We start from the raw sequence: 57,671 nt of genomic DNA on the forward strand, positions 1-57,671 counted from the left end.
CAGCCTTTCAATTATTTCCTGTAGGTGATGGTTACTCTACATTTCCATCTCTGTTTGCAAATTCTCCAAGCGGTTTTGCAGTTCAACTATGCGGCGATTTTGTTTTAATAAATTTTGTGCGTAACGGTAATTTTCTTTATGGAGTTTACGGTTTTCCTTTTCCAACCGGCTGACAAACATAGATTTATCCTTTTCAATCTTTTCTATAAGGTTCATTAGCACTCGTCGGCTAAGCCTCAATTGTTCAACTTTTTCTTCCAGTTCCTGAATCCTTTTTTGCAGATACTGAAGATCCGCACTGCTGTTCAAAACCACACCACCCCTTGCAAAGGCTCTTACCGTAGTATATGCTTGGTGGTGGTGTTGTAGACATTTTACTGATTAAACCGGAATAATGAAGCAATTCGCTGGATTGCCTCCCGCAAATCTGCCTCCTTTTGCACCAGGGCAATGCGCACATAACCTTCCCCCTGAGCACCAAAAGCAACCCCGGGCACCACTAATACCCCGGTGGCTTCTAAAAATTCCAAACAGAAATCCCGGGAGGAGCGGTATCCTTTGGGAAGGGGTGCCCAGATAAACATGGAAGCCTGCGGTTTCGTCACCTGCCAGCCCAGTTTAGCCAGCCCCTCAACAATTATATCACGTCTTCTTTGATAAACAGCCGCAGTTTCACGGACGCATGTTTGGTCGCCGGTTAAGGCAGCAATACCGGCTTCCTGCACCGCTGCAAAAACACCGTAATCAATATTTGACTTAATGCGCTCAAGGGCCCGCAAAACATCCGCATTGCCCACCGCAAAACCAATCCGGCAACCGGCCATATTATAGGTTTTGGATAAAGAGTAAAATTCTATACCTACCTCTTTGGCGCCCGGCACTTCCAAAAAGCTCATCGGCTTATAACCGTCATAAGCCAGCTCGGCATAGGCCACATCATGACATACCACTATGTCGTAGGCTTTGGCAAAAGCCACAACTTCTCGAAAGAAATCGGCATCGGCACAGGCAGCCACCGGATTATTGGGGTAATTAAGCGTCATCATGCGGGCCCGTCCGGCCACTGAGGGTGGAATCTCGGTTAAATCCGGCAGAAACCGGTTCTTGGCCAATAAAGGCATGGGATATAATTCACCCTCCGCCAGTAAAATAGAGGCTGCATAGATGGGGTACCCAGGATCCGGCACTAAAGCAACATCGCCCGGATTAATTAAGGCCAGGGCCAGATGGGCCAGACCGTCTTGCGAACCCATTAAAGTCAGTACCTCGGTGGCCGGGTCCAGCTCTACGTTAAACCGCTGCTTGTACCAACCGGCCAGGGCCTGATGCAGTTCTCTTTTGCCGCTTATCGGATAGGCATAATTGCGGGGATTTTCCACTCCCTTACGCAACGCCTCAACAATATGGCGGGCAGGAGGTAAATCGGGACTGCCTACGCTTAAATCAATAACTTTAATTCCGGTAGCTTCTTTCTTAGCCTTAGCTCTGGCCAGTTCCGCAAAAATACCGGGCGCCAAAGCGTCCATCCGGCGTGCCAGCTTCATTGTTGCTCAACTCCATCCTGTCTTACTGTTGAAAGCACGGGACTAATTTTTCCCGGCTGCTGCTTTTAATAATTGTACCGTCCGGTAGGGTGCCACAGCAGCCCCAAGCACGTTGCAAGTGTCATGCACGGCACCGTGATAGTCCGAACCTCCGGTGGCAATCAAACCTAATTTTTGGGTCAGACGGTAATAATGCTCTACCATTAAAGGATTGTGTTTGCAGTGCCATACTTCCAATCCCTTAAGGCCGGCTTCCATTAGATCGGGTAAATAAGGGTCCAGTTTGACCAGCCCGGGATGAGCCAACACCGGCACCCCGCCTGCCCGGATGATTAATTGAATGGCCTCGGCAGGTGACAGTTTTTCCCTTGGGATAAAGGCCGGTTTACCGGCTCCCAGGTAATTGTTAAAAGCCTCCTGCAGAGAAGCAACATATCCTTTTTCCAGCATCGCCCGGGCTATATGTGGCCGACCCACTGAGCCCCCCTCAGACAATTCTTTCACTCGGTCAAAATCAATATTTATACCTAATTGTTTTAACTTTTTCACCATTTTCCTGGCCCTGGTTAATCGTTCACCCCTAAATTCCGCCAGCTTGCTAATAAATTCATCGTTTTGGGGATCAATTAAATAGCCCAGGACATGGATTTCTTGCCCTTCAAAATAGGTATTGACTTCTACCCCGGATAAAACTTCTAAATTAAAATCAGCAGCCGCCTGTTGTGCTGCCCGAACACCGGCCAGGGAATCGTGATCAGCCAGGGCAATGGCCCGGAGACCTAACCTGACAGCCTTTTCTACCACTTCGCCGGGAGTATCCGAACCGTCTGAAGCAGTGGTGTGAATATGTAAATCAACACACAAAATAATCACCACTTTTTTATTCCCAGTATTCCCATGTCGGAAGCTAACCCATTCTATAATTGTTTCTAGTTAGGATGCAAATTTCCTCTAAGGAAAAACAATTAACCGCAAACTTCTTTAAACAGACGCAGCCAGTTATTGCCAAGTATTTTTTCAATATCACCTGTATGATAGCCTCTTGCTGACAAACCCCTGACTAGATTGGGAACCGCCACGCCGGCATCGTGCAACCCTGCCGCGGTAGTAACAATGCCGTCAAAATCAGAGCCCAGTCCAATGCTGGAGATGCCGCCGACTTTATACAGATGATCAATATGATCTAAAAGTTTGTGCAAGGACGGCTGCCGGCTATCAATAAATTGCGGCACATAAGTAACCCCGATAACACCTCCCCGATCGGCAATAGCTTTAATTTGCCGGTCTGTAAGATTACGAGGATGATCACAAAGCTGACGACAGTTGGAATGAGTTGCCGCCACAGGAATCTTAACTTCCGCCAAAACATCCCAAAAGCCTGGCTCAGCCAGGTGAGATACATCAATAATCATTCCCAGTTGAGCCATCCGCTGCACTACCTGCCGGCCCAATTGAGTTAGCCCGGTGGCTGCTGCCCCCATACCAACGCCGTCTGCCAGCTCGTTACGGCCGTTCCAGGTTAAAGTTAACCCCCTGACGCCCAGGCGATAATAAAGATCAAGTTGTTTAACCCGGCCGTTAAGGGCTTCCCCGCCTTCTATGGTAAGCACCGCTGCTATCTTATTTTTCTGCATGGCATTTTCTATATCTGCATAACAAGTAACATGTTCGATTAAGTCATGATTAAATTTAATTTCTTTTTGAAACAGATTAATCAATTCATTTGTATAATCAACCGGATCAGTAAGATTGTCCGGCCCCACAAAGATTGCAAAAAATTGGACATCCACACCTCCCTTGCGTAAGCGAGGCAGGTCCAGATGGCCCTGTGCGGACAACCTTCCCAAGCTCCTGTTTTGCTGGGCCAGCACAGTCAAAGTATCGCAATGTGCATCCACCACCGGCAAAGGGCAGCCCACCTTTCACTGTATACAAAATAAGCAAGAAACCTGTTTGCCGCCGGCAAACAGGTTGTACCAATTGACTGGTGAAGATTTATCTGGGTTCTACAATTAGCTTAATGGCAGTTCTTTCATCTCCGTCAATAATTACATCAGTAAAGGCAGGGATACAAATTAAGTCAACTCCACTGGGGGCCACAAAACCTCTGGCAATTGCAATAGCTTTTACCGCCTGGTTTAATGCACCGGCTCCAATGGCCTGCATTTCCGCGCAACCGCGCTCCCTCAGGACACCGGCCAGCGCCCCGGCTACAGAATTTGGATTGGACTTTGCTGAAACTTTTAACACTTCCATGCTGATACCCTCCTTAGTTTGTTTGGCGATTGCTCTCATCCCTGTATTGATTTTATTCTGCAGACTCCTAAAAATTCCTCCTATTGTAAGAAATTTATAAATTTTATGGGGAGGGTATGCCTAAAATTTACTCTAATTCAAATATGCGTTCTATTTTTAGGGCTGTGCCTGTGTTTGGATCAACATCAATAACCACAGCATTAAACTGATATGCGCTGTCTGCCACCTCAAAGCGCCGGGGCATTTGTGTAATAAACTTGTCAATAACCAGGTTGGTACTTACACCGATAACTGAATCTCTGGGGCCGGTCATGCCAATATCAGTAATGTATGCGCTGCCTTTAGGCAAAATTCGCTCGTCCGCAGTCTGGACATGGGTATGGGTACCGCAGACGGCCGTCACACGTCCGTCCAGGTACCAGCCCATAGCCACTTTTTCTGAGGTAGCTTCCGCATGGAAATCTACAAAGATTAATTTGACTTTATCTTCAAGTTGTTTAAGAATATTGTCCACCGTACGGAAAGGACAGTCCAGTTCCTGCATATATATTCTGCCTGAAATATTAATAACGGCAATGGCATGACCTGTTTGGCTTTCAAAAATATTAAAACCTGCTCCCGGCGTACCAGGAGGATAATTGGCCGGTCGCAGGAGCCTTTTTTCTTTGTCAATATAAGTAATAATTTCTTTTTTATTCCAAACATGATTTCCCATGGTGAAAACATCTACTCCGGCGGCATATAACTGCCTGGCGATGTCCTTTGTAATGCCATGTCCGCCGGCGGCATTTTCCCCGTTGGCAATGACAAAATCTATGTTTTGTTCCTGTCGTATAAAACTTAAATTATCCAACACAGCCTTTCTGCCCGGCCGTCCTACGATGTCTCCAATCATTAACACACGCAATTTATCCGGAAGCCTCCCTACTTATTAAAAACCAGTACACGTCCTTCTTCTCTGAAGGCATATAGTCTTTTCGTTTCTGATTTTCTCTTAATACTTTCCAACATATGTTCAATCAGTTCTTCTTGAACAAGCAAGTCTTCATCGTTTGGTCGGTCACTTTCTTCGGTTACCAGACTCTCCTGAACATAACCGCGGAACAGGTCCACCATGAGGGTGATTTCCCCCTGTACCAGTGTGTCCACATCTCTCTCAATTTCAATCATGGTAAGGGCATCTGATATTTCATAAGCCAGCTGAACAACCCGCGGCGACTTACCTTCCAGCACATGAAAAACCTCAATGCTGCTGATTATCTTTTCCTTTAACTGAACAATTTCATTTTCCTGCAATACCCCGGCATACATAAATGTAAATTTTAACAGGTTATGCTCCGGGTCAAAATTAATTCTGGCCACTTCGGGATACCTGATCAGGATGGAAATTAACAAGCTAACACTGTTAGTTAAATCTTCCTTTCCTTTATAACGAAAATCCAAAAAAATTCACCACCTGTTTGTTCAATCCAAATAGTAATAATTCTTTGATCAAGATAACATTCCTGCCGGTTATTATTTTTTGTCGAAAAAACTTTGTGCCAGTTTTGGCAGTAAGTGGCTTTACAATAAAAACGACCCAGCAGGGCCGTTTTTATTGCAGATCACTATTTAGCATATTCTACATGTCTGGTTTCCCTTATAATAACTACTTTAATTTGCCCGGGATAATCCAGTTCATTTTCAATCTTCTTGGCAATATCCCTTACCAGACGAACGGCTGCCAGATCGTCTATCTTTTCCGGCTTAACCATGATGCGAATTTCTCGCCCCGCTTGAATGGCAAAGGACTTATCCACACCGTCAAATTCCCCGGCTATTTCTTCCAGCTTTTGCAGTCGTTTTATATATGATTCCAGGGTTTCCCTTCTGGCTCCGGGACGGGCGGCAGATATAGCATCGGCAGCTTGTACCAGTACAGCTTCAATAGTTTTAGGTTCTTCATCGCCGTGGTGGGCTGCAATGGCGTGAATGACTTCCGGACTTTCCTTATACTTTTGACATAAATTTACACCAATAGCCACGTGAGGCCCTTCTACCTCATGATCCACTGCTTTGCCAATGTCGTGCAGCAAACCTGCACGCTTGGCCAGTTTCACATCTATTCCCAGCTCGGCCGCCATCAGACCGGCCAGGTGGCAAACCTCAACGGAGTGCTTTAAAACATTTTGTCCATAACTGGTACGGAACTTTAATCTTCCCAGAAGTTTTACCAACTCGGGATGCAGTCCGTGTACACCTGTTTCAAAGGTTGCTTGTTCTCCGGCTTCCCGAATTTGTACTTCCACTTCTTTCTGGGCCTTTTCGACCATTTCTTCAATTCTGGCCGGGTGTATACGCCCGTCGGAAATCAACCTTTCCAGCGCTAAGCGGGCCACTTCCCTGCGAATGGGATCAAACCCGGACAAAATAACAGCCTCAGGTGTATCATCAATGATTAAGTCGATACCGGTTAAGGTTTCAAAGGCTCTGATATTGCGACCTTCTCTGCCGATAATGCGACCTTTCATTTCGTCGTTAGGCAAAGGAATGACAGCCACCGTAGCTTCTGCTACATGATCAGCCGCACACCTTTGAATGGCTGAAGATATAATATCGCGAGCTCGTTTTTCAGCCTCCTCTTTGGCTCTGTTTTCGTATTCTTTAATCATAAGAGCCATATCGTGTTGAAGATCTTTTTCAATATCATTCAGCAAAATTTGACGTGCTTCTTCTGAAGAAAGCCCGGAAATCCTCTCCAGTTCAGCCATTTGGCGTTGCAAAATATGATTGAGTTCAGCTTTACTGTTCTCAATTTCAACCTCTTTCCGACTAAGGGATTCTTCTTTCTTTTCAATAGAATCCATTTTACGGTCCAAGGTTTCTTCTTTCTGAAGAAGCCTTCTTTCCAATCGCTGCAACTCATTTCTGCGGTCGCGAATCTCTTTTTCCATTTCGTTGCGCAGCTTGAGAACTTCTTCTTTAGCCATAACTATGGCTTCACGCTTTTTGCCTTCAGCATCCTTTTCAGCTTCTTCTAAAATCTTTTTTGCCTGTACTTCAGCCGAGGCAATTTTCCCTTCGGCAATATTTTTCCGAATAAAGTACCCCGCTGCCAGGCTGCCTAAAGCAGTAACCAACATTACTAAAATCATTTGCATCGGCTCCATAGTTTTCACCTCCCTGCCTATTAATTATCAAAGTTTTAATACAAACTTAAGCAATAAAAAAACCGAGTAACACTCGGTAGAAAAAGAACAGATATCTGGAAATGTCCATATCACGGGCAAAAAACCATCTTAGGATATTGGAACACAACAACAACGCCAAAAACCCTAACAGAACAAGGATTGTGCCTTAAGGATATTGGATTTTATATATATATAAACTGTTGCCAGATATCAAATTCTATTTTCTCCCAACGATAATTGTACATCTTTTTATTATCACTGTCAAGTTTGTCTGCTACCCCCTGGCAACCCGGGGTAATAAACCTAACCCATATCTTCCTCAGTCAAGTCATCCGTCGGCCCGTTGACGGTAGGCAACTCAGCACCACCCATGGCTAATTTTTCCCGTACTTTACGTTCAATTTCCTGCGCCAGTTCCGGTCTTTCCTTTAACAGTTCTTTAACATTTTCCCTGCCCTGACCCAATCGCTCGTCACCGTAAGAATACCAGGCACCGCTCTTGCTGATAATTTTTAAGTCAGTGGCTACATCCAGCAGGCTGCCTTCTTTGGAAATGCCGGTACCGTACATAATGTCAAATTCTGCCTGTTTAAAGGGCGGAGCTACCTTGTTTTTCACTATTTTCACTCTGGTGCGGCTGCCAATAATATCTGTGCCTTGTTTGATGTTTTCATGTTTGCGAACTTCCATACGAACCGAAGCATAAAACTTTAAAGCCCTGCCCCCGGTGGTTACTTCCGGCGAACCGTAAACAATGCCTACCTTCTCCCGAATCTGGTTAATAAAAATAACGGTGGTTTTCGATTTGCTTACAATTCCTGTCAGCTTTCTTAAGGCCTGGGACATTAACCTGGCCTGCAATCCTACATGGGCATCTCCCATTTCTCCTTCAATTTCAGCTCGGGGCACCAGGGCTGCCACCGAGTCCACCACCACCACATCAATGGCGCCGCTGCGAACCAGTGCTTCGCAAATTTCCAGGGCTTGTTCGCCGGTATCCGGTTGGGAAACCAACAAGTTCTCAATGTCAACACCCAGGCGCCGGGCATAAACCGGATCCAGAGCATGTTCAGCGTCAATAAAAGCCGCCATGCCGTTATTCCTCTGGGCCTCAGCAATTACATGCAGTGCTACGGTGGTTTTACCGGAAGATTCCGGGCCATAGATTTCCACCACGCGGCCCCGGGGCAAGCCCCCCACTCCCAGGGCGATGTCCAGAGATAAGGCCCCGGTGGAAATGGCTTCTACATTGAGCTTAGTGGCGTCCCCCAGCTTCATGATAGATCCTTTGCCAAAGTGTTTTTCAATATGAGCCAAGGCCAGTTCAAGGGCTTTTTGTTTATCGGACATAAAAAAACTCCTTCCCAAACCATTCTAAACATATGTTCGCTTTTTTCCATTATAAGGTGTTAACTGCAAACCAGTCAATAAAAAAGCAAGAGTTCAGGTTCGAAATATGTACGAACACTGAACCCTGAAAATAAACAGTGCGCTACCTTCTGGCCTTGGCAGGCTCTACAAACAGTCGTTTGCCTTTAAATTGCTGCTTGTGCAGGCAGCTGATGACACAGTTGGCCCATTCCTCAGGTACCTCTACAAAACTAAAGTTTTCATAAATATTAATGCTGCCGATTTGCTCCCCTGGCACGCCGGACTCCTCGGAAATCAGTTTGATAATTTCCGACGGGGAAGTTTTTTCTTTACGACCCAGGGTAAGAAATAATCTTACCATGCCCGGTTTAGCACCGGTATTGCCAAAACTGGCGGTTTCAAGGCTTACTTCTTCCGCAGCCGGTTCCAGGTCAAGGGACAGTTTAAGAGCCGCTGCTGCAATATCCATAGGATCATACTCATCGATCAAGCTGTCAACAATAGAACGATAATAACCCAGCTTACCCTCTTCCATCAGGCGCAACAGGCGTTCTTTGATACCTTCTTTTTGGCGTTCCGCCACATCAGCCACACTGGGCAAGCGCTCCCGTTTGATTCTGGTCTTGGTGATATTTTCAATCAGGCGTAACTGCCGGTACTCCCGGGGATTAATAATGGTAATAGCCACCCCTGATCTGCCCGCTCTGCCGGTACGGCCAATCCGGTGCACATAAAATTCCGGATCCTGCGGAATGTCATAGTTAATCACATGAGATACTCCCTCAATGTCCAAGCCCCTGGCAGCAACGTCAGTGGCCACCAACAATTCCACTTCGCCTGACCGGAACTGCCTCATAACATTGTTTCTTTGTTGCTGGCTGAGATCACCATGCAGGGCCGCAGCTGTATAACCCCTGGCCTGCAAACCCGCCACCAGCTCATCCACGCCCCGCTTTGTACGGCAGAAAACAATCCCCTGGGCAATATCCGTGGTGTCCAACAGACGGCACAGAGCTTCTAATTTATGTTTTTCCGGCACTTCATAGTAGACCTGGTCAATTTGCGGGGCCGTCAGGGTGCTTTTGCTCACCGTAACGTATTGGGGATTTTTCATATATTGCTGGGCCAAGCGAACAATTTCAGCGGGCATGGTAGCTGAGAACAACAGCGTCTGACGCTCAGCCGGAATGTGTTTTAATATCTCTTCTATATCTTCAATGAATCCCATATCCAGCATTTCATCCGCTTCGTCCAGTACCACCAGGCGCACCTGGTCAGTCTTTAAGGTATGGCGCCGGAGGTGATCCAGCAGGCGGCCCGGTGTCCCTACCACAACTTGCACACCCTGCCGCAGCGAGCGGATCTGTCGTTCAATGGATTGCCCGCCATAGATCGGCAGCACTTTGACACGGCAAAAACGACCGATTTTGCTGATTTCCTCCGCCACTTGAATGGCTAATTCCCTGGTAGGGGTAATGATCAGGGATTGTAAAACTTTTTTGCGAAAATCTATTTGTTCCAATAAAGGTATACTGAAGGCAGCCGTTTTGCCGGTACCCGTTTGTGCCTGACCAATCACATCATGGCCCGCTAAAACATGAGGAATTGCCAGCTGCTGTATGGGTGTGGGCTCTTCAAACCCCATTTCAACAAGCCCGTCCACAATCTTCTTATTAATAACCAGTTCACCGAATAATTTTGTTTCTTTTCTTTGGTTCATTTATGTCCTTCTTTCTTTCTTAGTTACTTACCTTGCAAAAAATGCTTGGCCATTTTCAGAGCGGCATTGACCGTTCCGTTGCGGATGGCCTTTCGCTCGCCGGGAAAACGGTATTCCCGGAAGCAAATTCCCGTCGGTGATGACAAAGCGATATAAACCAGACCCACCGGTTTCCCCTCAGAGGAAGTAGGACCGGCCACCCCGGTAACAGCCAAGCCCAGACTGCTGCCTAATTCCCGCCGCACCCCTTCAGACATGGCAATGGCTGTTTGCCGGCTCACCTGACCAAACTGCTGCAAAATTTCAGCGGGAACACCTAGAATTTTTTCTTTGATGCGGCTGTTGTAGGCAACAACCCCGCCCACCAGATAGCGCGAGGCACCGGGAATGTCTGACAGTTTCGCTTCAATTAAGCCGCCGGTGCATGATTCAGCCACCGCAATCGTCATGCCGGCATCCATGAGCAGCTGACCCACCACCTGCTCAATTTTTTCATCATCTTCAGCAAAAATATATTGAAATAACCGGCGTCGTACTTGATCTGACAATTCTTGTACCAAGCCGGCGGCTTCGTCCAGGGTTGATCCCTGTCCGGTAATGCGCACTTCCACCACGCCAGGCTGCACTAAAAAGGCAATTTCCGGATTGCCCTTGCCGCATAAGTCTTCGATTAATTCTTGCACAGAGCTTTCCCCGATACCAGTCAGTCGAAAAGACTTAGAAGTGCATAAGGTTCCCCGGTGAGGCAAACTGTTCAAGTAAGGCACCACATAACTTTCAAACATGGTTTCCAGTTCCCAGGGAGGTCCGGGCAAGATAATGATGGCCTTTTTATCAACCTCCACAATTGCTCCCGGTGCAGTGCCTCTGGTGTTGGGCAAAATTTTGGCACCTTCCGGGAAATAGGCCTGTTTAATGTTGTTAGTGGGCATCTCCATGCCTCTTTGGGCAAAATAATCCTTAATAGCCCTGAGAGATGCCTCATCCAGCTTCATATCAAGCTCTAAAACTTCTGCCACGGTTTCTTTGGTTAAGTCATCAATGGTGGGACCCAGCCCACCGGTAATAAAAATCAGGTCAGACCGCTCCAGAGCTTGCAGCAGTACTAACCCCATACGCCCCCAGTAATCCCCTACTGTCGTGTGCTGTATAACTTCGATTCCCATTTCAGTTAAGCGCCGGCCTAAATACTGGGCATGGGAATTCAATACTTCACCCACCAGTAATTCTGTACCGGTAAAAATTATTTCTGATTGCAACCATATCACCTTTTTCCTGCTTGATCATTAGTAGTAATTCGCCGGTACTGCAGTTTTCCCTTCACAAATATTAGAGAAAAGCGCAATTTAAGAGAAATGAACAAAAGAGACCATTTTCGGTCTCTTTATTGTTTCCATTTTTTATCATTTTATGCAGCAAGAGGAGGAATTAAAGCCCTGAATTCTTCTCCTGAAATCTTTTCTTGCTCCAATAAAACTTGCACGGTAGCCTGCAAAAAATCCTGATGCTGTTGCATAACCCGATAAACCCGTTGTTCCTGCCCGTTAATTATTTCTGAAACAACTTGATGCTTCAGTTCCCCGGGCAGGCTTTCCAGACTTACCACACCCAGCTTAGACATGCCTGCTTTAATCATGGTATCTGCTGTCTGTAAGGCTTTTTCATAATCGTTGGCTGCACCTGTACTGCGGTTGCCGTACACAATTTCCTCCGCCACCGCACCTGCCAGCATAATGGCAATTTGGTTTTCCAGGTAATCCTTGGTATATAAATAAGTATCGTCTTCCGGGTTTTGCCGCATATAGCCCAGTGCACCGCCACGGGGAGTTACGGTAAGCGTGGACACCGAACCCGGACGCACCCATTCACTGATAAAAGCATGACCGATCTCATGGACGGCTACCCTTTTCAATTCATCGGGGTTGGGTTGACGGTCCAGTTTCTCGCCCATTATTACTTTGTCCACCGCTTCGTGGAAATGACGATAATGTATTTCCTTTAACCCTTCCCGCATAGCCAGTATGGCTGCTTCGTTGGCCAGGCTCTCCAGATGGGCGCCCGAAAAACCAAAGGTTTCTTTAGCGATCCGCGAGAGGTCGACATCATCCGCCAATGGTTTATTACGGGTGTGCAGTTTTAAAATCTCCAAACGTCCCGCTTTATCCGGCAAGTCAACTTTCACCTGCCGGTCAAATCGTCCCGGGCGCAGCAAGGCCGGATCCATCATATCCACCCGGTTAGTGGCTGCCATAATTAAAAGGCGCACATTATCATCTGCTTTTATGCCGTCCATCTCCACCAGCAGTGCATTCAAGGTCTGATCGTATTCCATATGCCCGGCATGCTGACCCCGTTTGGCAGCCAGCACCTCAATTTCATCAATAAAGATTATGGCATTTTTTTTCTTTTGTTTAACGGCCGTCGCCCTAGCGGTTTGAAATAATTTGCGAACCCGCTGGGCACCCACTCCGGCATACATTTCCACAAAGTCTGATCCGCTGGCAGAAACAAATACCGCATCAGTATAGCCGGCTGCCGCCCTGGCCATCAGCGTTTTACCGGTACCCGGCGGGCCGGTCATTAAAATCCCTTTCAAAGGACGAATGCCCAGGCTTTGTATCGCCTGATGATTTATAATAAAATCAAGCGCTTCTTTTAATTCTTTAATGGCAACAGCCTGTCCGCCGATGTCATCGAAAGAAATATCCTGCCGCCTGGCGGGTGTTGCAGCCTGTCCAAAACCTGATTTTACCATGCCCTTGGCACCCGTCAAATAAAGCAAAGCACCACCAAAGGCCAGCAAAAAAATAACGGGAGTTATATCATAACCGGCAACCGCAGCAAACACCAGCAGTGCAGCTGCCAGGCCGATACTAATTTCTTTTAACAATGCCGGCACCTCCTTGCCATATGACTACTTGAGCGGGAATTTGTCTGGGTATTACTTTGTGCAGAAAATGCCCATCCGGTTTTGTCAGTTGAATATAAATAAAGTTTTCATCCACAAAAACTTTTCCTGACGCACCCTGCCGGGAGGCGGCAGCCGTTACTAGGGACGCAACTTCCGGAAAATTAGCTGCTATCTGGGCCTGATAAATAACAAACTGACATTCATCAAAAGCCTGCTCCAAAGAAGCGTCGGGTGCGCTGACCAGTTCAATACGATACGGTGTTTTACCCATCAACTTGTTTGTTAAATAATTAATTTCCTGATAAGCTGTCATCAAGTTGTTAGCATTTTTTGATAATTTTACTTTTACTACTGTTTGGTTTGCACTCTCCTCTATCATATATTCATCTACCAGGTTATTTTCAGCCAGCATCTTATTTAACGGCTGCTGATAGTTATATTTTTGATATGCCCACTGGCCGCCAAAAGCGAGAACCAGTCCGCAAACAAAAGCCAAAAAAATAACCGGCAATTTAAGGCCGTGCCACTGCATAGCCACCACCCTTTCCAGCTTTCGTATTGATATTATGCTATACTATTATAGCACGACAGTATATACGATTCTTTATGAAACCAATGGAAAAAGCCTGCATAAAAAACCCGTATCACTTCCATTACAAGTGAAGTGATACGGGTTAACCTCCAAAATCCGTTGCGATCATTTTAAACGCAACTGACCCTTTAATACTCGCCCTTCTTCAGCAGGTGCCAACCTTTGGACATATAATCAGCGCCCGACCAGATGGTAAAAAAGACAGCCACTGCCATGGCAATTTTGCCCAGCTCAAAACCAAGTAACTGAAAGGTAACGTTATGCAAAAACATGGCCACAATGGCAATAATTTGCGTAACCGTCTTCCATTTACCTAACTTACTGGCAGCAATCACTACCCCGTCAGCCGCTGCAATAGCCCGCAGGCCGGTCACCATAAACTCTCTGCCTATGATCAGCACGGCCACCCAGGCTGACAGTTTTCCCAATTCCACCAACACGATCAAGGCAGCAGAAACCAATAGTTTATCTGCCAGAGGGTCCATAAACTTGCCCAGGGTTGTAACCTGCTTGTTTTTTCTGGCAATATAACCGTCCAAACCGTCTGTACTGGCCGCCAGTATAAACACCCCGGCGGCAATGAGGTCGCCGTATTTAATTCTCAGGGTAACTACTGCTAAAAAAACAGGAATCAAAAACATCCTGGCCAAGGTTAGCCGATTGGGTAGGTTCATGGAGCCAACTCTCCCATCAAATCATACTCCAGTGCCCGGGTTATTTTAACTTTAACTATTTCGCCGCTATTTAACGGTTTAGGACTGATAATTTCCACTGTGCCGTCAATCTCCGGAGCGTCATAAACAGAACGACCGGTATATACTCCTTTGGCTGCATCCACCGTTTCTTCCACCAGTACTTCCATTATTTGACCAAGGCGCTTCCTGTTCTGCGCCAGCGAAATCTCTCTCTGCAAGGCCATCGCCCGATGATAGCGCTGTTGCTTCAGACGCCCGTGAACCTGGTTGGCCATTGCAGCAGCAGGAGTTCCTTCTTCCTGTGAATAGGTAAAAACGCCGGCCCGATCAAACTTCATCTCTGCCATAAAGTCCAACAGTTCTTGAAAATGTTTATCGGTTTCGCCGGGAAAACCTACAATAAAAGAAGTTCTGATCGCAAGATCCGGTATCGCTTGCCGCAGTTTATTTACCAGTTCGCGTGACTGTTGTTGGGTAACCGGGCGCCGCATGGCGCGCAGGATATCATCTGCCGCATGCTGCAACGGCAGGTCAATATATTTGCACACATTGGGGGTATCCGCAATAGCTTGAATTAATTCATCCGTAAAACGGTTGGGATAGCAGTACATCAAACGTATCCAACTTAACCCCGGGATGGCACCCAGCCTGCGGATTAATTGTGCCAGCCGGTACTCACCGTACAGGTCCAGGCCATACCTGGTGGTGTCCTGGGCAATCAAAATAACTTCTTGACAGCCTTTCCTTACCAACTCTCTAATTTCTGTTTCAATAGATTCCATGGGCCTGCTGCGAAACTTGCCCCTGATATCAGGAATGGCACAATAAGCGCAACGATTGTCGCAGCCCTCCGCTATTTTTACATAAGCCGTATAGGAAGGCGTACTTAACAACCTGGGCGTTTGCTCGTCGTATAAGTACAGGGGCTCATTAACATGACATTTGGGGGCATGATCACTTAACACACTCTGTACAATGGCAACAATATTACCAATCTGGCCCGGTCCTACCAGCGCATCAATTTCAGGAATCTCCTCCATCAACTCCCGGTGATAGCGCTGAACCAGGCAACCGGTGACAATCAAGGCTCGGCAGCGTCCCTGTTCTTTATACCGGGCCAGCTCAAATATATACCTAATGGCCTCTTCTTTGGCCGCTTGAATAAAACCGCAAGTATTCAGGATCAAAACATCTGCCGCAGCCTGGTCGGCAGTTATCTGAAAATCGGCCTTTTGCAACATGCCCAGCATAACTTCAGAATCCACTAAATTTTTCGGGCAACCCAAGCTGACTAATCCAATGGCGGGCATCAATATTTCCTTTCGTAACAAATAATATTTTTAAATAGTATAAAACACCTAAAGAAAGCTGTAAAGTTCAACTAAAAGGTGCGATAATTAGTAAACTCAACCGGAATAGTTAACTCCATGCCTTTTATCAAAGCAATGGCCGCCTGCAAATCATCCCTGTTTTTGCCTGCCACCCGCAATTGATCACCCTGAATGGAAACCTGTACTTTAATTTTACTGTCTTTGATGGTTTTAACAATCTTTTTGGCAATGTCCTGATCAATACCCTGTACCAGGGTTACCACCTGACGAACCGTATCACCGGCCGCCGGTTCAACTTTTCCGTAACGCAGTGACTTGAGATTAACACCCCGTTTCACCAATTTGCTCTCTAATATATCTATGACGTTGCGCAGTTTAAAGTCATCATCACTAATTAAGGTAATCTCTGCTTTGCCGTCAAACATAATTTTGCTTTTGCTGCCCTTGAAATCAAAGCGATTTTCTATTTCTCTTAAAGCCTGATTAACAGCGTTAACAACCTCCTGCAAATTAACGCGGCTTACAATATCAAAACTGTTTTCCTTGGCCATGTCAAAACCTCCTTGTGCTTGCAATAATAAAAATTATACCATAATGGATAAAGTTGTCAAAAAAGAAGCTCAGAATATTTTAGCATGGAACAGGTACTCACAAAGTCACTGCAGGTTATTCCTGCTCAGACTGTAGACAAACCACCGCTAATGTTTGTCGACACTCTGTGCAGGTTATACCTGCTATTAATGGTTTGTTGCCGATTTGCCTTTTGTTATAATGTTTGTGGAGGGTTTTTCCAATGAACTTAAATTACTTGGGGAATTTCCCCTTTGAAAAGCAAGTTGTTGCCATTATCGGTCCCCGGCCGCCGGCTCCCGGTTGTTCCTTAGTTGAACTACTGCAGCACCGGCGCGACTGTGCCATGGCCTATCAACTGGCGGGCCAGGCAGCTGCTAAAGGGTTCGTGGTTTTGTCCGGCTTGGCTTCCGGTATTGATACGGCCGCCCACTGGGGTTGTTTGGATGCCGGCGGTATCACTGTTGCTGTAGTACCCTTTGGACTGCAAGCAGCCGTCTACCCGGCTGAAAATCAATTTTTAATGCAAACCATTGTTGGCAGGGGGGGCTGCATCGTCAGTCAGTTTTCTCCCGAACAGCCTGCTGCTAAGTGGACCTTTGTAGCCAGGGACAAAACACAAGCCCAGTTGTCTGAGAAAATTATCGTGGTAGGTAGCTTTCCCCCCAACGGCTTGATTAACGGCGGTACTAAGCATTGCGCCAGGTGGGCCAGAAAGCTGTCAAAGCCTTTGTACCATTACCGTGAGATCAACGGCCGTTATGTGGTACTGCAAGATGCCCAGGTTATGATTGACGAAAGTTAGCTTTGCCTTTTTGCATTTTTATTTTAAAATCCGGCTATCATAAACCTGCTTGATAATTTAACTTGCGGATAAGGTTGATTAACCGCAAGCTGAATTATCAAACAGGTTTTGTTTATTTATTAATATATTTGTTACTTGCCAAAATTTAATCTATTAACTATGATAACTAAAACATCCGGAGGAAAATATCTATGATTAAGGTGAAAAGACTTTCCTTAGAGGAAATTATTGATCTGGAATGGCTGGCCATATTGGTTGATCAGGTGCTGGAATACAATAACTATACTGTTCCGCTGGAAGAAAAGCACTTAAAAATGATTCAATTGGCCATAAATGGGTCTCTTGATTTGGAAACCATCGCCAGTTATGTGGTGGATTATTTGTCGCCTGAAGCAATTAATTTTTCCTTCCAATATGCAGAATCAACCGCACTGTCTGAAGAAGAAGCAGGGTAAAATGTATACTGTTTAGCCTTGGCCAGTTAGCTGAAGTATGATATACTTTTTGCCAAAAGTACAAGGTGGTTGCGCTTTGAAAAGTAAACTAAACTGGAAGTTCATTTTAAGTGCTGCAGGTTTCTTGCTCATCGGTGCCAGTATGATTTTTCCTCAGGAACGCTGGTTAATTATCACCGGCGCATTGTTGTTTGTGTTTGGTATGGTAAAAAAACCTCGGCAGCGTAAGTAAATTACTCGGGTCTACGGCCCGAGTAATTTACTTTGGCAATAATTTGCAACATGTTGTGTTTAACATCAAGAGTAAAACAGAGATATAAAAGACAAAATAGTAAAAAAACCTGGAGGTGAACCCTATTGCGAGACAACACCTGGAGATATCCTAATTTTGGTTTTTGGGCGGTGCACATTGCTTCACTGGCTGCCATGGGCTACCTGGCTTATAAAGCAATAGATTGCAGATGTAATGTTGATTACTCGGAAAACCGGGCTTTTCCTGAAAGAATCCCGACAACCAGAGAGCCGCAAACAGATCAATTTTAATCCTGCCCGACTTCGGTCGGGTTATTATTTTAGTGGCAAAGCAGGTTTTTAAAAAGCGTCGGAGAAAGTAATTATTAGGGTGATTTTATGCATTTTGTCTGGCTGCTGCTGGGGTTACTGGGCGCATTATGGATTTTTTGGGACACACGCAAACAGGGTTATCCTTGGGAATCCTCTTTTCGCTGGGCGATTGGTACCTTTTTTGCACCTGCGGCAGTAATACCCTTTTATTTACTGCAGTCACTCCGGCGGTCTAAAAACCGAAGCAGGCATCACACCGGCAATCCCCAGGACATTACCGCCCAAATGCAGGTACGGTGTAGCTGCTGCGGAAACTTCTACCAGGGCAACCGGTTGACCTGCCCCCACTGCCAAAGGGTTATTAAAGATGAATAAGGAGCCGGCGGCTCCTTTCGCTCATCAAGTGCTGTTACCGGTGCTTCGACAAGTCGCCGGCAGGGGATCATAAAACCACTTCACTTTGTTTCAAAACTATATCTGCAGTCTGGAATAAGGAGCCGGCGGCTCCTTATTGTATTGCATGTTGTTATCCCTGTGTCAATTGAGGCTCTTCCCCGGCATTAAAGGTTTGACGTCTTACTTTGCCCGGCTCGCCAAGTCGCCCCAGGTCTTTGCCGTTGACGCTTACTTCCACCGCCCCGGCATTACCCACATGCAGGTATATTTTTTCATCAGCTGTAAAATCCTTGGTTTCCCCCGGATTGACCAGGCCGGAAAAAACAGTTTTGCCGTCAGCCACAATCTGCATCCAGCTTTGACTGTCCGTCACTTTCAACACCACTCGCACTCCCTCAGTTGGTTTGGACTGGCCGGTTTCCGGCCGGTTATTGTTAATGGGAGCACTGGGAAGGGTTTGATTAACCGGAGGCTGCTGCACGGTGTTCGGCAGTTCCGGCTTGTTATGTTCCGGGCTGTCGCCCATATGGTAAAGAGCATTAAAAGCCAGCAAAGCAATAACAGCAAAACCCGCTACCGCATAATGCCATCTCTTGCTGCTTGGGGCAGCTGCAGGTTCCGGGGGCGGCTGCTCGGTTTCATTTTTGTGCAATGCGGTTTCCGGGCTTAATTGATTATATTCTGCCATCACCTGCTCTACATCCAGTTCCAAAAACCTGGCATAAGTTCTTAAAAATGCTTTGGCATATACCTGTCCCGGCAAAACAGCAAAGTTTTCATTTTCCAACGCTTGCAGATACTTGGCACGAATTTTGGTGGCTTCTTCCAGGTATTCAAATGAATACCCCTTCCTGATCCTCGCATTCCTCAAAACTTCCCCGATCGGCATAGGATTCACCTCCGCTTTCAACCGGTACTCTGTACTCCGGCCTTGTCGTCACCCATTGTGCCAATTCAATGGCAGCCCTGTCCAGGTCATCACAGTTAACGGAAAGATCGTAGTCTTGACTGGGACCGTCCGGATAATTATACAGCGGATCGTAATAATGTGTAAGTAAATAGGAGATCACTTCGTCAAAACGCTTGGCAGCAATTTTTTGGCTTAAATCGTTAACAACTTTCAGGCCTAGGGATTTTTTTAACAAACCGGTACTGTACTGTAATTGTTGAATATTTTCTGCCGAACCGTCAGTATACTCCTCAATAATTCTTTTTACCCGTACAGGGAGTGACGCATATAAAAGAACCCGGTATCCTCCGTTCATGGCATTGAAAACTGCCGGCGGCACTATTAGTTTACCCAACCTGCGGCTTTCACACTCTGTAATAATAACCCCTTGCTTCTCAGAAGCCATCAATCTTTGAACAATTTGTGCTTCAAAATCCTTTTGCGAAGGAGACGCGGGCAGACCGATTTTACCAAAAGCAGAGCCCCTATGTTGTGCAATGGTCTCCAGATCTAAGACAGGCAAAAATTGCCGATTAAGCTTATGTAAGAGCAAGGTTTTTCCTGTGCCGGTAAGTCCATGCAGCACAATAACTTTGTGCGGTATCCTCTCACGTTCCAAATACCTGTGCACGAAGCGGCGATATGCCTTATAACCGCCCTGAATACGGGATACAGGTAATCCTAAGGTGTTTAATATAGAGGTAGTGTATTTGCTGCGCATGCCACCGCGCCAGCAGTAAAGCAACACTTTTTTATCCTTTACAAGTTCACCGATTTGATTAAAAAATTCAGGCAGTTTCGGACTTGCCAGCTCTAACCCTAAACGCTTTGCTGCCTCCGGTCCTACGGTTTTGTAAACTGTACCGATGCGGGCACGTTCCTGGTTCGTAAATAAAGGTATATTTACAGCACCGGGAATGCAACCCTCAGCGTATTCCCCCTCAGACCGCAAGTCAACAAAGCAAACATCTTTCATCTGCAATGCGTCAATTATTGTTACCTCATCAGTCATACTTATACTTCCTTGCTGCCACCGTTCCAAATTGTTATTTATCCTCTCATATCAAGGTCAGTATAGCATGACCGAAAGCAATGGTCAACTTTTGCCAAACTGCGGCTTAACCGGCTTGCCGCCGTCTATTTATTACTTTTAAAGGTTTGCAAATATTGCTCCATAGTCATTAAAACAGCCCTGGGCTTACTTCCTTCATATCCTCCCACAATACCTTTTTGTTCCATAATATCAATTAACCGGGCGGCTCTGGCATAACCAATATGCAGCCGCCGCTGCAACATAGAGATAGAAGCGTGACCGGTCTCAATCAATATTTTGACTGCTTCCGGCAAAAGTTCATCCTCGGCTTCCGGAACTTCCTGTTCTTTCGGCTCTTCCTTGGCCACCGACTCATCATATACCGGGTCAGACTGTTTCTTTAAATAATTGACCACATCTTCAACCTCCCGGTCTGACAAATAGGCCCCTTGTACCCGGATAGGTTTGGGAGCCCCCACCGGGAAAAACAGCATATCTCCTTTGCCCAGTAATTTTTCTGCGCCGGCCATATCTAAAATAGTTCTGGAATCCACCTGGGAAGAAACCGCAAAGGAAATCCGGGAAGGAATGTTAGCTTTAATCAAGCCGGTAATAACGTCCACCGAGGGACGCTGCGTAGCCACCACCAGGTGAATGCCCGCCGCCCTTGCCATTTGAGCCAGGCGGCAAATAGCATCTTCCACATCGGCCGGTGCCACCATCATTAAGTCGGCCAATTCATCAATAATTACCACCATTAAAGGCAATGGCTGTTGCCCCTGGGCCGGTTCCCTCTCTAAAAACAGATTGTTGTACCTGGCAATATCCCGCACACCGGCTTTGGCAAACAACTCATAGCGCCTTTCCATCTCTCGCACGGCCCAGCGCAGTGTAGTAGCAGCTTTTTTAGGATTGGTTACCACCGGGGCTACCAAATGGGGGATGCCGTTATAAGTAGCCAACTCTACCATTTTAGGGTCAATCATTAAGAATTTGACTTCATCCGGTGTAGCTTTGAAAAGTATGCTGGCTATCAATGTATTAATGCACACGCTTTTACCGGCTCCGGTAGCGCCGGCAATCAAAAGGTGGGGCATTTTGGTAAGATCAGCGATGATCGGGGTGCCTGCAATATCTTTGCCCAGTGCTACCGTTAAACGGGAAGGCGCACTGGCAAATTCTTTAGATTCCAGCAGGTCCCTGATGTGAACCATAGATATTTCTTTATTGGGAACTTCAATACCCACTGCTGCCTTCCCGGGAATAGGTGCTTCTATCCGCACATCCGGTGCGGCCATGGCCAGAGCAATATCGTCCGCCAAACTGACAATGCGGCTAACCTTTACTCCTGCAGGCGGTTGAATCTCATAACGGGTAATGGCAGGGCCTCGGGAAACCTGGGTTACTTTTGCTTTAATGCCAAAGCTTTCCAGGGTTTCTTCCAGCTTGGCAATATTTTCGGTAATGTCTTTGGCGCTGGAAATATTCTTACTGCCTTTTAAGGGCCGGGACAACAGGTTTAAGGGCGGCAACTTAAAGGTGCTGACATCCTGCAGTGTCAGTTGAGTAAAAGAAGCGCCGATTTCTTCCTCCACCTGCGCTGTTGCCAGCTCGGTCTGCTGTGACTGATGGCTCTGTTTTAAATTGTCGCGTCCCATAAGATTGAGGGGCCCTGTTTTTTCCAAATCATCATTACGGCCGGCCTGCCACGGCGCCTCCGAATATGAACCAGGGTCCGGCGACGTTTGAATAATTACCGGGTTATGGCTTGTCTTTCCATCAATAGACGGCAGATCTTCCTCAACTTCGGTAAATAAGAAGTCATTGAGTTTTTTACCTGTTCTGTGAAAACATTGCTTGGCCCGGGAACCGGTTTTTTCGGCCAGGGTGGCCATGGAAGTATTGGTCATTAACAACAGCGCCACCAGCAAACCGGCAGTCAGCAGAATATAAGTACCCGCTTGGCCAAATGATTTAATTAATAAAAAGGCAATCACAGCACCTACCAGACCGCCCCCTTGACCGGCAGCAGTCTCATCCGCAATACCGGCCAGTATTTCGATAAAGCTTGGCTTTAAAGGGGTTAGCAGGCTTAATACAGTTAGAATTATAAAAAACAACAAAACAGCCCCGTAAGCTTTTATGTTAACCGGCGTACGGTTCCGTTCAATAATAAGCTTTATGCCAAACAGCCCTAAAAAAGACATTAAGACAAGGCCGCCAAAATTTCCGAACATACCTTTAAGAACCCGGCCCACAAAACCACCCACGGCCCCCAGGGGTGTATTGGCATAACTTATAAATCCTAATACCGCTATGGAAATAAGCAAGATCCCAAAGATTTCGTACTTTAGGTCATCTCGCAGTTTTTTAAGCAAATCCAAGGCAGGCACCTCCATTTAATATATACTACAGAAATTTCCAAAACCCTTTTAAGGAAACCGGTCGGAAAATCTCAACCGGCAGGCCAAAATATATTATCACAAATTGGTTTCTATTTCCATTTACTAAATATATATACAGAAAAAACAAAAACAACACTACATCGGTGTTGTTCAGACTGTAGACATAAGGTTGTAAAACAAAGTAAGGTGGTTTTATGATCCCCTGTCGGCGACTTGTCGAAGCACCGGCAGCGGCAAGATTTCGCCTCACCGGCAGCTTCCGGCCGGCCTAATGGCTCCTTTCGCTCAGCCGGCCGGAGAACCGAAAAACCACCTGACAGTTCTCATAACTTTATCTGCAATTAAATGATTAACCCCGGATATACATCCTGGTTAAGATAGTGGGAAAGATCAGAGCTGTTGATGCGCACCACTCTTTTTTTACAGTCAGCCGTTCTTTCCGCCAAAACCGGAATCCCTGCCACCGAAATTGACTCATAGGAAGGGTATTCCTGCCGGTCCAATCCGGCCAGTACTTGTTCGGCCGGCAGCGGTGTCCAGAGAATCATTGCAATATGCCCCCTTCTTTACCTTTGCCACTTTCTATCAATCTTTTCAATTTACCCAAGGCTTTTCCAACACCGCCTACTTCATCAATTAAGCCGTATTCCACAGCTTCCTTGCCAATCACCACCGTACCGATATCTCTGGCCAGCTCACCGGTTTTAAACATTAATTGCCTAAAGGTTTTTTCAGAAATTTTAGCATGCTCGGTCACAAAACGGATGACCCGATCCTGCATTTTATCTAAATATTCGTAGGTTTGCGGTACACCGATTACCAGGCCGGTAAGCCGTATGGGATGGATGGTCATAGAGGCAGTTGGGGCAATAAAACTATAATTGCCTGCCACCGCAATGGGCACTCCGATGCTGTGCCCGCCACCCAACACCAGGGTCACCGTCGGCTTGGTCATGGTGGCCACTACCTCGGCAATGGCCAGGCCGGCTTCCACATCTCCGCCTACAGTATTAAGTATTATTAATACACCTTCCACGTTTTCATCCTGTTCTATGGCCACCAGCTGCGGTATGATATGTTCGTATTTAGTGGTTTTATTCTGGTTTGGCAATACAATATGGCCCTCAATTTGCCCAACAATAGTAACACAATGAATATTACTTTTAATATTTTCCGGCACGGTCGGTGTCCCCAGTTCTTTGATATTTTCCAAAGTTCCTTTGGCCTGTCCGGTAACTCTCCTGGGGGTACTTGGCGTCCCGGGATTAGGTTGCGGATTACCGGCCGGGCTTGCCGGGGGCGTATGAGGAAGTCCGGGCGGCTGCAGCGGATTGGGAGCTGCCGGATTGACGGCTATCTGCCCAGGTTGGCGGCTGGCAGAACGTTGTTTCATGCGAAAGAGTCACTCCTCTTATTTTCTGTCCTGGTACTAGTATGCTTATGTCCGCCCCTCCTAATACCATTAAAATTAGATAATGTGGCAAAAACAGGAGACTTATCTCTGAATCACTGAAAACAAGCGGCCGGCAGGGGATCATAAAACCATTGACTTAACTTGTTTGACAACCTTTGTCGACTGCTCTGAAACACCTCAGAAACTAAAAACTCCCGTCAAGCGGGAGTTTTTGTTTATACTTCCATGATGATCGGTAAGATCATGGGCCTTCTCCTAGTTTTTTCATACAAAAATTTGCCTAAATCATCCCTGATTTGTGACTTAATGCCTGCCCATTCGGAAATCCCCCGGTTACAGCACTTGTCCAGGGCAATTTTTACCTTGGCTTTAGCCTCTTCCATAAGAATTTCCGATTCACGCACATATACGAACCCTCTGGAAACAATATCCGGCCCGGCCAGTACCTGGTTGTTTTCTTTATCCATGGTCACAACCACAATTAAAATACCGTCCTGCGACAGCTGTTTTCTGTCCCGCAAAACAATGTTGCCCACATCGCCAACACCCAGCCCGTCCACCAGCACCCTGCCGGAAGTTACCCTACCGGTCATGCGTCCCTGCTTACGGGTAAATTCAAACACTTGTCCGTTTTCGCCAACAAAAATATTTTCGGCAGGTATCCCCAGTTCCCTGGCTAACTCAGCATGTTTTTTCAACATGCGGTATTCACCGTGAACCGGGATAAAAAACTTAGGCCGCACTAAATTAATCATCAGCTTTAGTTCCTCTTGACTGGGGTGACCGGACACATGGATACCGGAAACCGCTTCGTAAATAACTTTCGCTCCCAGCTTAAAAAGTTGATCAATAATGCGGGCCACCAGTTTTTCGTTACCGGGAATCGGCGTAGCAGAAATAATTACAGTATCGCCGGGCAAAATGTCCACCTGGCGGTGATCCCCCAGGGCAATACGGGTTAGAGCAGACATGGGCTCGCCCTGACTGCCGGTAGTAAGCAGGACAACCTTATTTTTGGGCAACCGGGCCGCTTCATCCAATTCCACCAGGGTGCCCGGCGGAATTTGTAAATAACCAAGTTCGCTGGCCACTTGCATTACATTAACCATACTCCGGCCCACCACAGCCACATGGCGGCCGTACTTATGAGCCATAGTAATGGCTTGCTGCAGCCGATGCACATTAGAAGCAAAAGTGGCAATAATAATTCTTTCCGTGGCATTGCGGAAAGTTTCATCAAAGGTATTGCCTACTACCCTTTCAGACATGGTATAACCCGGTCGTTCAACATTGGTGCTGTCCGACAGCATAACTAATACGCCCTTTTCGCCCAGGGCCGCAAATCTGGGTAAATCGATCACTTCACCGTCCACAGGAGTTTGATCGATTTTAAAATCACCTGTATGCAACAAAGTACCTACCGGTGTATGTATGGCAATGGCCATGGCATCCGGTATGCTGTGAGAAACCCGGATAAACTCACACTTAAAGGGGCCTATTTGAATAATATCCCTTGGTTTTACGGTATTCAGCTGAACCTGGTCCAGCATGTTGTGTTCCTTCAGTTTACCTTGAACCAAACCAAGGGCAAGTTTGGATCCGTACACCGGCACATTGATTTGCCGCAGGACGTAAGGCAGCGCTCCGATGTGATCTTCGTGGCCGTGGGTAAGCAGTATGCCCAGTACTTGTTCTTTGTGTTCCAACAGGTAAGTAATGTCCGGGATGACAATATCAATACCCAGCATTTCTTCTTCCGGAAACATTAAACCACAATCAATAAGTACAATATTTTCCCCGAATCTCACCGCAGTCATGTTTTTACCGATCTCGCCTAATCCCCCCAGGGGAATTACAGCCAGTTTAGGTTCTTTTGCCAAAACCGCACCTCCTATGATCTGAAAATATCAATATAATCAAATGAAAATAAGCAAGCCATTGTCATTTTCGGTGAGAAACCAGGAGAAGGCGGGGAAAATATTTAATTGTACGTTGTTGTGGATCCGTCCCTTAAACCTACGCATACAATTATACTCAAATTAATTCCTAACGGCAATATGATTACCCAGAAGTGCCAAAAAAATACAAACAGGACACATGAGGGTGTGTCCTGTCAGATGAATTATAACAAACCGGTGTTTTGCATTACATTTTTAACCGACTCAATTTCATTTCCGGTGGCCTCTACCAGAGGTAACCGCACCCCTCCCACGGCAAACCCTTTCAGGTTTAGTGCAGCTTTTACCGGTACCGGATTGGTGGTAATAAATAATCCTTTAAACAGCGGGTACAGGTTTTTATGCATATTGGCCGCCAGGGTAGTATTGCCGGAGGTGTACGCATCAATCATTGCTTGAATTTGCTTGCCGGCCACATGGGCAGCCACACTGATCACGCCTTTGGCCCCCAGGGAAAGCATAGGCAAGGTCATGGAATCATCACCGCTGTAAATGGCAAAATCCTCGGGCAGCAGACTGCGCAATTCAGATACCTGATCGATATTGCCGGCGGCTTCTTTTATGGCTGCAATATTGGGCACATCCTTCGCCAGTCTGGCCACCGTGGACGGCAGTACGTTAATCCCGGTACGCCCCGGTATGTTATACAGGATAACCGGCAAACTGGTGCTCTCTGCCACCGCCCGAAAATGGCGGTAAAGCCCTTCCTGGGAAGGCTTGTTATAATAGGGCGCCACCAGCATTACACCGTCACAGCCAACTTTTTCGGCCTCTTTGGTTAAGGCGATGCTACCTGCTGTATCGTAGCTGCCGGTGCCCGCTATCACGGTCGCCTGCCCCCCCACTTCTTCTACCACGGCTTTGCATAAATTAATTTTTTCTTCTTTACTAAGGGTGGGCGACTCGCCGGTGGTACCGCACACCACCAAACCGTCCGAACCGTTTTCCACCAAGTACCTGCTTAACTTTTTGGCCTGGGCGTAGTTTACCGATAAATCCGCATTAAACGGGGTCACCATGGCAGTAATAACCCGCCCGAAATCAATGGCAGTCATTGACTTTCACCATCCTTAATTTAACTTATTTCACCACCTACAACTGTTGGTCTTTTTCTTTATGTCCCAGTTCAAACTTGCGGTGCAAGGCACGAATGGCTTTGTACATATCTTCTTTCTCTACCAATACCCAGATGGTTGTATGAGAATCGGCAGACTGTAAAATTTTAATACCTTCTTCACTAAGCGCCTGCACAATACGGGCCATTACCCCCGGCACCCCGGTCATACCTGCACCTACGGTAGAAACCTTGGCACAGTTAGGTTTTAATTGCGGTTTAATACCAAGATTTTCCAATACGGCCACAGCCTTAGCCGCCATTTCATCTTTTACCGTAAACATAATGGTTTCCGGGCTGACATTGATAAAATCAACACTAATATCCGCCAGGGCGAGGGCTGTGAAAATTCGCCGGGCCGGCTCATCTACGGCCAAATCCGGCAGGTTAATTTTAAATTGGGTGACACCGGCAATGTGGGTAACGCCGCTGGCCAACCGGTCTCTGGTAATATCTATGGTGCCATATACCTCGTGATGACTGGTAACCAGGGTACCCGGTGTACCTGAAAAGGTGGAACGAACCCGGAGGGGTATGTTTTTTTGCATAGCAATCTCGACCGCCCTGGGGTGAATGACCTTGGCCCCTTCATGGGCTAGCTGGCAAATTTCGTTGTAGGTTACGGTATCCAAAATGCGGGCATCTTCCACAATGCGGGGGTCCGCCGTCATAATTCCTTCCACATCGGTATAAATATCAACGCATTCTGCATTAAGGGCTACCCCTAATGCAGCAGCTGTCGTATCACTGCCCCCGCGTCCCAAAGTCGTAATCTCGCCTTGTTCGCTGATACCTTGAAAACCGGCCACTACCACAATTTTGCCCAGTTCGGCATATTTAATAATATTTTGCGGGTCCACCCGGATAATCCTGGCATCATTATGATTGCCATCAGTAATAATACCCGCCTGGGCGCCGTTTAAAAGAACCGCCTGCCTGCCCATCCCCTGCAGGGTATTTACCATGGCAACACCTGAGATAATTTCCCCGCAGGACATTAACATATCCATTTCCCTGGCCGGCAGATCGCGGTGAATGGACAGCACAAAATTTAATAAGGTATCAGTAGCATATGGCTCTCCCGCCCTGCCAATGGCCGAAACCACTACCACCGGCAGATATCCTTCGTCAGCCGCAGCAATAATCCTGCTGGCTACCAGCTCTCTTAACTCCTGCGTCACCAGGGAGGTTCCGCCAAATTTCTGCACAAGAAAACGCATACTATTTCTTCTCCAGTAAGCAGTCATATTTTAGTAACAGTTCCGCAATCTGCACCGCATTGGTGGCAGCACCTTTACGGATTTGGTCCCCCACCACCCAAAGATTCAAACCGTGGGCAATTGAGTTGTCCTCCCTGATGCGTCCCACAAAAACCTCATCCTGATGAGAGGTGTACAGCGGCATGGGATAAATATTGTCAGCAATATCGTCCTGAACGATAACGCCCGGTGCTTGAGCTAAAATTTCTTTTGCTGCGGCGGCAGTTAATTTGCGTTCAGTTTCAATATTAATTGACTCTGAATGACTGCGATAAACCGGCACTCTGACAGTGGTGGCAGTTATTTGAATGTTGTCATCATGCATAATTTTTCTGGTTTCTTTTACCATTTTCCATTCTTCTTTGGTATAATCCATATCCTGGAAGACATCAATATGGGGAATTAAGTTAAAAGCAATGGGGTGGGCAAATTTTTTCGGTGGATGCTCCCTGCCCTCCAGCACTGCTTTCACTTGTTCAGTCAACTCTTCAATGCCTTCTTTACCGGCGCCGGACACCGCCTGGTAGGTAGAAACCACCACCCGCTTAATGCCGGCTGCATCGTGCAGGGGTTTCAAAGCAACCACCATTATGATGGTTGAACAATTTGGGTTAGCAATAATCCCCTTGTGCCATTTTACATCCTCTGGGTTAACTTCGGGCACCACCAGGGGTACCGCAGGGTCCATCCGATAATTGCTGCTGTTATCAATTATAACACAGCCACGTTCCACAGCCGCCGTACCAAACTCCAAGCTGGCTTTGCCGCCTGCAAACAGCGCAATGTCCATATCGGTAAAGGAATCCGGAGTAGTTTCTTCAACAACATATTTCCGGCCCCGGAACTCAATTTCAGTTCCCGCCGAACGGGAAGTAGCGCATAGTCTTAAATTGTTAACGGGAAAATTGCGTTCATCCAATATATTTAAAATTTCCTGTCCTACCGCTCCGGTTGCACCGACCACAACCACATTGACTTTTTTCAATCTTCCTTTCCCTCCTAAAAGATATAGAGTTTGATACCCCGCTCCGGAAGTTAAGGCTGCACTAAAATAGGCTGAATTTGTTTCCCTTGCAAGGCCTGTTCGATCGTATCGATAATCAAATCCATGCGGCTTTTCAGGGAATTGGGTTTTCCGGTGGGACTATCCTGACCAAATGGTACCATATAAACATTCTTGGTGTTAAGAAGTAAACCAAGATTTTTTGCATTTATACCTAAACCGTCATTGGTAGAGATTGCCAGCACCACCGGACGTTGATTTCTCAAATGGGCTTTGGCTGCCATTAAAACCGGTGTATCGGTAATTCCGTTGGCTAATTTAGCCATAGTATTGCCGGTACAGGGAGCAATCACCACCACATCCACCAGTTTGTCGGGACCGACCGGTTCAGCGCCGCTGATACTGTTGATCGGCTCTTTACCGGTAATTTGTTTTAACAGGTCACGCCATTTTTGCACTGTGCCAAAACGGGTGTCCATAGTATCCACTGCATAACTGACGATGGGCAAAACCTCTGCCCCCTGATCAACCAGCTCTTGAATTCTCGGCATCACTTCATCTAAAGTACAGTGAGATCCAGTCAGGGCAAAACCAATACGTATGCCTTTTAAACGCATATACCGCACCTCCGTAAGCCACTCCTTAATGTCCGTTGCGTTCTAACTCCTGTGCCAACAGAGAAGGGATCACCTTTGATAAGATTTGACCGGCAGTTTTCGGGGCCACTTTACCAGGCAGGCCCGGGGCCAGTAAAGCTTTAATGCCTAACCTGGCGGCGGCTTCAAAATCGGTGCCGCCCGGTGGGGAGGCAACATCAATAATTACTGCGTCCTCCCTGGCCTTGCTTAACAGGCTGTTATTCAGCACCAGAGCCGGTACGGTATTAAAGATAATGTCTGCCCTGGCAATGGCATCCGGCAATTCCGGGAAAGATAAAGGCTCCATACCCATCTCATACACCCTGGCCCGGTGAGCTGCTGACCTGGCAACCACTGTTACCTTTGCCCCCATGCCTTGCAGCAGCCTGGCCAGGCTGGCGCCGGTACGACCAAAACCCAGAACAAAGGATTTGCTGTTATGGATGGTAATATCTGTATTCTCCATGGCCATTTGAACAGCGCCCTCTGCCGAAGGAATAGAGTTAAGTATAGCTACCTCGTCCAGATCCAGAACTGTGATCAGTTTAACATTGCTGCGCTGGACCATGTCTTTCAGCATTGGCCGGGCAAAACCCACAAACACTGGGGTACGGGGAGGCAGCTTTACCAGTAATGCTTCCGAAAGTACCAGAGGCTTTTCTTGATAAACACAATAAAGGTTGCCTTTTTCCAAAATACCGGGTACCGGCAGGATTACTGCTTGAACATCCGCCAGTGCTTCATCAATGCTCCCATACAGGCTGACATGCGGAGGATCTTGTTTTACCGGCAGGCCAACCACCCTCACATGCGCACCAAGGCGAGATAAGGTGGAAACCAGTACAATTTCCCTGGCGTCACCACCCAGGACGGCCACCTTGACCCCCTTCAAGTCGGGCTGCATGATATCCCTCCTCTCAACCATCTATGACACACTACATGATATGAGTGTCCTGAGGGGGTGGTGCTTGTACCTGCGGTCTTAAGGCAGGTGCGGTAATATCCATATTTAGTTATTCAAATAAAAGATTTTCCAGTCCATAAACCAGATGATCCAGGTTCATAACCCTGCGAATGGCCAGAATAAGCCCGGGCATAAAGGACTCTCTGGAGATGGAGTCATGACGAATGCTGAGTGTCTGGCCAAGGCCGCCAAAAATCACTTCCTGGTGGGCAACAAGCCCCGGCAGTCTTATACTGTGAATACGCATGCCGTCAAAGTTGCCTCCCCTGACCCCGGCAATTTTTTCAAACTCACTGGGCATGCCCTGGGATATTTGTCCCCTGACAGCAGCAACGGATTCAGCCGTTTTTACTGCCGTACCTGATGGAGCGTCCATCTTTTGATCATGGTGCAGCTCAATAATTTCCACATGAGGGAAAAACTTGGCCGCCTCGGTGGCAAACTTTATCATTAACAGAGCACCAATGGCAAAATTTGGTGCAATCAATCCCCCCAGGCGCCGTTGGGCAGCTAATTGTCTAAATTCTTCAATTTCCGCGGTATTCATACCGGTAGTGCCAATTACCGGTCGTACACCGGCATTAATGGCTGTTTTAATGTGTCTTTGCACCACACCGGGACGTGTAAAATCAACCAGGACATCAGGCTTTACATCCCGCAGTACTTGTTCAAGATCGCCGGCAACCACAATATTTATGTCCGGTTGGCCGATAAATGTACCGATGCTGTGGCCAATTTCTTTACTGTCCACCGCCCCTACCAGTTGCATTCCTTCAGCCTTCACAATGGCCTTGCAGGATTCCAGCCCCATTTTACCGAGAGCCCCTGCCACAACTGCTTTAATCATAAAAACACCGCCTTTTCATAAGTACATGAGATTTTTTGCTTAATTATTGCATTTTATTATCTATTACCACATTTATGCTTGTCAAGTTCAAACAAAAAAACCCCATAGCGGGGCACTGCAAGTGGTTTTATAAAATTCTACCGGGCTTTTAATACTTGTACCTGGAGAAAAATTGATTGCCATAATTCAGTTCTACTATGATTATTTCCTCGCCAATCTTGCGGATACTTTCCCAGGGAATAACCATTTGTGGTTTATCCGTCCACATATTAATTAAGTTGGTTTTTTTGGGTAAAATAATGGAACAAATGGCTCCCGACTCAATATCAATGGTTACATCAGATTCACCGATAATCCCCAACCGTGCTCCATTATGAATATTTACTATTTCTTTTCCAATTAACTCACCTAAACGCACCGCTGCCACACCCCTTATCTGAACTTTAACCTTTGCCACCCTTTTTTCAGACGGCTGAAAAACGGACTGATGATGGCCAGGATAAAGGATACCGCTGCCATTGGCTCCAAACTGACCGCCGCAATATTAACCCTGGCCGGCACATCAATTTCCAAGAAAGTTTTTAACATGACCAAGGATAAATAAATACCGCCGGCAGTGCCCACCAGGCCCGCCAGTGACTCAGACAAAGGTGAGGCCTTGCTCTCTCCGATGACATCCCATTCTTTACGATAACGGCTCATTCTCATACGTTCCCGCAGGGATAAAACCACCAACACAGCAGCCAGCAGACCCACTGCCATACTCTCTGCCAAATTCATCCACCTCCCTGCTACATCATATGAAGGTGGTGGACAAATATGCCTAAAAGAAAGTCCCCTGGTCACAGGGGAAAAAATTAATCTTTTAAGGTATCCAGAACGTTTTTCAAATCACCGCAATCCTGCCAGGGCCCTATAGCCGCCATGGCAAAACACTCCGGTTGGAACAGCCGGGCAGCCGCCCGCTGGGTATCTTCTACAGTAACCCGGTTTAGTTTAGCTACAATTTCTTCCGGGCTATATACTTTACCTAAATAGAGTTCAGATTTACCAAGCCGGCTCATATGTGTATTGACACTTTCCAGTGACAATAATAAATTGCCTTTCAACTGATCCTTGGCTCTTTGCAATTCTTCCCTGGTTACACCGTTCTTTTTAATGTCTTTGATTTCTTTAAAGATCAGTTCCATGGCTTGATTAACATTTTGCCTGCTAAGTCCTGCATAAACACCAAAAATACCGGTGTCGTAGTAAGAGCTGTGGTAGGAATAAACCGTATAAACCAGTCCCCGCTGTTCTCTGATCTCTTGAAACAACCGGGAAGACAGCCCGCCGCCCAGCACGGTATTAATAACCTGGACAGTATAAACAAGGTCGCTGTCTAAACTGACGCCCGGCGCCCCGATGACCATATGTACTTGCTCGGTTTCTTTATTGCGGCAGTTTACCTGGGAGGTATGACGGGGCTTTGCCAGCTGCCTGTCAATTACACTACCCTCTAAACTGCCAAACAAGGGTGATAGCTTTTCGACCACCTGTTGATGAGCAATATTGCCGGCTACCGAAATGACCATGCGATTAGGCTTATAGTGATCTTTCATAAAGGAGCGCAAATCCCGGTAGTTTAAAGACGATACGGTTTCAGAGGAACCAATAATTGGTCTGCCCAAAGAGTGACCGGACCAGATGGTTTTTGCAAACATGTCATGCACCAGTTCATCCGGGGCGTCTTCGTACATCTTAATTTCTTCCAGGATGACGTTTTTTTCCCGCTCCACATCCTGTTCAGATATCTTGGAATGGAACAACATATCGGTCAGGATGTCTACCGCCAGGTCAAAATGTTCATCCAACACTTTGGCATAGTAACAGGTGTATTCTTTGGTGGTAAAGGCGTTTAATTGCCCCCCCACGGCATCCAGCTCTTCAGCAATCTGCTTGGCTGTGCGATGTTTGGTTCCTTTAAACAGCATGTGCTCAATATAGTGAGAGATGCCGGCCTGGTCATTACTTTCATCACGGGAACCCACATCCACCCAAATACCGATGGCAACAGAGCGGACATGCGGTACCTGTTGAGTCAAAATTCTTACTCCGTTTGCTAGTACTTCTTTTTGGTAAAACATTACAACACCTCCTGGCAGCACAATAAACCTATCTTTCGCCAATTATATACAAAATCCTTTTCCTTTGGCAAGTGTTCAGAAAACCGGCAATAAATATTGAGATCAGGCCATAACGATAATCATTGTAAGTATGCCCTTCCCTTGAATATATTAATTACCTGTTATCTCATTTTGGTCCGGCAAGTCAGCGATTAATTCGCCTACCGTGACAAATTGATACCCCTCTTTTTTCAACAGTTTGATAATTTCCGGCAGCGCTTTAACAGTAGGGGCTGTTGGATGCATCAAGACAATTGCGCCGTTATGAGCTTTTTCTACCACCCGCCTTACCATCACGTGCGGTGCCGGCCGTTGCCAGTCGATGGTGTCAATGCTCCATAAAATAAAGGTATAACCCTGTTCCTCAGCAGCTTTTAATACCGCCGGACCTCTTTCCCCGTAAGGCGGCGCATATAAGCGGGGACGCTTATGAATGGTATCATAAATCAACTTTTCGGCTCTTTGCATATCTTGCAGATTGCCGGCCTTGGAAAGCCTGTCAGGATGGGGATGGCTATAGCCGTGAGAACCTATTTCATGTCCGGCTGCATCAATTTTTTGCAACAAATCAGGAAAATCTCTTACCCAGGTGCCACCTACAAAAAAAGTAATTTTAACCTGGTGATCCGCCAGCACTTCCAGCATTCTGGGTATATATTCTTCTCCCCAAAACACATTACAGGTCAAGGCAATCTTTTTTTCCCGATCACTGCCCCGGTAAACCGGAGCAATGGTTCTTTCATATTTTTCCCGGCTGGCTAAAATGCCTAAACCCACCAAAAACATAATAATGAGCAGCCACAAGAAAACTTTATAAACAGGGCCCCGGCGTATATAAAATATCCGCATATCTTCCCCCCCAAAAAAGCACTCTTTTCAATCTCTATGCTGGCGGGGAGAAGATTATATCTTATTTACAACAGCCTGCTTGTCCCCAAAATATAACCCCCTTGCACCTGTTGCAAGGGGGCTGGTTGAAAGCACAAGGTCTTGTTCGCCGCAAATAAATTTTTTGTTCAACGGTTCGGGCTGTTGGTTCGTCAACCGTTTAGTAAGCAAACACATGGTTGCCTATTTTATTAACTATTGGACGGCTCCACACCCACCGGCTGGTGGCGGTTTGCGGATTCCAATAGTAAAGCGCTCCGCCGGTAGGATCCCACCCTTTGATAGCAGCATTTACTGCCCGGAAAGCAGATTCATTGGGTGTTAAATAAAATTGCCGGTCGTGTACCGCTGTAAAGGCCCAGGGCTGAAAAATAACGTCCTGCACGGTACGGCCAAAAAGTCCGGATTGCAGGCGGTTTAATACCACCGCCGCCACCGCCACCTGCCCTTCAAAGGATTCTCCTCTGGCTTCGCCGTGCACAACTCGCGCCAGGTCATAAATATCCTGACGGGAAAACTGCAGGCCGCTGCGTGATGCTGCAGCTGCCGTCCTGGGCCGTTGTGCTTGATTACCGCTGACCTGAGCAATGATGGCCGAGGCGGTCTTTTTTCCCACCACTCCGTCTGTTTTTAAGCCGTTGCGCCACTGAAAATTTTTTACTGCGTTAAAGGTCTGCCAGCCGAACTTACCGTCTAAATCGCCAACCGGATAACCCAGGTAATCAAGGTTTTTTTGCAGCTGCCAAACATCATAGCCGGACATGCCTAACTTTAATGTTCTGTCACCTAAATAGGCAGCGGCATCATTAACAGGCATAACAAAAAAGCACACTGCGCACAACAATGCTATAATTCTTGTTAAGTTATTTACACTCATTGCTGTCACTCCTTTTAAAGCAAAGCTTATAAAATAATACAACGTTATTTTACCTATTCTTTAGGAGTAATGGCAAAGAGTGTATCAGCTGTTATATCAAGATAACCGCATGTCATGTCCACATAAAAAAACATAGCCGATAAACTGAAGTTAAATCAAAGGATAACTTCAATTTACCGACCTATGAGAGATTATTCCTTGGCAACCTTTGGGCGATGTAAGTGCTTGCGTTCTCTGCGTTCCCCTTTGTCAGCCGGTTCTTCCTGAGGAGTAAGGCCCAAGTCTTTCATGGCTTCTTTTCTCGACAGCTTCAGGCGGCCCTGCTGGTCGAACCCGATAGCTTTTACCGTAATGGTATCGCCTTCTTTCACAATGTCTTCGGTCTTTTCTACCCGCTGGAAGTCCAGTTGAGAAATGTGTACCAGGCCTTCTTTGCCTGCAAGCCCCATCACACCGGGAATGACTTCTACAAAGCAACCGAAATCAGTAACCCTGGTAACCTTACCGGTGTATAACTTGCCTACTTCAACTTCAGCCGTTATGGCTTCAATAATCTGCAAAGCTCGTTTGCCCTTTTCACGGTCAACGGCAGCAATAAACACCCTGCCATCGTCCTCGATATCAATATCTGCGCCGGTTTCCTCCACCAGTTTTTTAATAATTTTACCGCCCGGGCCAATCACATCTCTGATTTTGTCCGGATGAATGCTGGTACGAATAATACTCGGGGCGTGCTGGGAAATTTCAGGTCGCGGCTCAGGCAGCACTTCCAGCATTTTGCCTAAAATATACATGCGTCCCCGGTGCGCTTGAGCCAATGCCTGTTCAAAAACCTCTTTCGTAATACCGGGTATTTTTATATCCATCTGCAGGGCAGTAACGCCTTTAGCGGTGCCTGCAACCTTAAAGTCCATATCCCCCAGGTGGTCTTCCAAGCCCTGGATATCTGTTAAGACAGTAAATTTATCTTCTTCCATAATCAGCCCCATGGCCACGCCGGCCACCGGTGCCTTGAGGGGTACCCCGGCATCCATTAAAGCCAGAGTACTGCCGCAAACACTGCCCATGGAAGTGGAACCGTTTGATTCAATAGCTTCCGAAACCACCCGGATGGTGTAGGGAAAAACTTCTTCCGGCGGTATCATCGGTTCCAAAGCCCGCTCTGCCAACGCTCCGTGACCAATCTCACGGCGTCCCGGCGACCGCATGGGTTTAGTTTCCCCGGTACTAAAGGGCGGAAAATTATAGTGGTGCATAAAACGCTTACTTTCTTCCAAACCAAGGCCGTCTAAAATTTGCTCATCACTGATGGAACCAAGGGTTGCTACTGACAGTATTTGGGTTTGGCCCCTGGTAAACAAACCGGTACCATGGGTACGGGGCAGCACTCCCACCTCCACAGAAATAGGACGAATTTCGTCAATGGCCCTACCGTCAATACGCAGCTTATCATGAGTAATTATGCGGCGTACCACTTTCTTTTCGGCTTTTTCCAGCAGCATGGTAATTTCTTTGGAATTTTCCGGGAATTGCTCCAAAAATTTTTCCTGCAAACCGGTAAGAACTTCTTCCATATAGGCTTCTCTTGCCTTCTTGCTCAGTTTTTCCCGGGAACAATGCAGTACCGCTTCGCGAATAACTTCTTCGGCTTGCGGCAAAACGGCTTCGGTTATGGCAGCATCCACTTCCGGCTCAGGAATAACCATTTTTTCTTGAGCCAAGCCCAGCGCTAAAGCATCTTGCCGGAAATTTTCAATAAACTGTACAATCTCTTTAATAACTTCATGCCCAAACATGATGCCTTCCAGGATTTGATCCTCAGGCACTTCTTTAGCACCTGCTTCAACCATCATTACCGCGTCATCGGTTCCGGCCACCACCAGGTGCATGTCACTGTTTTCCGCCTGGCGCACCACCGGGTTAATAACAAATTGGCCGTCTACCCGACCTACAATGACGCCGCCGATGGGTTTTTTAAGCGGAATTTTAGATATATGCAAGGCTGCCGAAGCACCGATCATGGCAGCAATTTCCGGTGCGTTATCCTGATCAACAGATAAAACTGTTGCCACCACCTGAACTTCGTTTCTCATGTGTTTGGGAAACAGCGGCCGGATGGGGCGGTCGATCAGACGGCCCGACAAGATAGCTTTCTCGCTGGGACGTCCCTCGCGCTTAATAAAGCCACCGGGAATCTTGCCAACAGCATAAAGCCTTTCCTCGTAGTCCACCGTAAGAGGGAAAAAGTCAATATCCCTGGTATTTTTCGCCACCGTAGCGGTAACCAGTACCACCGTTTCGCCGTACTTTACCAAGACGGCTCCGCTGGCTTGTTTGGCCAGCCTGCCTGTTTCCAGGGAGAGAACTCTGCCCCCCAGGGTCATTTCCCTGATTAATACTGGATTATCTGACACTATTACTACCTCCACACTCCAAGTTGTTGACAAATCTTAGCAGTTCGACATTTTTATTAGTATTTCCTTCTTTCTGTGCCAAAAATACTAGGTATTACTTAAAGCAAATAATATAAAACAAAAGTGGGCCCAATAGCCCACTTTTACTGCTTACTTACGCAGACCCAGTTTTTCTAAGATGGCACGATACCGGTCAAAGTCACGGTCGCGCAGGTAATTAAGCAACGCCCGACGCTGGCCAACCATTTTCAACAGCCCACGACGAGAGTGATGATCCTTTTTAAAGGACTTCAGGTGCTCGGTTAATTGGTTGATCCGCTCTGTAAGAAGAGCAATTTGCACCTCCGGCGAACCGGTATCGGTTTCATGGGTTTTAAAAGCCTGAATAATTTGGTTCTTCTTTTCTGCAGACAGTGCCACAATGTTCACCTCCTTATTTGCATAATCCCTGTTATCCAAGCCAACCGTCGGAGTGAACGAGTTCCCTAGATAACAGTTCCCGGGAATATTACTTCCCAATTATGGTAATTACCAAACGGCCATTTTCAATATCTTTTGCTACGATATCGAACATGCGGCCTGATTTGGTAAAAAAACCTCGAAATCTGGTGGCTGTTGGTATGCGGCCCGGAATCCCTCTGGCTGCTGCTATAATATCTGCCGTAGTAATTTTATCTTGACGCAGGTCCCTCAGCCTTTTGCGAGCGTGTTCGGTAATAATGATACGCATACAACGCTCCGCTTAGCAGTTACGGTACAGGTTAATCAGTTTTTCATCTTCTTCCTGCACCAAAAAGGCATACAGGGCATCCTGAAAGGCCGCCAAACGTACATTATCAATGTTGGACTTTAGATAGAGAGATTCCAATTCACGCTTGAGAGATTGAAACTCCTCGCTTAAACATATTAAGGCAATGTGATTAAGCCAGCGTTTAACCTCCTCTTCCGGAGTATCATGCTTTGCATACCCCATGGGCAACGTCTCCTTTCGTACGGATCTCGGGACGTGTGCCGCAACTATTGTAGCATAATTACTGCCATAAGTAAATGTTAGGTATTATTAAATATATTAGGGGCAGCCAATAACTATTCTGTTTTGCCATATTACTCCGGATGGTCAAATCTGGCACTTTGTACGTCAGCTTGAATTTGATTTACCAGGTCGGTAACAGAAGAAAATTTCTTTTCATCCCGCAAGCGGCGAATATATTTGACTTTTATTTTTTTGCCATATATATTGCCGTGGAAATCCAACAGATGTACCTCAATATTGATCGGTTGTTGATAACCATGAAAAGTTGGTTTGTTGCCCACATTGGCAACGCCCAGATAGGTTTCGCCGGCCAAATCTACATGGACGCTGTAAACACCCTTGGCCGGCACCATCATGCCAGCCGGACAGTCAATATTGGCGGTAGGAAAGCCCAAAGTGTTACCCCGGCGCTCACCGTAAACCACCGTACCCTCGGTAAAAGGAGGATAACCCAGCAGTTTTCTGGCCGACACCACATCTCCCTCTGCCAGCTTATGGCGTATTAAAGTGCTGCTGACCACCTGCTGACCAACCTTAACCGGCGGAATTACGCTTAAGGTGTAACCGTACGCGGCGGCATATTGCCAGAGGGTCTCGGCATTGCCGCGCCCCCGGTGGCCGAAGGAATAATTGTAACCTACCACAATTCCTTGAACATTTAATTGCTGAACCAGGACATCTCTGATAAACTCAACCGGGCTTAACTGGGCAAATTCCAGCGTAAAGGGCAGTAAAATTAAAACATCAACCCCTAATTCCTCCATCATAACTCTTTTGGCATCCTGATCCAGCAGCATGGGTGGAGCCAGCTCAGGTTTCAAGACAGACAGAGGATGCGGGTGAAAGGTTAGCACAGCTGCCGTTCCCTTGGACCGGCGGGCCATTGCCACTGCTTCACCAATCAGCTTTTGATGGCCCAGATGCAGTCCGTCAAAATTTCCTATGGCAGCAACAATATGGCAATATTTGTCTTTAAGCCCGGTAAGGCTGTCATATACGCGCAATTTCAATAACCCCCTGCCAGTCGCAACAATCGCCCTTTATAATATAATACCTATTAACGTTTTGGTAAACCATAAAAACATAAACAAGTTGTTTTTAAGGAACAAGCACCAGCTCAGGTTTAAAAATCAAACGTTTGACAGCTTGTTGTTCCTCCTGAACAGCCTTGTAAATTGCCAACAGTTGCCGGTCAGCCTGCACCCTTACTAAATCGCCCGGGTTAATTTGGCCTGTCCTGGCCAGAACACCCGCCGGATAAAGAGTGGCACCGGAGGTTACCGATTTTATTGCGCTGGCATGAACTTCCACAGCCGGCAGGTGGTGAACTGCCTGGGTCATAGGTATAATTGCCGCGGCCCAGTTCTTTTCTGCCGCCAATTTAGTCAGTTGTTCCAGGGTGACAGCCCCGGCCAGTTCAAAATGACCTACCCGGGTGCGCAGCAAAAAGGACATATAGGCGCCACACCCCAGGGCCTGTCCGATATCGGAGCAGAGGGTACGCACATATGTCCCCTTTGAACATGTTACATCAAACAAAATACGGGGATGTGGCGTGTGCCAATGCCAGCTGTCAATGATTTTAAGTTGATAAATTGTTACCAGCCGGCTGGGCACCTCCACAATCTTTCCTTGCCGTTCCCATTCATACAGCCGCTGCCCCTGCACTCTGACGGCAGAGGTCATCGGGGGCGTTTGTTTCAGCTGACCCGTAAAGCCGGCAAAAACTTCCTGCAGACGTTCCCAAGTGATGCCGGCAGCACTTTGCCGGGCCACCACCTCGCCAAAGGCATCCTGGGAAGTAGTGGCAATGCCAAGAGTAATCTCACCCCTATAGGTCTTATCCCCTTCCGCTAAGAACCTGGCCAGCTTGGTAGCTTTGCCCAGGCAAACAGGCAGTACGCCGGCAGCGCCCGGATCAAGGGTACCGGTATGCCCGCATTTTTTAATACCGGTAACCTTTCGTACATACTGAACCACATCATGAGAAGTCATACCAGGAGGCTTTAATATATTAAGAATGCCGTCCACCGGAATCGCCTCGCATTAATTCTTGTGCTTCGTGCAAAACCATAGCCTGCACCTGATCCAGGCTGCCTGACACCGTGCAACCGGCAGCTCTCACATGCCCGCCGCCGCCAAATTTACCGGCTAAAAGATTGACATTCACCCGGTATTTGGAGCGAAAACTTACTTTAACCAATCGTTCGTCTAACTCTCGAAAAACAATAGCCAACTCCACCCCTTTAATTTTTCTGGGGTAATTTATTAATCCCTCGATATGCTGCTCGCAGGCGCCTACTGATTTTATCTGTGACTGGGAAATACTCAGCCAGGCTATTTGACCGCACGGGCTGACCTTCAATGTTCCCAGGGCAACTTCCAGCAGCTTTAAGGAAGCCAGGGGTTGCTCGCCAAAAATTTGATTAGACAAGCGGGCTACCGGAATACCGCAGGCCAACAGCCGGGCTGCCCTGTTGTGAGTATCGGAGGTTGTATTTTCATAGCGGAAGGAACCCGTATCTGTGACAATAGCTGTGTAAAGATTAACAGCCAGCTCCATACTAATGGGAACCTGCAACATATCCAACAGATCCATGATGATCTCCCCGGTGGCAGCGGCTGCCGTCCGCACGTAATTGTATTGTCCAAAGGGCCGGTCATTGACATGGTGATCAATAACCGCAATAGGCAAGTTGCTTTTTAGCACAGGTTCCAGCGCTTTTCCTAAACGCTCGGGCACTGAGCAATCCACTGCCACCAGTAAGTCATAAGGCTGTTGCGGTACTTCGCCAACCAGTACGGTATCTATGCCTGGCAGAAACTGATAAAGCTCCGGGATAGGGTCTGAGCTAACTATGGTTACGTCTTTACCCAGCCACCGCAGTCCCAAGCCCAGAGCCAGCACTGAACCAAGGCTGTCACCGTCAGGCATCACATGACCGCACAACAAAAGACGCTGGGATTTTTTAATGGCTGCTGCTACCGCCGGCAAGTTACTCATGCGATGTGTTCTCCTGACGGTTAATTTGCTGCAGAATTTCCATAATGCGCGTCCCATGATCCAAGGAAGTATCTAATTTGAATATAATTTCCGGCGCATGACGTATTTTAATTCTGCGACCGATTTCCGAACGCAGATAACCGGCACACTTTTGCAGCACATTTAATGTTTCTTTGCGCCGTTCCTCGGAGCCCATAACACTGACAAATACTTTGGCATAGGACAGGTCTCTGGTAACTTCTACCCCGGTAACCGTAACAAAACCCACCCTGGGGTCCTTTATATCATTGCTCAGTATATCTGCCGTCTCTTTTTTAATTGCTTCAGCAATACGTTCCGGTCGGTGTGACATGCAACACACCTCCTATTTTGTCTTTAATATAAATATATTTATGCCAGTTCCCTCTTAATGGTTTCTACAGTATAGGCTTCAATGATGTCTCCTTCCTGGATGTCATTAAAGTTCTCAATGGTAATGCCACACTCATAACCCTGTGCCACTTCTTTTACATCATCTTTAAAACGCTTTAATGAATCCAGTTTACCTTCGTGAATGACAATACCGTCGCGAATCAAGCGAATTCCGGCATCTCTTACTATTTTTCCTTCAGTCACATAACAGCCTGCAATGGTGCCGATTTTTGAGGCTTTGAAAATCTTTCTGACCTCAACATGCCCCATAATGACTTCTTTATACTCGGGGTCTAATAAACCGCTCATGGCTTTCTTGACATCGTCAATAACCTCGTAGATAACCCGGTAAAGGTGAATGTCAATCTTTTCTGCCTCAGCTATTTTCCTGGCATTAGCATCCGGTCGCACATTAAAGCCAATGACAATGGCATTGGAAGCTGTGGCCAGCATAATGTCAGATTCATTGATGGCTCCCACACCACTGTGTATAAGATTTACTTTTACTTCATCCGTACTCAACTTTTCTAAAGCCTGGGCCAAAGCCTCAATGGAGCCTTGCACATCTGCTTTCAGAATGATCGGCAACTCTTTAATTTGGCCTTCTTGAATATGCTTAAACAGGTCATCCAGGGAAATTTTAGCAGTTGCTTTTAGAATTTCTTCCCGTTTGCGCAACTGCCTTTTTTCAGCCACTTCTCTGGCCAGCTTTTCGTCCTCAACAACCACCAGAATATCGCCGGCTTCCGGGACATCAGACAAGCCAAGTATTTCTACCGGCATACTGGGGCCGGCTTTTTTCACCCGGCGTCCCTTATCATCAATCATTGCCCTGACACGCCCGAAAGCATGCCCCACAACAATAGTATCTCCCACATGCAGGGTACCATTCTGAACCAGTACCGTAGCCACCGGGCCGCGACCTTTATCCAACTCGGCCTCCACCACAGTACCCCGGGCCGGGCGGTTGGGGTTGGCCTTTAACTCGTGAACCTCGGCCACCAGCAAAATCATTTCTAACAAGTTATCCAGACCCATACCGGTTTTAGCTGATACAGGAACTGCGATAACATCGCCGCCCCAGTCCTCTACTACCAGTTCATGTTGGGTAAGCTCCTGTTTAACCTTATCGGGGTTGGCTTCCGGTTTGTCCATTTTGTTGATGGCGACAATAATAGGCACATTGGCGGCCTTGGCGTGGTTAATTGCTTCTACTGTTTGCGGCATTACCCCGTCATCTGCCGCCACCACCAGAATGGCAATATCCGTTATTTGTGCGCCGCGCGCCCGCATGGCTGTAAAAGCAGCGTGCCCCGGCGTATCCACAAAGGTTATTTTCTTGCCGTTGTGTTCTACCTGATAAGCACCGATATGCTGAGTAATGCCGCCGGCTTCGCCGGCAGTTACATTGGTCTGCCGGATAGCGTCTAATAAGGACGTTTTGCCATGATCCACGTGTCCCATAATAGTAACCACCGGCGGTCTGGGTACCAGTTGAGCGGGATCATCCTCCGGTTCGGTCATGATCAGTGCCTCTTTGTCAACTGCCACTTTTAGTTCTGCTTCTACGCCGTATTCCCCGGCAATTAAAGCAGCTGTATCAAAATCAATTTCCTGGTTAATGGTAGCCAGAACCCCTAAATTCATTAATTTTTTAATAACCTCAGCGGCCGTTTTCTTTAATTTTTCCGCCAGTTCCTGTACCGTAACGGTTTCGCCGATTTGGACAGGACGCTTATCCGGGATGACCGGCGGAGCAGGCTGTTCCTGTTTCTTTTTAGATTTCTGCAAGCGGTGCTTATTGAGCTTGGTGTTTTCTATGCTCTGATCAGCCCATTTGCCGTCTTTTTCATAATTTTTACGGCGATCCCCCTTGGTTTTATCCGGTGCCTTGGTTGGCTTCGGCTGGGCAATTTGTTCCGGCGGCTTGGGAATGGAGGGATTGCTCGGACGTGGCCCACCTCCCCGGCCGCCGTGGGCCGGCCTGACATTGCCGCGATCTTTGCCTGGGCCGGCCGGCCGATCCCCCTGGGGCGGTCTGGCTCCCCCGGCACGTTCTGCCTGCTGGGGTCTGCCCTGGGCGCCGGCTGACTGCTGTCCGGCAGCACTTTTTACCTGGTTTTGGTTAAAGCGCTCCCGCTGCTCAGGTCTTCCCTGATGATGCGCCTGAGTTGTACGCTCTCCCTGCGGCCTGCCACCCCCGGGCGGTCGCTGGGGGCGGTTATGTCCTGCTGCCTGATGAGCCGTATCTTTAACTTCCTGTCTGCCCCCGTCCTTAGCGGCAGAAGTTCTTACCGGCCGGTTATCTCTGGGCGGACGCTGCGGTGATTTGGGTTTGTCTTCATATCTCCGATCGGGTGGGCGGTTGGGAACCCTGTCTACCAGTCCCGGTCCTTTGCTGTTGTCGGGTCTAAAAAATTGATCCTTTTCTTTTTTGCCTTCCATTCCTTGCCCTCTACCCCGTTCCTGCATATTTTGTTTAGTTACCGGTTCAGTTTTCTTTTCCTCTGGCAAACCTTTTGGGGGTCTGTATGAATGCAATATCTTTTGGACATCACTATCTTCCAAAGCACTCATGTGTGATTTTACTTGAATACCCAATTCAATTAGTTTATTGATAAGGTCTTTATTTTCTATATTCAGCTCTTTTGCCAGCTCATGGACCCGTTTTTTGGCCATATATTCACCTCCATAAATTCAGCAACCTGTCAAAAAACCTTTTACTTCTCCCCCTTTTCCAGCAGACCTTGAATGCCCCGGGCAAAATTTTCATCCAGGACGGCTACTGCAGCACGGGGAGATTTTCCCAAGGCACACCCCAGTGCTTCTTTAGTTAAAGCCAGCACCACAGGGACATTCTTAGACCGACCCATTTGCACATAATCCTGTTTAATTCTTTCAGACGTATTGGCAGCAACAATCAGCAATTTTACCTTACCCCTGGCCAACTGCTGCCGCACTGCAAAATCCCCCGCTGCCACCTTGCCGGCCCGCTGGCTCAAGCCTAACAGATGAAAAACAGGTCCATGCACTGCTACTTCACCATCCCCTGCCTGAGAGTTTCTATAATTTCAGGTGAGATGGTGCATTCCAGGGACCGTTCGAGCCTTTTACCTTTAACAGCCTTTTGCAAACAATCAGGATGAGGGCAAATATAGGCGCCCCGGCCTGATTTTTTTCCGGTGGGATCAATTTCAACCGTTTCCTGGGGAGTTCGCACCACCCGTATCAGTTCCCGCTTGGGCTTCATTTCTTGACAACCAATGCACATCCTGAGCGGAACTTTTTTTACCCTGGGCACTGCAAAACCTCCTTACTTCTCATCTTCTTCAAGCAACTCATCAGCTGCCGGATATGAATTGTAGTCCTCAACATAGTCGTCTGTCAAGTAATCTTCCCGGCTGCCGTTCAAGTCGGCTTGATCATGGTAGTCAGGATAAAGTTCTGCCATCTGTGACTCGCTCTTAATGTCAATTTTCCAGCCGGTCAGTTTGGCAGCCAGGCGGGCATTTTGACCCTCTTTGCCAATGGCCAAAGACAGCTGGTAATCAGGCACAATAACCCGGGCAACTTTTTCATCCTCCCAAACTTCCACCGCCACCACCTTGGCCGGGCTGAGAGAAGACGCCACATACTTGGAAGGATCCTGATTCCATTTGACAATATCAATCTTTTCCCCGTTTAATTCGTTTACAATATTTTGTACCCGCATACCCTTAGGACCGACACAGGCCCCCACCGGATCAACATTTTCATCTTTGGAGTAAACCGCAATTTTAGAGCGGTAACCGGCTTCCCGGGCAATCGACTTCAATTCTACCACGCCGTCTTGCAGTTCCGGCACTTCCATTTCAAACAGCCGTTTTAAAAGCCCCGGGTGGGTACGGGAAACCAAAATTTGAGGACCTTTGGTGGTTTTCCGCACCTCAACGATATAGGCTTTTAGGCGGTCCCCCTGACGGTATTCTTCATTGGGCATTTGCTCAGAAGGCGTCAGGATAGCTTCGGTTTTTCCCAGCTCAATATAGACATTTTTATTTTCAATGCGCTGCACCACCCCGGTCAGAATGTCTCCTTCCCGGTTAGAAAATTCTTCATAAATAATGTTTCTTTCCGCTTCGCGGATGCGCTGAACCACTACCTGTTTGGCTGTTTGCGCAGCAATACGGCCAAAATTGCGCGGCGTTACCTCATTTTCAACCATGTCCCCTAAATTATAGCGGGGATCAATTTTCCTGGCTTCTTCCAAAGAGATTTCTACCCGGTCATCCTGAGCTTCTTCTACCACCGCACGCTGAGAATAAACTTTAAAATCACCGGTTTCTCTGTCAATATGAACTCTGGCATTTTGCAAAGAACCAAAGTTGCGCTTATAGGCAGACAGCAAGGCTGCTTCGATGGCTTCTAAAAGCACATCCACTGAGATACCCTTTTCCTTTTCCAGATCCTTTAAAGCTTCTAAAAACTCACTATTCACTTGTTGCTCCTCCCATAATAAATTCAAAATTCCACTGCCAGACGTGCCGCGGCAACTTGCCGGTGGGGTAACATCAGTTGTTTTCCTTTTATATCCAGCAGAACCCCTTCGTCAGTATAGTCCAGCAATTTGCCGGTAAAGGATTTGGCCCCGTTAATAGGAGCAAAGGTAGTAATATTAACCAGATGACCGTTAAAGCGCTGAAAATCCGCAGGCTTTTTTAAAGGCCGTTCCAACCCCGGTGAAGAAACCTCTAAAAAATAGGCCTGGGGAATCGGATCCAATTGATCCAGTATTGTGTCAATCTTTTCCGACACAGCCTGGCAATCATCCAGATCTACACCCCCAGGCTTATCAATGAAGACTCTCAGGTACCAGTTACCGCCCTCTTTGACATATTCAACATCTACCAGTTCCAGGTTTGCTTCATCAATAACGGGTTGAACGGCTTCCGCAACTTTTTCTGCTATGGTATGTTTTGCCAAAGCAAATCCTCCTTACGGTTTTTACCCAAGGTAATACGAAAGAGTGGGAATGACCCACTCCTCTCCTTACACAAAAAATTAAAACATCAGCGACATTCAAAAAGCATAATTAGTATACCATACAAACCATTTCTTGACAAGGCTTCCGGACGCCCGGCTTCTGCATTCAGGTATAAGGATTTGTTACTATCCTATCTCAAGCACCTTAATTCTATGCACAAAAAACCAGGTAATTTATCCGGACTCACGCAGCTCTGACATAAATGTGGTTGGAAAAAATCCAAGGCCGCGGCCACCGGCTGCCTTTATAAACCTCCACCCGGTATACTCCCGGTGCCGCTTGCGGCAGCCGTACAGTACCGGCATGGGTTTGACAAAATAATTTGCCGTCTTTAATAATTCTAATTTGAGCCGGCTCAGGTAAAGTCACTTTTATTACCAGTCCCGGTCTGTATCTTACTTCTTCTCCCATATACCAGCACCTGTTACCGTGCTGGATCAAAAAAGAAAAAAACTGCACTTTGCCGGCAAAGTGATTGACCAGATAACTGCAGCCCTGTTTCAGGGCAGATAAAATCAGCCGGCGATCCTTTGCAACATCTCCCCGCAATGGCTGTCGGGTTAAAACATGGGTGCGCAAGGTTTTAAACTGGTGCAGGTAACTGCTGACAACGGTTGGCAACCAGTTAAATTGTCTGCCCCCATGGGCATCCACCCCGGCAATGGCCGGTACCGGACGGGTACACCCCAACCGGTCCCACCGCAGCAAGGTTTCCGGATGGGGCGGTTGTAACCGTGCTTTAGGGAAAAAAAAGTTTTTCAGCAATCCCCCCAGGGTTTTAAAACCTCCCATCCACTGGGCAAAAAAATTCCAGATTTCCACACCGAATGGCAAATCCAGATCCCAGCTTTCCCAATGCATGCGTCCGGGAAATAACGGGTTTTCCCGTTGGTCAGGGTGAGCCAAAAAACCAAATCCACCCTGCCGGTACACCTCCCCGACGTATTGCTGCGGCGGTAATAGCCGGCTGGGGACGTTGTTAATATCATAACACAAAAAATGGTTGCGCTGAGGTGTCACCTCTGCCCCGATCAGCACCAGCACGCCGTGCAGATAGCACTCTCCTTCAAAGTGCTTGGCTTGCAGGGTATCGTGGTCATTAATTAAAATAAAATGCGCCCCTGATCTGCAGGCAACCCGTGCAATCTCCTTTAAATCGGCCGAGCCGTCCGAATAACTGGTATGAATATGGGCAATACCGGAATAGTTGTAGAGCATTTTAACACCTCAATTAATTAGTCAACAAATCTCCCACAACTATTCTAATGGATTTGTCCGAACAAGTATAAAGGTAATTTCTAGCTATCTGATTTCGTCCAAACTGGCAAACCGGTAACCCTGGGCCTGGCAATCTTTAATAAGGTCCGCCAGCATTTCTGCATTGGCTTTGTTGACAGCATGCAGCAAAATCACTGCCCCGTTATGCAACCGTTCCATAACGGTATTGTGGTTTTGCTCCGGGGTACCGGCATCCGGACGCCAGTCGACCAGAGCCACGCTCCAAAAAACATGGCGATAACCCAGATCTCGGGTTAATTTTAAGGTTCGTTCACTATACTCACCCATCGGCGGGCGCAGATACTTCATCGAAGCGCCGGTTAATTGGGCAAAGCTGTCGCTGACAGACTGGATTTCCTTTATCACCGCCGCATCACTGATTTGCGGCAGGCTGGGATGACGGTCGGTGTGATTGCCCACAAGGTGACCTTCCTGCACCATACGTTTTACCAAATCCGGGTGTTTGCGCAAGTAATCCCCGGTAATAAAGAAAGCGGCTTTGATCCCTGCTTCCTGCAGGGTATCCAGTATTTTGGGGGTGTAACCGTTCTCATAACCTTCGTCAAAAGTTAAATAGATATTTTTTGCACCGGTATCCCCGTGATAGATGCCGTTATACTTCTCTAATAAAGCCTTTCCCCGGGGATTAACCTCCGGCAGTTTATGTTCTTTGTTTGGCTTATAATACCAGCTTAATTTTTCATTGTCGGTTAACGCTTGAGCAGTTGCCTGTGGCCGGGCGGCAACCGGACTCTGCTGCCCGCTGTTAGGGTCAGGCTCTGCCACCTTGGCTGTCTCCCGGCCGGTCTCCCGGTCACTTCCCGCCGGCAGGGCAGGAGCCGGCCGGCTGTTCTCTGTACTGATCGGTACCGGCGGGGTCACCTGCTCTTGTCCTGGAGAATTTTTACTATACAGCATCAGTCCTCCCCCCGCCATGAACAGGACAAACACCGTTGCAGCAGCCACTAATAGACCTTTTTTCATGGTTACCTCCCAAATTAAGTTGTTGGCAATTGATAAAATACCGCAAGTTTGCTTTATATTATTTCCCTTAACCAGGCAGGACAGTCATATTATGCCAGCAGTGTAAATATATAAATTACGAAGCCATTTATCTGTTGTGCCAAGCCAAAACCAAAAAGTTGGGGGAACCTCAGTATGATTATCCAAATCAGCCGGCTTCGCATTATTCAGTATACGGTTGTTTTGTTTGTTCTGCTGGTCTTCTGGTTCGCAGCAGCCTTCGGGGTTACTTGCCGGGTGGAAGACAGTGTAGAGGGGGAAGTAATCGTTACCTTTAAATTCTTGGTGCCCATGAAACCTCTTGCCTCCGGCCGGCTGGTGCTTTATCAAACATCAGACCAGGCACCCCTTCCCTTTTCCGGCCGCTGGATAACAGCCAATACACTGCAAATAAAAATAAGCGAACCGGGTTACCCGCGAGGTCAGCTTTATTATTACCGTTTTAAAGCAGCTCCGGCCATGATTTGGCCTTTTTATGTATGGGCCGGCGGCCAGTTTCAGCCGCAGGTAAAGCTGCGCTTGGCAGGTATTGCCGGTGACCCTGTGCCATCCCGGGGACCGGTTATTCTACAGTTTAACACTGATGTAGAGCCAGGGCAAATACAGCAATATATTGATCTTCCGCTGCCAGGGAAACTGGAGCCTGCCCCGGCAAATCCAAAAGCACAAGGCGCCGTTTCAGACTACAGCCGCTGGCTATTCTGGCCGGCCAAAAAATTGACAAACCGGCAGCAGTATGCTATCAAGTTAAAAAAAGGTTTACCTGGTAAAAACGGCACCCGGCTGGCAGAGGACATCATTGTACATTTCCAAACCGCGCCGGAGTTTTTAATTGAACAAGTGTTACCCCGTCCGGGTGCCGCCAGTGTCTGGTTAACCCGCGATCTCATAATCACAACCAATCAAAAGTTAAAATCCGGCCGGTTTATCATTCCGGGATTACCGGGTACCACCCGGGTCACAAATAATCAGGCAAAATACATACCCGAGCGGGTGATGCTGCCGGGTCAAACCTATCACGCAAAAGTCCGTTTGACGGCCGCCAGCAATGAAACGCTGGACTATGAGTTTTCCTTTACTACGACCAATCTGGGCAACAGCAAGTGGCTGGAATTAAAACTTGGTGCTTCACCAACTTTATGGTTGATGGAAGGCAATAAAACCTTAAAAAAAATGACGGTGGCTGTTAAGTCAAGACAACTTCCTACAGGCACCCTTTATGAACAAAACCGCCGGACAGGTGCTCCGGGTTGGTTATGGCTAAATGCCGACATCCTGCTGCACCACCTGCCGGCCAACATGTCCGATCACCACGGGAGCCTGGGTCTTCCCAAATCATACAGCTGCATTTACCTGAATGAAGCAGATTTAAACCTGTTGCTCAGCACCCTGCCCCGTGGTTTTATGCTGATCTGCCACTAATACAACTTTGCAAAGTAAAACATGATTTTAGGTTTAGTTGCAAACTTAAAATAACACCATTTGATCGGATGCCTGCAGATTGGCCAAACAACCGTGGTTTTGCAAAACCTCAATTACAGTCTTGGAAACCTTGGCTCGGTTGCGCAAGTCATCCACCGATGTGAAGGGGGCCTCCTGCCGGGCGGCCACAATGTTTTGGGCAGCGGCAGTGCCTACACCCTGCAGACCGGCAAAGGGCGAAAGCAAGCCGGCCGGAGTAACGATAAATTTTACTGCATCCGATTTTTCCAGATTTACCGGCAACAGTTTAATCCCCCGGCAGTTGGCCTCCAGGGCCACTTCTAAAATAGTAAGCATGTTTTTCTCTTTTTGCGAAGCGCCGTTTCCTTTAGCTTCGATTTCTTCAATTGCCTGCCTGATTTTTTGCGGTCCCTGAACCATCAGTTCGGCATCAAAATCATCCGCCCGTACTGTAAAATATGCTGCATAGAAGGCCTCCGGACAGTAAACTTTAAACCAGGCAATGCGGAAGGCCATCATAACATAGGCGGTGGCATGAGCCTTGGGAAACATGTATTTTATCTTGCGGCAGGACTCAATATACCATTCCGGCACGCCATGGGCCCGCATGGTTTCTGCGTCTTCTTCCTTAACACCCTTGCCTTTGCGAACACCTTCCATAATTTTAAAAGCCTGTTTGGGCGGCAGTCCTTTATATATTAAGTAAACCATGATATCATCCCGGGCTGAAATGGCTTCTGACAGTTTGCAGGTGCCGGAGCAAATTAAATCCTGGGCGTTGTTTAACCAGACATCTGTGCCGTGGGAAAAACCTGATATGCGCACCAGCTCGGAAAAGGTGCTTGGTTTGGTATCCACCAGCATCTGGCGCACAAATTTGGTGCCAAATTCCGGAATGGCATAAGTCCCCACCGGAGAGCGGATTTCCTCGGGCGTCACACCAAGAGCGTCGGTAGAAGAAAATAAACTCATGGTTTTGGGTTCATCCAGCGGGATTGTTCTGGCGTTAATACCGGTTAAATCCTCCAGCATACGGATTACTGTGGGATCGTCATGTCCCAGAATATCCAGTTTAACCAGACTGTCGTGGATAGAATGATAGTCAAAATGAGTAGTGGTGATTTCAGAATTAACATCATCGGCCGGGCGCTGAATCGGCGTAAACATGTGCACATCCAGGTTATTGGGTACCACCATCAACCCGCCGGGATGTTGACCGGTGGTTCTTTTTACTCCTGCACAGCCCAGCACCAACCTTTTTAATTCAGCATTTCTTTTCTTAATGTTTCTTTCATCAAAATAATTTTTGACAAACCCGAAGGCAGTTTTTTCCGCTATGGTGCCAATGGTTCCCGCCCGAAAGACAAAATCCTTGCCGAACAGTTCTTCGGTGTATTTATGAGCTCGGGGTTGATATTCCCCTGAAAAGTTTAAATCTATATCCGGCACTTTATCGCCGTCAAATCCTAAAAACACCTCAAAAGGAATATCATGTCCGTCCTTTAGGTAAGCCGTGCCGCAAAGGGGACAGGTTTTATCCGGCATATCCGCCCCGCAGCCGGCGGATCCGTCCATGATAAATTCACTGTGCAGGCAACCGGGACAGCGGTAATGAGGCGGCAACGGGTTAACCTCAGTAATGTTTGTCAGAGTTGCCACCAAGGAGGATCCTACCGATCCTCGGGAACCTACCAGATAACCGTCATCCAAAGATTTTTTTACCAGTTTATGGGCAATTAAATAAAGCACGGCAAACCCGTTGCCGATGATCGACTTCAGTTCTTTGTCTATTCTCTGCTGAACAACTTCCGGCAGCGGATCTCCATACAGTTCCCTGGCCCTTTGCCATGTCATATCAGTAATTTGCTGTTCTGCTCCTTCAATATAGGGCGGGTGTAAGGTATCCGGGATAGGTTTGAAAAATTCAACAGTTTCAGCTATTTTCCTTGTGTTCTCGACCACCACACGATAAGCCATTGCTTCTCCCAGGTAAGAAAACTCCGCCAGCATTTCATCGGTGGTCTTAAAGTATAAAGGGGCCTGCGAATCGGCATCCTCAAAGCCTTTACCGGCCATCAAGATACGGCGGTAGATTTCGTCTTCCGGATTAAGAAAATGCACATCACCGGTTGCCACCACCGGCACACCCAGCCTGTTACCCAGTTCAACTATCCGACGGTTAAGTTCCTTTAAATCATCCAGTGAATTTACCTGACCGGATCGTACCAGAAACTCGTTATTTCCCAAGGGCTGTATTTCTAAATAATCGTAAAAAGCAACAATTTGTTCCAGTTCTTCCTCCGAAGCACCGGCCAGCAGAGCTTGATAAAGTTCCCCTGCCTCGCAGGCTGACCCCACCAGCAACCCTTCCCGGTGTTTAATTAATTCTTGCCTGGGAATTCTTGGCTGGCGGTGAAAGTATTTTAGATGGGATAAGCTAATAAGCCGGTATAGATTTTGCAAACCAATTTCATTTTTGACCAGAATTGTGACATGCCTGGCTTTTAATTTATCCTGACTGATCCCCCGACCCAATTCACTGAGACCCTGCAAATCCTCAACACCTTGTTGTAAAATCTTATTCAGCAAGATCTGCCATAGTTTACCGGTTGCCGCTGCATCATCTACCGCCCGGTGGTGATTGGCCAGTTCAATTTTAAATTCTTTCACCAGGGTATCCAGTTTGTGATTTTTTAACTGGGGCAGCAGTACCCTTGCCACCCCCAGAGTGTCAATAACGGGATTTTTTATTTCTACCTGCAGCTGCTTGCGAAAACCTGTTTTTAAGAAGCTGGCATCAAAAGAAGCATTATGAGCCACCAAAACAGCGTTGCCGATAAAATCGCGCAATGCTGCCAGGGCTTGCTTAGCCGGTGGTGCTTCTTTTACCATCTCAGGCGTAATACCGGTTAACTTGGTGACTTCAAAAGGAATCTCCTTTTCCGGCTTAACCAATGTGCCATAACGAGCTGTTTCTTCCCCGTTAAGGTATTTCACAGCACCTATTTCAATAATCTCAGCCGTTTGGGGAGAAAACCCGGTGGTTTCAAAATCCAGTACCACATACTCAAGATCTTTCAATAAAGCGTTGGTCTGCCAATTTAACAGGGTAGTAATTCCGTCATCTATGAGATAGCCTTCTACACCATAAATTAATTTAATACCTGCTTTTTTAGCCGCTGCATAGGCCTCCGGAAAGGCCTGCACCACGCCGTGATCAGTAACCGCCACAGCCGGGTGACCCCAGACCGCAGCTTGTTTGATAACATCCGCTGCACTGCACACACTGTCCATGGCGCTCATTTTTGTGTGCAAGTGAAGCTCTACCCTTTTTTCCAAGGCGTTATCCTGACGAACCGGCGCTTCTGCCAGGTTGATATCGTAAGCCATTAGTGTCAATTCCTGGGAAAATTTATCGTACTGAACCGGCCCACGTACCAGCAGCCATTGTCCGTTTTGCAGGCGCTGAGCTGTTGTTTGATCGTCTTCGTCCAGAAACTTTTTTACTTCAATGGAATCTGTATAATCGGTAATGTTGAAAGTTAAGATCTGTCTGCCCGATTTTAGTGATTTGACATCCAAGTCAAAAATTTTCCCTTTAACTATTAAGGACTTTTCTTCATCTTGAATTTCTTGAATAAGTTTAGGGTCACCTTTAATCAATTTACCCGCAATAACCTTTTCATCAGCGGCAGCAGCACCGGCATCCGTTTTTCTCTCCCGCTGTCCGGCAGTCTGAACAGCTGACAATTTTTCCCACAGAGTGCGTTCGGCTTGTTCTTGCATGGCGCACCAGTCAATTACCGGGTCAGCTGCTGACTGCACCTGAAAAACAACTTTATAATCAAGGGAAAAAAGTGTTTTAATACGATCTTGCAAAAACAAATCGCAATCTCTGGCCTTGAGTAATTGCCAGCTAACCTCGTCGGGCAGGTAAATCTCCAGGCAGTCCTTTTCGCATTGCCAACGGGCGTTGTTTACCCAGCCCCGGGCAGCCGGAAATTTCTGAACCAGCTCTGCCTTTAGCATTTCTAAATCAGGCCGGTCAACACAACATGGCTGCAGGTTAACCTCTAATAAAACCGGCCCCGGTGTCAGGGCAGCCAGGGCCGTTTTTATTTTAAAAACATCTTCACTGGTTAGTTGTTGATTAATTTTTAATAAAACTTTCCATTGTCTTTTGGCCAGATTAACAATAACCCGTACTACCTGGGCGTGTTCGCATATTTCCCGCAGTTCATCATTGCCGGTCTGGCCGGCCAGCAGATCATATAACGAAACTGCCAATTTAAAACCCTCCGTAGTCTTGAATCGTTTTCTCTGACAAGCAGCCGACAGCCCCGTCAAAAAGAAAGGGCAGCACAGTCCGGGCCGGTTTCATTTTATAATTATTATTTATGAAAAACAAGTTCTTCAATTGCATCTGCGGCAGCCGCTGCTGAGCGGGGGCAACCAATGGATCCGGCCGCTTCAATCATAGCACGCTGCACTGCCGGATGGTTAAGGTAGTTCTGCACCTGGCGGACAAGATCGTGATAACCCCTTACCAGTCTGGCAGCCCCGACGCTTTCCAAAAATTCCGCATTGCGTTCCTCTTGGCCCGGAATCGGGTCGGTGATCAACATAGGTAAATTGCTGGCCATGGCTTCAGAAGATGTAAGCCCGCCTGCCTTGCCTATCATCAGGTCGCAGGCTGCCATAAGATCATGTATGTTGTTTAGATAGCCCCATACATGAACCTTGGTAGGCAGGCCGGGAGCAGCTTTAAGCAATTTGCTTCTTAACGTTTCGTTGCGCCCGCAGACAACCACCAGCTGGCAGGGCAGCCTAACAGCAGCCAGTTCTTTTACCACTTCAGCCAGCGGTCCCATGCCCAGCCCGCCGCCCATGATGAGAATAGCCGGCAGGTGAGCAGCCAATCCCCATTGCTGCCGCAGCAGGTTGCGGTCTTTAGGAACAGCAAAACGAGGGTCGATGGGAATGCCTGTAGCCTTTACTTTAGCAGCATCTATACCATAATCGATAAAGGACTTAATCAGTTGCGGGGCAGCAACCAGGTAGCAATCAACTTCACGAAAAAGCCAGAAAGGGTGTACTGTAAAATCGGTAATGGCTGCAATTATGGGCATGTTGCATTTTCCCTTGGTTCTCAGGTGACTGAGAATCCCCAGGGGGAAAGGATGAGTACAAACAACCGCCTGGGGCTGCATTTGCTCAATAAACGAAATTAGTTTTGGTGCTGCCAACCGGTTGAGCACACGGTTAAATTCTTGTTTGGCAAAACCGGACAAGGGTTTTTCTTTTTCCGCCTGCCGGTATAAATAACCGTAAATAACCGGGGACATTTTAATTATCTCCATGTAAGTCCCCAGTACCACTTTTTCAATCAGAGGGCTGGCGTAGCGAAAGGTATCAAGAACAGTAACCTCCGCCGCCGGGTTGCGCTGCCGTATTTCTTCTTTAATTGCCGCTGCGGCCCTCATGTGGCCTTCTCCGGCTGATACCGACAATACCAAAACTTTATTCAATATCATAAAAGAACTCCTATAAGGTTGGTAAAATTTCCTTCACCCGGTCCACCGCGTCAGACAAGGGCAGCAAATCCGTTTGCCCGGAACGACGCTGGCGCATCTCCACCAACCCTTCCTGCACTGCCTTACTGCCTACCACTATCCGTAAGGGGTAACCCACTAAATCAGCATCCTTAAATTTAACGCCAGGGCGTTCTGGACGATCATCCAAAACAGCTTCTAACCCTGCTCGGTTAAGTTCCTGGTAGAGCTTTTCCGCCAGCTGCATTTGGGCGTCATCTTTGGCTGACACCGGAATCACCACTACATGGTAGGGAGCAATAGCGGCCGGCCAAATAATACCGTCTTGATCGTGGTTTTGTTCAATGGCTGCTGCCATTGTGCGGGTCACCCCGATGCCGTAGCAGCCCATGACAATATGCCGCTCCTTGCCATGTTCATCCAGAAAAGTTGCTCCCAAAACTTTGCTGTATTTGGTTCCTAACTTGAAAATCTGGCCCACTTCAATCCCCCGGGCCTCCTGTAGTTGAGCGCCGCATTTGGGACATGGCTCACCGGCTTTTACCATACGAATATCTGCCACCAGGTCGGGGGTAAAGTCCCGCCCCGGATTCACA

At 47.3% G+C, this 57,671-nt stretch carries 56 protein-coding genes (1 of these 56 only partly in view); 5 read left to right on the forward strand and 51 right to left on the reverse strand.

Annotated features, from left to right (window positions below):
- Positions 1–36 precede the first annotated feature (36 nt).
- From DESHY_RS12760 to DESHY_RS12835, 16 genes are all read right to left on the reverse strand, one after another.
- Positions 37–309 (reverse strand): hypothetical protein, encoded by a 273-nt coding sequence (locus DESHY_RS12760; RefSeq protein ID WP_008413374.1) that lies wholly within the window; start codon positions 307–309, stop codon positions 37–39.
- Positions 310–374: 65 nt separating this feature from the next.
- Entirely contained in the window at positions 375–1,544 is a 1,170-nt protein-coding gene (locus DESHY_RS12765; protein ID WP_008413375.1) for an LL-diaminopimelate aminotransferase, read from the reverse strand.
- 42 nt (positions 1,545–1,586) lie between these two features.
- The gene (locus DESHY_RS12770) at positions 1,587–2,417 is read right to left on the reverse strand and encodes a PHP domain-containing protein (RefSeq protein ID WP_235695584.1); all 831 of its coding nucleotides are present in this window, start codon (positions 2,415–2,417) and stop codon (positions 1,587–1,589) included.
- A gap of 92 nt (positions 2,418–2,509) precedes the next feature.
- Positions 2,510–3,451, reverse strand: a complete 942-nt coding sequence (locus DESHY_RS12775) for a dipeptidase (protein ID WP_008413377.1) — start codon at positions 3,449–3,451, stop codon at positions 2,510–2,512.
- An 88-nt stretch (positions 3,452–3,539) separates the two neighbouring features.
- On the reverse strand, positions 3,540–3,800 hold the full coding sequence (locus DESHY_RS12780; RefSeq protein WP_008413380.1) for a stage V sporulation protein S: 261 nt from the start codon (positions 3,798–3,800) through the stop codon (positions 3,540–3,542).
- 127 nt (positions 3,801–3,927) lie between these two features.
- Positions 3,928–4,707 carry a TIGR00282 family metallophosphoesterase gene (locus tag DESHY_RS12785; RefSeq protein ID WP_008413382.1) on the reverse strand — a complete coding sequence of 260 codons (780 nt, stop codon included), beginning with the start codon at positions 4,705–4,707 and terminating at the stop codon, positions 3,928–3,930.
- Between the two features lie 17 nt (positions 4,708–4,724).
- Positions 4,725–5,243, reverse strand: coding sequence for a hypothetical protein (locus tag DESHY_RS12790; RefSeq protein WP_008413384.1), 519 nt, complete (start codon positions 5,241–5,243; stop codon positions 4,725–4,727).
- Between the two features lie 164 nt (positions 5,244–5,407).
- Positions 5,408–6,949 (reverse strand): ribonuclease Y, encoded by a 1,542-nt coding sequence (rny, locus tag DESHY_RS12795; RefSeq protein ID WP_008413385.1) that lies wholly within the window; start codon positions 6,947–6,949, stop codon positions 5,408–5,410.
- 324 nt (positions 6,950–7,273) lie between these two features.
- Positions 7,274–8,320, reverse strand: coding sequence for a recombinase RecA (gene recA, locus DESHY_RS12800; RefSeq protein ID WP_008413387.1), 1,047 nt, complete (start codon positions 8,318–8,320; stop codon positions 7,274–7,276).
- 142 nt (positions 8,321–8,462) lie between these two features.
- Positions 8,463–10,061 carry a DEAD/DEAH box helicase gene (locus DESHY_RS12805; RefSeq protein ID WP_008413389.1) on the reverse strand — a complete coding sequence of 533 codons (1,599 nt, stop codon included), beginning with the start codon at positions 10,059–10,061 and terminating at the stop codon, positions 8,463–8,465.
- 23 nt (positions 10,062–10,084) lie between these two features.
- Positions 10,085–11,329, reverse strand: coding sequence for a competence/damage-inducible protein A (locus tag DESHY_RS12810; protein ID WP_008413390.1), 1,245 nt, complete (start codon positions 11,327–11,329; stop codon positions 10,085–10,087).
- A 140-nt stretch (positions 11,330–11,469) separates the two neighbouring features.
- Complete coding sequence (locus DESHY_RS12815; protein ID WP_008413393.1) at positions 11,470–12,951, reverse strand: AAA family ATPase; 1,482 nt, start codon at positions 12,949–12,951, stop codon at positions 11,470–11,472.
- Positions 12,935–13,504 carry a hypothetical protein gene (locus DESHY_RS12820; protein ID WP_008413395.1) on the reverse strand — a complete coding sequence of 190 codons (570 nt, stop codon included), beginning with the start codon at positions 13,502–13,504 and terminating at the stop codon, positions 12,935–12,937. Before DESHY_RS12820 ends, DESHY_RS12815 begins: the two co-directional genes overlap by 17 nt.
- A gap of 188 nt (positions 13,505–13,692) precedes the next feature.
- Positions 13,693–14,238, reverse strand: a complete 546-nt coding sequence (gene pgsA, locus DESHY_RS12825) for a CDP-diacylglycerol--glycerol-3-phosphate 3-phosphatidyltransferase (protein ID WP_008413397.1) — start codon at positions 14,236–14,238, stop codon at positions 13,693–13,695.
- Positions 14,235–15,569, reverse strand: coding sequence for a 30S ribosomal protein S12 methylthiotransferase RimO (rimO, locus tag DESHY_RS12830; RefSeq protein WP_008413398.1), 1,335 nt, complete (start codon positions 15,567–15,569; stop codon positions 14,235–14,237). Before rimO ends, pgsA begins: the two co-directional genes overlap by 4 nt.
- Positions 15,570–15,640: 71 nt before the next feature.
- A complete protein-coding gene (locus tag DESHY_RS12835) occupies positions 15,641–16,141 on the reverse strand; it encodes a YajQ family cyclic di-GMP-binding protein (RefSeq protein ID WP_008413400.1) in 501 nt (166 codons plus the stop codon).
- A 242-nt stretch (positions 16,142–16,383) separates the two neighbouring features.
- Here DESHY_RS12835 and DESHY_RS12840 point away from each other — a divergent pair, with 242 nt between their 5' ends.
- From DESHY_RS12840 to DESHY_RS12855, 4 genes are all read left to right on the forward strand, one after another.
- Positions 16,384–16,965, forward strand: a complete 582-nt coding sequence (locus DESHY_RS12840; RefSeq protein WP_008413402.1) for a DNA-processing protein DprA — start codon at positions 16,384–16,386, stop codon at positions 16,963–16,965.
- 191 nt (positions 16,966–17,156) lie between these two features.
- Positions 17,157–17,420 (forward strand): hypothetical protein, encoded by a 264-nt coding sequence (locus DESHY_RS12845; protein WP_008413404.1) that lies wholly within the window; start codon positions 17,157–17,159, stop codon positions 17,418–17,420.
- A 76-nt stretch (positions 17,421–17,496) separates the two neighbouring features.
- Positions 17,497–17,652, forward strand: a complete 156-nt coding sequence (locus DESHY_RS12850) for a hypothetical protein (protein WP_235695582.1) — start codon at positions 17,497–17,499, stop codon at positions 17,650–17,652.
- 125 nt (positions 17,653–17,777) lie between these two features.
- The gene (locus tag DESHY_RS12855; RefSeq protein WP_008413405.1) at positions 17,778–17,963 is read left to right on the forward strand and encodes a hypothetical protein; all 186 of its coding nucleotides are present in this window, start codon (positions 17,778–17,780) and stop codon (positions 17,961–17,963) included.
- Between the two features lie 547 nt (positions 17,964–18,510).
- Here DESHY_RS12855 and DESHY_RS12865 read toward each other — a convergent pair.
- The 32 genes from DESHY_RS12865 to pdaA form a co-directional block, all read right to left on the reverse strand.
- Positions 18,511–19,269, reverse strand: coding sequence for a helix-turn-helix domain-containing protein (locus tag DESHY_RS12865; RefSeq protein WP_008413407.1), 759 nt, complete (start codon positions 19,267–19,269; stop codon positions 18,511–18,513).
- On the reverse strand, positions 19,214–20,341 hold the full coding sequence (gene mnmH / locus DESHY_RS12870; protein WP_008413409.1) for a tRNA 2-selenouridine(34) synthase MnmH: 1,128 nt from the start codon (positions 20,339–20,341) through the stop codon (positions 19,214–19,216). Before mnmH ends, DESHY_RS12865 begins: the two co-directional genes overlap by 56 nt.
- Positions 20,342–20,466: 125 nt before the next feature.
- Positions 20,467–22,746, reverse strand: a complete 2,280-nt coding sequence (locus tag DESHY_RS12875) for an FtsK/SpoIIIE family DNA translocase (RefSeq protein WP_008413411.1) — start codon at positions 22,744–22,746, stop codon at positions 20,467–20,469.
- Positions 22,747–23,108: 362 nt separating this feature from the next.
- The gene (locus DESHY_RS12880; protein ID WP_008413413.1) at positions 23,109–23,315 is read right to left on the reverse strand and encodes a YlzJ-like family protein; all 207 of its coding nucleotides are present in this window, start codon (positions 23,313–23,315) and stop codon (positions 23,109–23,111) included.
- A complete protein-coding gene (locus DESHY_RS12885) occupies positions 23,312–24,160 on the reverse strand; it encodes a ClpP family protease (RefSeq protein ID WP_008413415.1) in 849 nt (282 codons plus the stop codon). Before DESHY_RS12885 ends, DESHY_RS12880 begins: the two co-directional genes overlap by 4 nt.
- Before the next feature lie 236 nt (positions 24,161–24,396).
- Positions 24,397–26,061, reverse strand: a complete 1,665-nt coding sequence (locus DESHY_RS12890; RefSeq protein ID WP_008413417.1) for a ribonuclease J — start codon at positions 26,059–26,061, stop codon at positions 24,397–24,399.
- 242 nt (positions 26,062–26,303) lie between these two features.
- Positions 26,304–27,194 carry a 4-hydroxy-tetrahydrodipicolinate synthase gene (gene dapA, locus DESHY_RS12895; protein ID WP_008413418.1) on the reverse strand — a complete coding sequence of 297 codons (891 nt, stop codon included), beginning with the start codon at positions 27,192–27,194 and terminating at the stop codon, positions 26,304–26,306.
- Between the two features lie 37 nt (positions 27,195–27,231).
- A complete protein-coding gene (gene dapG / locus DESHY_RS12900) occupies positions 27,232–28,473 on the reverse strand; it encodes an aspartate kinase (protein WP_008413419.1) in 1,242 nt (413 codons plus the stop codon).
- Between the two features lies 1 nt (position 28,474).
- Complete coding sequence (locus DESHY_RS12905; protein ID WP_008413420.1) at positions 28,475–29,497, reverse strand: aspartate-semialdehyde dehydrogenase; 1,023 nt, start codon at positions 29,495–29,497, stop codon at positions 28,475–28,477.
- Positions 29,498–29,547: 50 nt separating this feature from the next.
- On the reverse strand, positions 29,548–30,132 hold the full coding sequence (locus tag DESHY_RS12910) for a dipicolinate synthase subunit B (RefSeq protein ID WP_008413421.1): 585 nt from the start codon (positions 30,130–30,132) through the stop codon (positions 29,548–29,550).
- Between the two features lie 25 nt (positions 30,133–30,157).
- Positions 30,158–31,057 (reverse strand): dipicolinate synthase subunit DpsA, encoded by a 900-nt coding sequence (dpsA, locus tag DESHY_RS12915; RefSeq protein WP_008413422.1) that lies wholly within the window; start codon positions 31,055–31,057, stop codon positions 30,158–30,160.
- A gap of 109 nt (positions 31,058–31,166) precedes the next feature.
- Positions 31,167–31,964 carry a 4-hydroxy-tetrahydrodipicolinate reductase gene (gene dapB, locus DESHY_RS12920; RefSeq protein ID WP_008413423.1) on the reverse strand — a complete coding sequence of 266 codons (798 nt, stop codon included), beginning with the start codon at positions 31,962–31,964 and terminating at the stop codon, positions 31,167–31,169.
- Between the two features lie 148 nt (positions 31,965–32,112).
- On the reverse strand, positions 32,113–32,382 hold the full coding sequence (locus DESHY_RS12925) for a YlmC/YmxH family sporulation protein (protein ID WP_048818167.1): 270 nt from the start codon (positions 32,380–32,382) through the stop codon (positions 32,113–32,115).
- Between the two features lie 14 nt (positions 32,383–32,396).
- Complete coding sequence (locus DESHY_RS12930; protein ID WP_008413425.1) at positions 32,397–32,744, reverse strand: hypothetical protein; 348 nt, start codon at positions 32,742–32,744, stop codon at positions 32,397–32,399.
- Positions 32,745–32,821: 77 nt separating this feature from the next.
- Positions 32,822–34,090, reverse strand: a complete 1,269-nt coding sequence (locus DESHY_RS12935; protein ID WP_008413426.1) for a M16 family metallopeptidase — start codon at positions 34,088–34,090, stop codon at positions 32,822–32,824.
- A 150-nt stretch (positions 34,091–34,240) separates the two neighbouring features.
- On the reverse strand, positions 34,241–34,978 hold the full coding sequence (locus tag DESHY_RS12940; RefSeq protein ID WP_008413427.1) for a polysaccharide deacetylase family protein: 738 nt from the start codon (positions 34,976–34,978) through the stop codon (positions 34,241–34,243).
- A gap of 199 nt (positions 34,979–35,177) precedes the next feature.
- Positions 35,178–35,894 (reverse strand): spore cortex-lytic enzyme, encoded by a 717-nt coding sequence (sleB, locus tag DESHY_RS12945; protein WP_008413428.1) that lies wholly within the window; start codon positions 35,892–35,894, stop codon positions 35,178–35,180.
- A gap of 191 nt (positions 35,895–36,085) precedes the next feature.
- Complete coding sequence (locus tag DESHY_RS12950; protein WP_008413429.1) at positions 36,086–38,308, reverse strand: polyribonucleotide nucleotidyltransferase; 2,223 nt, start codon at positions 38,306–38,308, stop codon at positions 36,086–36,088.
- Between the two features lie 150 nt (positions 38,309–38,458).
- Positions 38,459–38,728, reverse strand: a complete 270-nt coding sequence (gene rpsO / locus DESHY_RS12955; protein ID WP_008413431.1) for a 30S ribosomal protein S15 — start codon at positions 38,726–38,728, stop codon at positions 38,459–38,461.
- A gap of 88 nt (positions 38,729–38,816) precedes the next feature.
- Positions 38,817–39,038 carry a hypothetical protein gene (locus DESHY_RS12960; protein ID WP_008413432.1) on the reverse strand — a complete coding sequence of 74 codons (222 nt, stop codon included), beginning with the start codon at positions 39,036–39,038 and terminating at the stop codon, positions 38,817–38,819.
- 12 nt (positions 39,039–39,050) lie between these two features.
- Positions 39,051–39,281 (reverse strand): hypothetical protein, encoded by a 231-nt coding sequence (locus DESHY_RS12965; protein ID WP_008413433.1) that lies wholly within the window; start codon positions 39,279–39,281, stop codon positions 39,051–39,053.
- A gap of 131 nt (positions 39,282–39,412) precedes the next feature.
- Positions 39,413–40,345: a bifunctional riboflavin kinase/FAD synthetase gene (locus DESHY_RS12970; protein ID WP_008413434.1), complete on the reverse strand. Its 933-nt coding sequence runs from the start codon at positions 40,343–40,345 to the stop codon at positions 39,413–39,415.
- A 94-nt stretch (positions 40,346–40,439) separates the two neighbouring features.
- A complete protein-coding gene (gene truB / locus DESHY_RS12975) occupies positions 40,440–41,372 on the reverse strand; it encodes a tRNA pseudouridine(55) synthase TruB (RefSeq protein ID WP_008413435.1) in 933 nt (310 codons plus the stop codon).
- Positions 41,356–42,345 carry a DHH family phosphoesterase gene (locus tag DESHY_RS12980; RefSeq protein WP_008413436.1) on the reverse strand — a complete coding sequence of 330 codons (990 nt, stop codon included), beginning with the start codon at positions 42,343–42,345 and terminating at the stop codon, positions 41,356–41,358. The genes truB and DESHY_RS12980 overlap by 17 nt, the downstream gene beginning before the upstream one ends.
- On the reverse strand, positions 42,338–42,697 hold the full coding sequence (gene rbfA / locus DESHY_RS12985; RefSeq protein ID WP_008413437.1) for a 30S ribosome-binding factor RbfA: 360 nt from the start codon (positions 42,695–42,697) through the stop codon (positions 42,338–42,340). The genes DESHY_RS12980 and rbfA overlap by 8 nt, the downstream gene beginning before the upstream one ends.
- Positions 42,698–42,735: 38 nt before the next feature.
- Positions 42,736–45,435 (reverse strand): translation initiation factor IF-2, encoded by a 2,700-nt coding sequence (gene infB, locus DESHY_RS12990; protein WP_008413438.1) that lies wholly within the window; start codon positions 45,433–45,435, stop codon positions 42,736–42,738.
- Positions 45,436–45,476: 41 nt separating this feature from the next.
- On the reverse strand, positions 45,477–45,788 hold the full coding sequence (locus DESHY_RS12995; RefSeq protein WP_008413439.1) for a L7Ae/L30e/S12e/Gadd45 family ribosomal protein: 312 nt from the start codon (positions 45,786–45,788) through the stop codon (positions 45,477–45,479).
- Between the two features lie 2 nt (positions 45,789–45,790).
- On the reverse strand, positions 45,791–46,057 hold the full coding sequence (gene rnpM, locus DESHY_RS13000; RefSeq protein WP_008413440.1) for an RNase P modulator RnpM: 267 nt from the start codon (positions 46,055–46,057) through the stop codon (positions 45,791–45,793).
- Positions 46,058–46,069: 12 nt separating this feature from the next.
- Complete coding sequence (gene nusA / locus DESHY_RS13005; RefSeq protein ID WP_008413441.1) at positions 46,070–47,233, reverse strand: transcription termination factor NusA; 1,164 nt, start codon at positions 47,231–47,233, stop codon at positions 46,070–46,072.
- A gap of 23 nt (positions 47,234–47,256) precedes the next feature.
- The gene (rimP, locus tag DESHY_RS13010; RefSeq protein ID WP_008413442.1) at positions 47,257–47,718 is read right to left on the reverse strand and encodes a ribosome maturation factor RimP; all 462 of its coding nucleotides are present in this window, start codon (positions 47,716–47,718) and stop codon (positions 47,257–47,259) included.
- A 244-nt stretch (positions 47,719–47,962) separates the two neighbouring features.
- On the reverse strand, positions 47,963–48,997 hold the full coding sequence (locus DESHY_RS13015; RefSeq protein ID WP_008413444.1) for a CehA/McbA family metallohydrolase domain-containing protein: 1,035 nt from the start codon (positions 48,995–48,997) through the stop codon (positions 47,963–47,965).
- A gap of 84 nt (positions 48,998–49,081) precedes the next feature.
- On the reverse strand, positions 49,082–50,041 hold the full coding sequence (gene pdaA / locus DESHY_RS13020) for a delta-lactam-biosynthetic de-N-acetylase (RefSeq protein WP_008413446.1): 960 nt from the start codon (positions 50,039–50,041) through the stop codon (positions 49,082–49,084).
- A gap of 174 nt (positions 50,042–50,215) precedes the next feature.
- On the opposite strand from pdaA, the gene DESHY_RS13025 reads away from it, so the two are divergent.
- Entirely contained in the window at positions 50,216–51,502 is a 1,287-nt protein-coding gene (locus DESHY_RS13025; protein ID WP_008413447.1) for a hypothetical protein, read from the forward strand.
- 45 nt (positions 51,503–51,547) lie between these two features.
- Here the strand turns inward: DESHY_RS13025 and DESHY_RS13030 are convergent, their stop codons facing one another.
- From DESHY_RS13030 to DESHY_RS13040, 3 genes are all read right to left on the reverse strand, one after another.
- On the reverse strand, positions 51,548–55,810 hold the full coding sequence (locus DESHY_RS13030; protein ID WP_008413449.1) for a PolC-type DNA polymerase III: 4,263 nt from the start codon (positions 55,808–55,810) through the stop codon (positions 51,548–51,550).
- Between the two features lie 104 nt (positions 55,811–55,914).
- Positions 55,915–57,057 (reverse strand): MGDG synthase family glycosyltransferase, encoded by a 1,143-nt coding sequence (locus DESHY_RS13035; RefSeq protein WP_008413450.1) that lies wholly within the window; start codon positions 57,055–57,057, stop codon positions 55,915–55,917.
- Positions 57,058–57,067: 10 nt separating this feature from the next.
- A protein-coding gene (locus DESHY_RS13040; RefSeq protein WP_008413451.1) for a proline--tRNA ligase crosses the window boundary here: on the reverse strand, positions 57,068–57,671 show its final stretch. It continues 1,106 nt past the right edge of the window; only the last 604 of its 1,710 coding nucleotides appear in the window; its start codon lies beyond the right edge, outside the window; its stop codon occupies positions 57,068–57,070.

The organism is Desulforamulus hydrothermalis Lam5 = DSM 18033, from assembly GCF_000315365.1.
Classification (GTDB): domain Bacteria; phylum Bacillota; class Desulfotomaculia; order Desulfotomaculales; family Desulfotomaculaceae; genus Desulfotomaculum; species Desulfotomaculum hydrothermale.

Bases quoted from the DNA above. Each gene is read 5' to 3' on its own strand.
- DESHY_RS12765 (WP_008413375.1), bottom strand. From the start codon at position 1,544: ATGAAGCTGGCACGCCGGATGGACGCTTTGGCGCCCGGTATTTTTGCG.
- DESHY_RS12780 (WP_008413380.1), bottom strand. From the start codon at position 3,800: ATGGAAGTGTTAAAAGTTTCAGCAAAGTCCAATCCAAATTCTGTAGCC.
- rny (WP_008413385.1), bottom strand. From the start codon at position 6,949: ATGGAGCCGATGCAAATGATTTTAGTAATGTTGGTTACTGCTTTAGGC.
- recA (WP_008413387.1), bottom strand. From the start codon at position 8,320: ATGTCCGATAAACAAAAAGCCCTTGAACTGGCCTTGGCTCATATTGAA.
- DESHY_RS12805 (WP_008413389.1), bottom strand. From the start codon at position 10,061: ATGAACCAAAGAAAAGAAACAAAATTATTCGGTGAACTGGTTATTAAT.
- DESHY_RS12820 (WP_008413395.1), bottom strand. From the start codon at position 13,504: ATGCAGTGGCACGGCCTTAAATTGCCGGTTATTTTTTTGGCTTTTGTT.
- pgsA (WP_008413397.1), bottom strand. From the start codon at position 14,238: ATGAACCTACCCAATCGGCTAACCTTGGCCAGGATGTTTTTGATTCCT.
- rimO (WP_008413398.1), bottom strand. From the start codon at position 15,569: ATGCCCGCCATTGGATTAGTCAGCTTGGGTTGCCCGAAAAATTTAGTG.
- DESHY_RS12835 (WP_008413400.1), bottom strand. From the start codon at position 16,141: ATGGCCAAGGAAAACAGTTTTGATATTGTAAGCCGCGTTAATTTGCAG.
- DESHY_RS12840 (WP_008413402.1), top strand. From the start codon at position 16,384: ATGAACTTAAATTACTTGGGGAATTTCCCCTTTGAAAAGCAAGTTGTT.
- DESHY_RS12845 (WP_008413404.1), top strand. From the start codon at position 17,157: ATGATTAAGGTGAAAAGACTTTCCTTAGAGGAAATTATTGATCTGGAA.
- DESHY_RS12865 (WP_008413407.1), bottom strand. From the start codon at position 19,269: ATGCCGATCGGGGAAGTTTTGAGGAATGCGAGGATCAGGAAGGGGTAT.
- mnmH (WP_008413409.1), bottom strand. From the start codon at position 20,341: ATGACTGATGAGGTAACAATAATTGACGCATTGCAGATGAAAGATGTT.
- DESHY_RS12880 (WP_008413413.1), bottom strand. From the start codon at position 23,315: ATGATTCTCTGGACACCGCTGCCGGCCGAACAAGTACTGGCCGGATTG.
- DESHY_RS12885 (WP_008413415.1), bottom strand. From the start codon at position 24,160: ATGAAACAACGTTCTGCCAGCCGCCAACCTGGGCAGATAGCCGTCAAT.
- dapA (WP_008413418.1), bottom strand. From the start codon at position 27,194: ATGACTGCCATTGATTTCGGGCGGGTTATTACTGCCATGGTGACCCCG.
- dapG (WP_008413419.1), bottom strand. From the start codon at position 28,473: ATGCGTTTTCTTGTGCAGAAATTTGGCGGAACCTCCCTGGTGACGCAG.
- DESHY_RS12910 (WP_008413421.1), bottom strand. From the start codon at position 30,132: ATGCGTTTAAAAGGCATACGTATTGGTTTTGCCCTGACTGGATCTCAC.
- dpsA (WP_008413422.1), bottom strand. From the start codon at position 31,057: ATGCAGCCCGACTTGAAGGGGGTCAAGGTGGCCGTCCTGGGTGGTGAC.
- dapB (WP_008413423.1), bottom strand. From the start codon at position 31,964: ATGATTAAAGCAGTTGTGGCAGGGGCTCTCGGTAAAATGGGGCTGGAA.
- DESHY_RS12930 (WP_008413425.1), bottom strand. From the start codon at position 32,744: ATGAATTTGGCAGAGAGTATGGCAGTGGGTCTGCTGGCTGCTGTGTTG.
- DESHY_RS12935 (WP_008413426.1), bottom strand. From the start codon at position 34,090: ATGTTTTACCAAAAAGAAGTACTAGCAAACGGAGTAAGAATTTTGACT.
- DESHY_RS12940 (WP_008413427.1), bottom strand. From the start codon at position 34,978: ATGCGGATATTTTATATACGCCGGGGCCCTGTTTATAAAGTTTTCTTG.
- sleB (WP_008413428.1), bottom strand. From the start codon at position 35,894: ATGAGTGTAAATAACTTAACAAGAATTATAGCATTGTTGTGCGCAGTG.
- DESHY_RS12960 (WP_008413432.1), bottom strand. From the start codon at position 39,038: ATGCGTATCATTATTACCGAACACGCTCGCAAAAGGCTGAGGGACCTG.
- DESHY_RS12965 (WP_008413433.1), bottom strand. From the start codon at position 39,281: ATGGGGTATGCAAAGCATGATACTCCGGAAGAGGAGGTTAAACGCTGG.
- DESHY_RS12980 (WP_008413436.1), bottom strand. From the start codon at position 42,345: ATGAGTAACTTGCCGGCGGTAGCAGCAGCCATTAAAAAATCCCAGCGT.
- rbfA (WP_008413437.1), bottom strand. From the start codon at position 42,697: ATGTCACACCGACCGGAACGTATTGCTGAAGCAATTAAAAAAGAGACG.
- infB (WP_008413438.1), bottom strand. From the start codon at position 45,435: ATGGCCAAAAAACGGGTCCATGAGCTGGCAAAAGAGCTGAATATAGAA.
- DESHY_RS13015 (WP_008413444.1), bottom strand. From the start codon at position 48,997: ATGCTCTACAACTATTCCGGTATTGCCCATATTCATACCAGTTATTCG.
- pdaA (WP_008413446.1), bottom strand. From the start codon at position 50,041: ATGAAAAAAGGTCTATTAGTGGCTGCTGCAACGGTGTTTGTCCTGTTC.
- DESHY_RS13025 (WP_008413447.1), top strand. From the start codon at position 50,216: ATGATTATCCAAATCAGCCGGCTTCGCATTATTCAGTATACGGTTGTT.
- DESHY_RS13035 (WP_008413450.1), bottom strand. From the start codon at position 57,057: ATGATATTGAATAAAGTTTTGGTATTGTCGGTATCAGCCGGAGAAGGC.